Genomic DNA, 57671 nt, shown 5'->3' with positions numbered 1-57671 from the left:
TAAACGGCATTCCGCTCGACGAAGAACAGCAGCGCTTGGCTTTTGATGTGTTTCCATCTACAAAACACACCGTAAATTTGGCGGCGCAAGTGGAAAAAATCTTCCCGCAATTGCCAAATGTGATTTTCCATCAAGTGCAAGTGCCGGTGTTTTATGGCATGGCGCAAACAGTGACATTGTTATCCGACTATGAGTTGGATATGCAATCACAAATTAGTGCATGGCAGGGTAATGAATTGGTGGATTTCAATGAAACCCAATTATTCACTCCAGTAACCAACGGCGAAGCGGAAGCGGGTGAATCTGCCAAATTACATATCGGTGGGTTAACTGCGGTAGAAAATGGCGTGCAATTCTGGTTGGTGGCGGACGAGCAACGTTTTGACATTGCCTTGTTAGGCGTCAAATTGGCGGAATTGGTGTACCAAAAAGGGTATTAAGGTATAGAGCGGGTAAATTCACCTATATCCTGTTACTAAACTCGGAGTAAATTATGACTTTATTTTCAAAAATCAAAAGAGCAGTAAATAAATTTCACAGAAAATCCATTAATCAAGAATTAAAAAATCGCTTAACCAACCACAATATGTCAGTGATTTCCGCCAATTGCGTTGGCGCATTTATGTTGCATGATTTAGATGAGCCTTTTAATTCACCCTTTGTGAATTTATATATGAAACCGCGGGATTTTATTCGTTATTTGCAAAATATGGCGCATTATGATCAGCAAACGTTAGTTTTCGAGCCGACAAATAAGCCTTATCCTGTCGGAAAATTAGGGGATATTTTGATCCATTTTATGCATTATGACAGTGCGCGAGATGCTCAAGAAAAATGGGAAAACCGTTTAAAACGGGTGAATTTGGATAACCTGTTTATTATCATGACGGATAGAGACGAGCCTGCTGGCGTGCCTTATGAGGATCTTGTCGATTTTGATAATCTGCCGTTTAAAAATAAAGTCGTGTTTACCAATAAGCCTTACCCTGAATTGGCATCTGCTTTTTATATCAAGGGGTTTGAACAAGAAACTCACGTGGGGGATTTGTTTGCCTTTTCCGGTTGGAATGGGGCGAAGTATTACGATCAGTTTGATTATGTGGCGTGGTTTAATCAGCCTTAATGCAATTTGCAGTAGCAAGAAAACAAAAAAGTGCGGTAGAAATTCACCGCACTTTTTTATTTCAGTTTATCAATTCCCTGCCAACTGCTTAATTTGTGCCGTACCTAAATGCCCGGGGACAGTTTTTAGGATATTTAAATCTGCATCAAGCAATACGCTGGAAGGGTAGCCCCGCACTTTGGCACGTTTGAGGGTTTCGCCTTTTTCATCTAATAATACAATGATGTTTTTGTAATCCAACCCTTTGTACCACTCAATGAAATCTTGGGTTTCTTTTTCGCCTTTGGCTTCCGGAGAAACGATCGTGATAACGTCAAAGTTTTTGCTTTGATCGGCACTGAGTTCGTTAATTTCCGCCAAACCGGCAAGACAAATCGGACACCAAGACGCCCACATTTTGACGTAAACAGGTTTGCCTTTAGTTGTCACTTGATCGAGTGTTACCACGTTATTATTTAAGTCTTTAAATTGAACGTCTTTCAATGAGTTTTCTCCTTCGGCAAAGCTATTTACGCTGAATGCCATTAATAATAATGCAATGATTTTTTTCATAGTTGATATTTCCTTTTATTGTAAATTATTGGTGATGAGTAAAATGCCCATGACGATAATGAGTAAACCACCGATAATTTTGAATTTGCCTAAGTGTTTGTTGAGCGCTTTGGTGCGTTTTAGTAGCTCTTGTGAGAATAAAGAGAAGAGCACGAACGGCGTTGCCAAACCTAATACATAAACCAACATCATAGAAGCGCCATAGAGGGCAGAACCTTCGTCTCCGGACAATGCCAGTACGGATGCTAAAATCGGTCCAATACAAGGTGTCCAGCCAAGACTAAATGTCAATCCGAGGAAAAAGGCTTCAAAGGAGGCACTTTTACCTTCGGTTTTCACTTCTACCACTTTGGTTCTTTCTAAGAAATTCAACTTGATAATGCCTAATTGGTGAATCCCTAAAATAATGACGATAATGCCGGCAATGATTCTGACGTTATCATTAAAGAACAAATTGCCTAGAAAACCGAAGCTAAATCCAAGGCTCACAAAGGTTAAGGATAAGCCAGCAATGAACAAAAAAGTATTCAGAATTTTTCTGCCACCTTTCGCCAAAATGCCAAAATAAATAGGAATAATGGGGAAGATACAAGGTGACAAAAAGGAGGCAAGACCTGCAAGGAAAACTGTGCCAATCAATAACTGCTGATCAAACATCCTTTACTCCTTTACTGCATTGCTCAGATAGCCATAGTTTTCTTTTGCCATGTCTTCCAATGGAATGAATTTGATGGAGGCGCTGTTAATGCAATAGCGTAAACCGCCTTTATCTTTCGGGCCATCGTCAAATACATGACCTAAATGGGCTTTTCCGCTACGGCTAATGACTTCCGTTCTGAGCATATTAAAGCTGTGATCTTCCTGATAAGTCACTACCTCTTTTGCAATCGGTTTAGTGAAACTTGGCCAACCGCAACCGGACTCAAATTTATCTTTAGAGGAGAACAGCGGTTCGCCGGTGGTTATATCCACATAAATACCCGGTTTGAAGTTATCCCAATATTCATTGCTGAAAGAATGTTCGGTATTTTTGTTTTGCGTCACGCTATATTGTAACGGTGTTAATTTTGCTTTGAGTTCCGCATCGCTTGGTTTTGGGTAATCTTTCTCATCAATGATGACGTTATTGGCTTGTTCCAAATCGATGTGGCAATAGCCGTTTGGATTTTTCTTTAAATAATCCTGATGGTAATCCTCCGCCAAGACATAATTGCGTAACGGTTCCACTTCAATTTGAATTTTATTTTTGTATTTTTCTTGCAGTGCGGCAATTTCTTTGTCTATCAGTGCCTTATCCGCCGTATCCTGATAATAAATACCGGTACGATATTGTCTGCCGCGATCGTTGCCTTGTTTGTTTACACTGGTCGGATCAATAACTTGAAAATAATATTTCAGTAACTTATCTAACGAAATTTTATTGCGGTCATACGTCACCTTTACCGTTTCCGCATGATCCGTAATGCTAATCATTTGGTAACTGGTCGCATTGTTTTTGCCGTTGGCATAGCCGGATACGGCATCTTCTACGCCGTAAATGCGCTCCATATAAGCTTCAATACCCCAGAAACAGCCACCGGCCAAATAAATTTCGTGAATATCTTTTGTTGCTTCGGACATGTTGTTTTTCTCCATGGTTGATTGAATGCGATTTTCTGCCATAACCCTTGTCGGGATTGCCGCACAGGATAAAAGTGCGGTCAAAATCAAGACTAATTTTGATTTCTTCATGATAACTCCTTCATAATCTTAGAATAATGGAACGCCGACTTCTTTATGTTTATTAGACGCAGTTGATTCATATTTCTTACAAAAATTTTTTCATGAACTTAACTATAACGATTAAAGCATGAATAGAAAGAAGAGGTAATTATAAAAAGAAATTTTATCGAAAAAACAATTGGGCTATACTGAGCACCTTTTGATTTTTGTAGGAAAAGGATTAGCGATGAAAAGAATCGAAGCGCTGTTTGCCAACAATTACAAGTGGGCAATGCAAATGAAAGAGGAAAATTCCACTTACTTTCAGGAACTGGCAGAGCATCAACAGCCACATTATTTATGGATCGGTTGCTCGGATAGTCGCGTGCCGGCAGAAAAGTTGACGAATTTAGGGCCGGGGGAATTATTTGTCCATCGTAATGTGGCTAATCAGGTGATTCACACGGATTTTAACTGCTTATCCGTAGTGCAATATGCTGTGGATGTATTGAATATTGAACATATTATTATTTGTGGCCATACCAACTGTGGCGGTATTCACGCCGCCATGAGCGATAATGATTTAGGCTTAATTAATAACTGGTTATTGCATATTCGGGATATTTGGTTCAAACACAGCCACTTACTTGGTAACCTTTCGCCGGAACGCCGTGCCGATATGTTGACTAAGTTAAATGTGGCGGAGCAGGTATATAATTTAGGGCGCACCTCCATTGTGAAAAACGCATGGAAAAACGGTAAAAAATTATCGCTGCACGGTTGGGTTTATGATGTAAACGACGGATTCCTGGTCGATCAAGGGGTTGCCGCTACCAGTCGGGAATCCTTAGAAATTTCTTACCGCAATGCGATTTCCCGCCTGTTAAAACTAAATGAAGAGGAAATGCTGAAAAAATCACATAAGCAGGAAGATGAATAGAAAACTTCTTTTGTTATTTGGACGTCCTTTCATGCCCCGAAAAATGTGGAAAAAAATTAGGGGCTGTACTAGATAACGACTAAATCTTTCATTTAGATTAGAATGCTTAAATGAGAAAAAGTCGCTTAAGTCAGCATAAACAAAATAAACTCATTGAACTGTTTGTCGCAGGTGTTACGGCTAGAACAGCAAGTGAGTTGGTAAATGTAAACAAAAATACAGCCGCTTATTACTTTCACCGATTACGTTTACTCATTTATCAAACAAGCCTGCATTTGGAAATGTTTGAAGGAGAAATTGAAGCCGATGAAAGCTATTTCGGCGGTATTCGCAAAGGTAAGCGTGGTCGTGGCGCAGCAGGCAAAGTCGCGGTATTCGGACTTCTCAAGAGAAATGGTAAAGTTTATACCGTAGTTGTACCAAATGCTCAATCAGCAACACTATTGCCAATTATTCGTGAGAAAGTTAAGCCTGACAGCATTGTTTACACTGACACTTACCGTAGTTATGATGTGCTTGATGTCAGCGAATTTAGTCATTTCCGCATCAATCACAGTACGCATTTTGCTGAAAATCATAACCATATAAACGGAATTGAGAATTTTTGGAACCAAGCAAAACGTCATTTGCACAAGTTTAATGGCATTCCCAAAGCGCATTTTGAGCTGTATTTGAAGGAATGCAAATGGCGCCTTAACAATAGTGAAATAAAATCTCAAATTTCCATTCTAAAACAATTGGTTAAAGAGATTCTGGTCTAGTTATCTAGTACAGCCCCAAAAATTATTCATAAATCACTTGCGTGATTTATTCCACCCCTCGCATTTGCAAAGCCAGCGTTTAAAAAACGTTGTTTTTTATGACCGCACTTTGATCTAGTCTCAAAAGCAGAAAACAGATCAAAGTGCGGTTACATTTTTGGGAGTTTTAATTTATTAAAAACTAGCCGTTAACCCTAACTTAATGGTTCTACCCGGTGCAGGCATGGAGGAACGAGCAAGCGGATCCAAATAATAACGGTCGGTTAAGTTTGTGCCGACAATTTCTAAGGACAGGTTGCTATTCACTTTGTAATTGATATACGCATCAAATACGGATACCGGTTGCCAACGCACTTCATTACTACCATACTCATAAAATCCTGCTTTACGTAATGAGCGCATATAACTGTTTTTTACTCTGCTGTGATATTGCCAACGGGCACCGATTTCCAGTTTTTCATCAAAGAAACGCATACCGAAATTTGCCGTAATAGAATATTTCGGTGCAATAGTATTCTTCAAAAAACCATTTTTGTTACCCCCGTTGACACAAGTTGGGTGAGTTCTAAAACTGCGGGTATCCGGATCAACAGTAAACACACCATAATCCATTACCGCACTGTAACGATCACAGAATTTATTTTTAATGTTATATACCACACCAAGATCGGCAAAAATACGCCCAAAATCATAGCGGGTTTGTAATTCAAGTCCGGATAAAATGCGTTTATCAAATTGGGAAATGGTATAGTCCGAAGAGCGATCAAAAATATTGCGGGTCACATTATGGAAATAATTTAATTTTACATCAGCGGCACGCAATCTTGGGAAGATGCCACGCAAATCATGCACATAACCTATCTCCCAGTTTTTGCTATGTTCGGGTTTGTGTCGATATATTGGTCTCACAGTCACATTAGAGTAACCAATAGTATCTTCATAGATACTTGGCATCCGTTTAACTTCATCATAACGTACATAAACACGGCTGTTGGGTGTGATAAAGATAGTTGCACCAAAAGAAGGCGCCCATGCATGATCTTTGCGTTCAGCTTTAAGCATTTCTTGATACTCTTCTTCAGAAATGGCCTCTTGGTCAAGCTCGGTGACTCCCGGTAGTGAATAATAATATACGTCTTTACCACTTATTTCGGAGATAACCTTTCGATTTAACATTTCAGAACTGATTCGTCCGTCATAATACGGTAATTTCTCAATAGGTAACCCTTCTCTTCCGGGTTCCCGTCGCCAATCAATAATTACATCCTTGACTCTAATTTCATTATCTTCCGTTCTCGTCATTAAATCATATCTGGCTTGTTCTTCTTCAGAAAGATTGTAGTAGGCCTCCCAATGTTCATCAACGTTAAGTATCCCGCCACCGTTAGGATCTTCAATCATCTCAGGAATAGAAGTAAAAAAGTCTCTTTCTGCTTTTGTAGCAAGACGTCCCATCGTGAAACGCTTACCTTGACTAAGTCTAATATTTTTTCTATCCGTATTGGCTGTTTGCATACTTAGTGTATTATCTTTAGATTTATAATGTGTATAACGGGCACCAGCAGATAATAACAACCAATCGGTAGCCTGATAATCAAACCTAAAACCAGCGTTGAATTCATTGCGGTTACCGTAACGACGTCCATTATACTCTGAGGAAAAATTGGAAACTTCACGGTAACCTGAATCAGGATTATTAGTTAAATATTTATAATCATCCCAGATTGGAAATATGCTAGTGGAATCCAACGTTTCTCGTTTATAGTTAGTCATTATAGTCAAATTAAGTTTAGGAGTAATAGTTAGACGATTACTAAAATTAATTCCCCAGTGTTTATCTTTAGAAAATTGTGCTTGCGCCGGTACCGTATTAAAAATACCATTGATATTAGGCACGGTCTGTTTAATTTGTTTTTTTAACTCAGGAACCACATCTTTTAATTTATTTATAATTTCAGTACGACGAGCTTCCATTTTAGATATAAATTCGGCTTCAGACATTTGTCCATTTAAGTATCTTTCATTTTCTTCTTTGTTTAATATATTATTTGTATAAGGATTTTCACGCCATTCCGCAAATGAAGAGCGGGTTAATGCACCTTCATATTCTGTATTTGCTTTATGCCATTGCCCCCAAGCCATATCAAAAGCGGTGTCACCAAATAATACATCTCCCGGCGAGCCGTTAGAGGTATTCGTCACACCTTTATTAAACACTGCCCAAGCACCAACCTTTAAGTTAATCCAACGGTTATCTTCCGGATTATATTCGTAATCAAAATTTACCGCTTTTTGTTTTACTTCCGATAATGGCCATTCTAATACTGTCCCAAGAGATTTCTTTGTTTTCCCAAACGTGAGGGCATAATTTCCCCGTAGTTAATTTCACTTTGTCGATAACCCAAATTAAATTTTTGTGTCGGGGTAGGCTTAATTGAGGTCTTAAACAAATAGGATTTAGTTTCAATGGAAGTATTCGGCATTTCATCTCCGGGCTTATATATAGCACCGATAATTGGAATATATGGGTCATCTAACTTATCAAGATTCATTTTTTCAACATCTTTCCAAGTAACATATCTACCATATTTCTCCGCCCCTTTTTTACCAGAGAAATAATTACCTTTATTGCGGTAAGCGTAAGCTGCCAAAAAATCAAATTTGTCTTCTTTCACCGCTGCTGCAAAACGATAGGCATTGTCGTTAAAAAAGTGATTACGCCCATGAGAACGTGGAGGTAAACCTTCATTATCACGGAAATATATAGCATAATCGCCCAGTTGAACCTCACCAGCATTTGGTAAAGTGCGATAGTCCACGCCTATTGGGAAGGGGTGAGGGCGGCGTTTAATGGAATTATTGGCGGTTTCTGTTTTAAGTTCAAAGCCAAATTTTTCGCCCGGTTTTACAATATCATCAACTTCTAACGTTTTCATTTTCACCGCACCGCCGGTTCCATTGTGCAAATCCGATGTTAACGCAGGCCCTTTTTCTACACTAATGCTGCTAATTAAAAACGGGTCAATATAGTTACGATTCTGTATTCCCGCAAATCCCCGCCAAACGGTAATTGATTGCTCCGTGCCATCGATAATAACCGGAATCCTTCCTTGTCCCGAAACGCCGCGAATATTCGGATCTAAGGCGCCACTATTACGGGTATCACCACTATATACGCCATTAATCCCATTAAATAATTCCCCCACGGAATGCCCTTTATAAATTTCAATTTCTTTTTTGCTTTTATATTCAGTGACTTGATCTTTAAGAAACACCTCATCTTTGCCTTGTTGCGCTTTTTGTTCCGCTTGACCGCTGACAACAATGGTGTCTAATTTTTCCGTGGTTTGTTCTTCGGCGTAAAGTGATTGGTGAACCAACAATGCGATCGGGCAGATGAGTAGTGATAATTTGCTTTTAGTCGCCATATATTCCTCTATCATATTAATAATGATTATTATTTGCGTGATTGGAGGTATAATTACGCGAGTTGGTGATAAGTTCAATAAACTTTATTAAGAAATTGCCAAATTGTGATTTAGCTCACGGTTTGGCTGGGTGGCGGAATCTCTACGAAACATTTCAAAAAAATCGACCGCACTTTGATCGGAAGAACCAAAGTGCGGTCGATTTTTTTTAGATGGTTTTATCCTCAAAGAAAGAGGAAAATGTCCATATAGAGTACATTCTTAAATTAATATTAATTTAACAAATTAATCACCTTATAAGGTTTAGAAAAACTTCTCAAGTTTGAAGTAGGTTTCATTTTTGTTATAGGAATATAACCAATCCACATTACTACGAACTTTTGTGTGTTTATAATTAACACTTGGTACAAAACCCCAGAATTCCCAGTGTGGAATCTTTAAGGAGATATTGTAAATTTGTTCATTATCCTTACGCTTTGCATTAAGCAAAGAATCATAACCACGATAGTGGGTTTGGCGTAAATTGGCAGATACATTGAGATCTACGCCCATATCACTGCTTAAATCAGTACCGATATAAACTCCATAGCGTTGATATTTGTTTGCGTCTAATGCTGTGCCGCCTTTGCGTGAATAATTTACTCCACCAAATAAAGTGACCTTATTACTAAGTGCAAATACTTGTGTTCCAAACAATGAAAAGAGTTGCCCATCGTAATGGTTAAATTTCTTGTCTTTATAACGCTCATTTTTATACTCTAGAGTCACCATAGAATACAGCCGTTCTAAGTTATTGAAAGCATATTCTAAACGAGCTCCTTTTCGCGTGAGATATAAATGATTACCATAATGAACACTTTCAAACACGGGTAATAAGCTTAAGTTGTGATGTCGATCACGGTAGCCGTAGCCCAGACCAAGTGAGAAATTATGCTCGGTATCAGTAGAGTTATTACGATAAATATCACCGTATCCGGACGCTTTGAAACTTAAACCGTGATGACCAATGAGATTGTGATATTTGTCCAACGTCGCTTCATATTTTAAACTCGCGGCAGAGCGCATTGGCTGCGCTTCACGGGTGTACTGATATTCAAAACCAAACAGCGGATCAGAAACGGTTAATTCAACTTTTTTACGGGAAGTCTGATTGAGGTTGCGTGTATAGCCAAAACCTAATGCAAAAGAACCATGCCAAATTTCACGGTTATCCAACTCTGCTTGATAGGTTTTTACTTTTTCCATCACATTCGGATTATCAGGCAAGTCGATTTCGGCAAATAAGCGACGAGAGTTTTTCAATTGATAATCGGCAAAATAAAGACGTGCTAAATCCAGCTTACCACGTGAAAAGTGCGGTTCGTTTTCCACGAGTTTTTTATACTTGTCGATGGCTTGCGTCCAGCGATTCTGATTGAGATCGATATTGGCTTCGGCGAATAAGATCATCCCTTCTTCTGCCTGTGGTTGAATACGGTAGAATTCTAGCAGTTGCTGAATTACCTGCGTATCCTTGTTATTAATCGATGTAAGCAACGCGAGTGTTAGATCTGCAAAGGTATTAATTTCAAATTGTTCTTCTTGTTGTTGCCCGCTGAAGAAATTATCGTCGTTAACAATTTGTTGCTCCTGTTGCTGGCGCTGTAACTCTGCCTGTTGACGCAATTTCACATCCGTATCAACCTCCGCAGCCCACAAGACACTGTTGATACTCAAACCCAATAATAATGCTAATTGATAACGCATAATCTCTCCGTAATGTATAAATTAAAAGCCCTTTCCACCGACAGATGAAAAGGGCTAATTCGAGTCACTATTCATAAATAGCTATCCTTATTTTTTCGTACCGCCAAAGGCTGTGTTGTATTGGTTATGTGCACCAAAGTCCGCAATACCGGCTAAAGCGGCAGCTTGGTTGCCGTAAAAGTGACCTTTTGAGATACCGTTCACGCTATTATTGGCTTTTGCCGTACCATTAAATGACGCGTCAGCATTGATTTTGGAGTTCACTATAACGGATAAGTCGGTTCTGGTAATCGTGCCGTTCAAAGTCTTAGCACCAAAATCAGCTTTCATTTCACCTTTCAACACGGCAGTGTTCGGATCACGATGTTTGTTGATACCGACCACAGTGTAAGTGGCTTGTCCGGATTTTGGTAATTGTGCGGCAGTTGTAGGGTTAGAACCTGCATAGTAGACTGTGTATTTAGAGGATTGTGCAGCTGCATTTTTACTATTACGTGGTACATCTTCCCAGTCACCGAACCAAACATCTTGATTGCCTACTTGTTTGAAGGACATTCTGCCGAGATCTCGGTGTTCAGGAACGCCAGGTATTAAAGCAATAACTTTAGAAAAATTATACATACGAGCTACATAGACTTGATTACTGTCCTTGGTGATTACATCTTTAGAAGCAAACCATTTTCCATTCATGGAAGAAATCTTATTAAATGTTTGAACTTTATTATTTACACCTTTAAGACCCGTTTGTGCAATATTAATCCCTGCTTTATTATCTGTCGTACCAATTTCTACATGCTTTATCGCTTGATTGTATTTCCCATTATTTTGTGGATCGGCATTTGAACGACTTACTCCACCTATAGTTGCAGCACCTGCAGCTCCAATCATAGAGAATACAGCAACAGCAATTGTAGTTTTAGTTAAAATACTCATAGACTATTCCTTTTATAAAATTGATTAAAAACGAACTACTACCTTTTGTCGCATAACATCTTATTAACGACAGATTAACTATAGACTAAAGGCTTATTTAATACAAATGATAATTCTTATCATTTAATTAAAAGCTTGCCGTTAATCCTAATTTAATGGTTCTACCCGGTGCCGGCATAGAGGAGCGAGCCATTGGGTCGAGATAATAGCGGTCAGTAATATTGCTACCGACCAACTCGACAGATAAATTGTCGTTAAACGCATAGCTTGCATAGGCATCTACCACAAAAACTGGGTGCCAACGACGTTCATTACCCAGCTCGCTAAAACCGGCTTCTTTTAAGGAGCGTAAACGGGATTCTTTTACATTGGAGTGATACTGTAGACGGGTGCCGATTTGCAAACGCTCATCAAAGAACCGTAAACCTAAGTTACCCGTAATAGAATATTTCGGAGCGATAGTATTTTTTAAAAAGCCGCCATAATTGCCACCATTGACACAAGTTGGATAAGCCGGTGAATCGTTAACGATAATCTCACTATTACTACCTGTTTCAATTAATGCTGTTGCCGCATCACAGAATTTATTTTTAATATTATAGGTCAATGCAAGATCGGCGAAGAAACGCCCTTGATCATAACGGGCTTGCAGTTCAACGCCGGATAAGGTGCGTTTATCAAACTGTGTGATGCGATAGAAAATATCGCGGTCATACACATTACGGGTCACATTATGGAAATAATTCAACTTAATATCTGCGCGTCGTGAACTTGGGAGGAATCCGTGTAAATCATGAATATAACCGACTTCAATATTTTTGCTGTGTTCCGGCTTACGCTCTGTGAGTAGGAAGAGTTCCATACTGGCATAACCCGAAGTATCTTCATAGATACTCGGCATCCGTTTCACTTCATCATATCGCACATAGAATCGGGTATTTTCCGTTGGGAAAACGGTGATACCAAAAGATGGCGCCCAAGCATGAGCGGTACGTTCGGCTTTTTTCAGGCGTGCCCATTCTTCTGCCGTAACTGTTCTAATTACTCTACGTAACGAGTCGTCAATCTTATAAACCGGCACATCAGTTTCTTCTGTAATAAGATTTGTTCCGGTTTGAGTTAATTTGTCGTTATATTGATAAGCACGTCCATCATAGTAGGGATAATTTCTTAAAGAATAGCGTCCGAATTCATCAGGTTGCCACGCAATGGGATCTTGTAAGATATATCCGCTACTTGCATACTCCATTTTTCGATAAAACTCTTTATCTTCCAATGTTGTACTTGCCGGTAATTTACCTTGCCCTTGATCATCATAAATCATTGTCGTTTGGAGTTGATAATATTTATCCAACTCTTCCTGCGTAGCAAGACGTTCAACCTTAATCTGATACTCTCTGATCCGCGTATCTTCCCGATTAGCGTTCCGCAAACGATACTGCAATCCTTTATCCACTGATTTATAGTGGGTATAACGTGCACCGGCAGAAAGTAGTAGCCAATCTAACGGTTGATAATCAAATTTAAAACCGGTGTTAAATTCATTACGCTTTCCCCAGCGATTGGCATCGGCATTATCCGCAATACTATTTAATGCCATGTCATAAGGTTTTCTGCCTAGTAAATGGCGATAATCTTCCCAGAGTTTAAAGACATTATAAGAATGCAGATTTTCTCGTTTATAATTTGCCATCACAGTCAAAGATAGTTTAGGTGTAAGTTCAAATTTATTGCTAGCATTTATCCCCCAGTGTTTATCTGTGGTCCACTGTGCTTGTGCCGGCATAGTATTAAGTAGCCCGTCGATATTTGGTGTCGTCAATTTAATCTTACTGAAAGCTTCGTCCGCTTGACGTTTTAGTTGAACGAGATACTGAGCAAACTGTTCTTCGGTCATGCCATAATCTGCCGCAGAGCCATACATTGATGCTTGAATATATTCACTACGAGCCTTCCCATATTCTTCGTTAAAGATCGGATCTTGAAACAAAATATCACCGGGTGAGCCATATCCCGTATTAGTACGGGCTTTATTTTCTACATAATAGGCATTGGCATTAAAATTGATCCACTTATTATTCTCAGGATTAAAATCATATCCAAGACTAAACGCTTTTTGTTTTACCTCCGCTTCCGGCCATTCTAAAATCGTTCCGGCATGCTCTAATATTGGCTCTAAACGAGAAGGCATAATTTCGCCATAGACAATATTAGATTGGCGAAAACCCGTGCTGATTTTTTGATTATGCGGTAATTTAATGCTACCTTTTAATAAAGTAGATTTGGTTTCCATAGAGGTATTTGGAATTTCTGTTGCCGGAGGGTAAATAAACCCAATCCAAGGAACAAAAGGATCTTGTAACTGATTAGCATAACCACTATCACTAGTTATTTGATCTATTTCCTTTTTAGTTAAATTCGCTCCATATTTATCCGCCCCCTTTCTACCGGCAAAATAATTGCCTTTACTTCGATAAGCATAGGCGGCAAGAAACTCATAGTTATCTTCTTTTACTGCACCGGCAATCCGATATGCCTTGTCTTTGAAGAATTTGTTGCGACCATGCGTTCTCGGTTTATAACGCTCATCACCTGGGCGAAAATACATTGCCCATTCACCTAATTGGGTTTTGCCGTAATCAGGTAATGTACGGGAATCAACCCCAACCTCATAAGGATGAGGGCGCTTATTTACCGAATTATTGGCGGTTTCTGCTTTAAATTCAAAACCGAATTTTTGTCCCGGTTTAACAATGTCGCTCGGTTCCAATGTGGTCATTCTGATGGTTCCGCCCACGCCGTTACTTAGATCTCTCCCTAAGGCAGGCCCTTTTTCTGCACTAATACTGCTGATTAAAAAGGGATCAATATAGTTACGATTTTGCACCCCGGCATAACCTCGCCAAACCGTAACTTCCTGCTCGGTGTTATCGGTAATCACGGGAATTCTGCCTTGCCCCTGAATACCACGAATATTCGGCGTTAACGCCCCGGCATTACGGGCATCACTGCTATACACACCATTAATTCCGTTAAACAATTCCCCCACGGAATGCCCTTTATAAGTTTCAATTTCTTTTTTGCTTTTATATTCAGTGACTTGATCTTTAAGAAACACCTCATCTTTGCCTTGTTGCGCTTTTTGTTCCGCTTGACCGCTGACAACAATGGTGTCTAATTTTTCCGTGGTTTGTTCTTCGGCGTAAAGTGATTGGTGAACCAACAATGCGATCGGGCAGATGAGTAGTGATAATTTGCTTTTAGTCGCCATATATTCCTCCATGATATTAATAATGGTTATTATTTGCATAATTGACGATATCATTACGCTAGTTGGCGATAAGTTCAATAAACTTTATTAAGAAATTGCCAAATTGTGATTTGGCTCACAGTTTGGCTGGGTGGCGGAGTCTCTACGAAACATTTCAAAAAAAACGACCGTGCTTTGCTTGGAAGAACCAAAGTGCGGTCGTTTTTTAGAACGTTTTTATAAGAAAGGGCGGATATATTGATCCGCCCTTATGTTTAAGCTGATGTGATTAGTTCAAATAATTGAACACTTTGATTACTTTCGTTACGCCGGCCACGTTACGCGCGATTTCTGCAGCGGCATTGCCTTGGTCTTGGGTGACATTTCCCATTAAGAACACTTCATTATTTTCAGTGACGACTTTTACATCGCTGGTTTTTACTTTGGAGTCTAATAACATTTTGGATTTAATTTGGCTGGTGATCCAACTGTCTTTGCTGATTTGAGCAAAATCGACTTTTGGTCCGACGCGTACTTCATTGTAAACATCGTTCACATTTTGTACACCTTTGGCTAAGCTACTCGCCACTTCACGCAAATTCTCATTTGGTACTTGACCGGTTAATAAAATGCGACCGCTGTAAGACGTGACGCTAATGCGGGCTTCAGATTTGATTTGTTGATCTTTTTTGATGGCAGAATTTACTTTGGATTCCAAGGTTTCATCATCAAGTTGGGTTCCCATTGAACGTGGGTCGGTGGCGACTTTGGTGGCGCCTGCAACGGCAGCACCACCGATAGCGGCTGCAACGCAACCTTGCAGTAACATGGCACTACCTAATACGAACACAAGTTTCTTGAATGGGCTTGTTAACATAGTCATCTCCTTTATGTTTGACAATCGGGCGCTAGTGTGGCTTGGATTGTTTGTTTTTGTCAAGTTATGAATGCGAAAATAATTGAAAATCAATGAGTTCGCAAATGCTATTAATGATAAACAAGTGATTTTCCAGTAGTCGACTTTCCTTAGCACTCGGCACGGCAATGTGTAAATCCTTTTCCGCCAAAATACCTTGAATATGATCGTTACTGTTACCCGTTAAGACAATGACATTAATCTCTTTGTTCACCGCATGGGTGATGATATTTAATACATTATTTTCATTGCCTAACGGCGCAAGTGCCACCAGCATATCGCCTTTTTGAGCAAGGGCATTAAATTGGTGTTGATATAACTTTTCCGGGCAGTTGTCAGAAATGAAGGTGGAACCGACCGCACTATCTAAGCTCAACAATACGGAAGGAAAGCTGGGACGTTTTAATTCGTAGCGATTTAATAAATTCGCGACTAAACATTGAGCATTAATATAAGAACGTCCGTCTCCACAGACAATCACTTTATTGCCTTGTAATAGACAGCTAATCATGCGTTGTGCTGCTTCGACAATTTGTGCGCTTAACAGGCTTTTGGCGTAAATATGAGTTTTGATATTTTCCTCATATAAGTCATTGAGTTTATTTAGCATAGTGATTAATCAAGAAAATTAGGAAACCATTGAATATCTTGTTCCGTTTTGCCGAAAGCGATTAAATCGAAACGGCAATCCGTATCTTCTAAACTTTGTTCCCGCTGTGCCAACCAAAGGGCGGCTGCATCCAGCCAACGTTGTTGTTTTTTCCAATCCACACTTTCGACGGCGGAACCGAAATGATCATTTTTACGCTGGCGGACTTCCACAAACACAATGGTGCCTTGATCCAACATAATCAGATCCAGTTCACCACATTTGAAAGTTTGATTGGCTGCGATAAAAGTTAAGCCTTGAGATTCTAAAAAGAGGCGAGCTTTGTGTTCAAATCTCGCCCCTTGTTGACGTTTTAGAGAGAACATGAGTTCAACTTAGTTTAATACCTGAATGCCACCATTTTGGTATTGGAACCAAGTCATATCACGTTCGATGTTGCAGTTCGGGCCTGCGCTTAATTTACCGGTTAAACCGTCAATTTGATAACCGGGCACTTGGCGCAGTTCATTGAAGTGATTGATTAACAACCAAGCGTCGGCACCCATGGCGTATAAACGCATTAAAGAGTAGTCGCTGTTAGTATTGGTTGAGATTTTTTGATATTGCGCGGAATCCGTGTCTTTGAAGAACGGGATGTCACTAAATTGCAAGCCGTTCATTAACAAGCGGTATTCCGGCCCGTTGTTGGATGAGTTGCTACGGGAGCTGGCATACAATTTAACGTTATTGCCGCTATTATCAATGACGGATTTTACATCGGCCAATTCTTCACTTTTTGCCACAATGTAAAGGCCTTGTACATTCTGACCTTGCAATGCTACGCCCACATCACCGGCTTGGTGGTAATATTTAATGTTAGCGTCGGTACCGGCAAGTTGTTGCCAACGAATGTTAAATGCGGTGGCGGTGCGTTGACCTAAGTCACCTTGCGGAACTGCAACCATCGGATCGCGGATGCCGTCTTTCCACATTTTGTTCGCCGCTGATTCCGCTTCATCTTCAGGAGATAAACCGTAGTAGCAAACTTGACCGATAGCACGGGCATTTGGTGTGGAATTTAAGGCGAGTACATCAATGCCTTGAATTGCGGACGGATTGCTTAATACGTTGTCAACGTTTTGTTTCAATAATGGACCGATAAGCGCGCGAACCCCTGCTTGTTTGGCTTGTTCGATAATCTCATTCACCGGGGTGGTGACAGTGTCGTAAACCTGAACTTGAATGGAGGTGTTATCACCTTTGGCCGCATCGAAACCGGATTTGATGGTGTTACCCAAAATCTGACCGTTGCCGCTTAATGGTAAAAGTAATGCCACTTGAGAAAGGGATGTTTGTTGGAAATTAAATAAGCCTTGTAATTCGGTTGGGAACAGGTAGGCTGCAGAGTGATTCGGATAAGACGATTTCCAATTTTGTAATGCTTGGCTTAATTGTGCCGGTTGATTTAAGTTGTCGTTATAGGCGCGGGATAATGCCAACCAACCTGCTAACGCCAAATTACCTTCATCCGATGTATTGTTTAACAAACCACGATTTGCACGACGTAATAACGCCCAAGTGCGGTCGTTATTTTCTTGTTTTCGTTGTACGTCGGTGAGTACTTGATCCATTTGAATGCGAGCTTTTACGGCATCAATAATCGCATTTTTATTTTCTGCTACACGGGCTTGAACGGCATAATAACGACCTACTTGGGAAGCGCTTAATTGGGTTAAATTAATGGAGCGCAATAAATTTTCCGCTTCTTGGTTTTTCCCTTTCACTGCCGCAATGTGCGCATCAATAAGGGATTTATCTAATAATTGCTCCGGATTTAATTCAGTTAATTCATTTAATAAGGACTGGGCTTGTGCCACTTTATTTTCGGAGACTAATACGCGGGCGGCTAAAAGTTTATAGGTTTGTTGGTCTTCAATATTTTGTGTTTGCCCAATTTTATTCATATAAAATTCAGAACTGGCGTACGCGTCTTTTTTTAGTTCATCGGTGAAACTACTACCAAAAAAGTTGGTAGTACAGCCGGCTAAAAACAGCGTGAATAAAAAAGGCATTAATCGATTTTTTAAATTAATGCGTTGTAATAGAATAGACATAATTACTCCATTGGTTGAAACAATAGGAGCGATCTTACTTATCTCCCTAACTAAAATCAAATAAAAAGAAATCGTAAATGAGCAATTCAAACGGAATTTTATATATCGTCGCAACGCCTATCGGCAATTTGCTGGACATTACCCAACGGGCATTGGAGACCTTTCAGCAAGTTGATCTCATTGCCGCAGAAGACACCCGTCACAGCGGTTTATTATTAAGTCATTACGGCATTAAAAAACCGTTTTTTGCCTTGCATGATCATAATGAACAGCAAAAAGCCGGCGCGTTGGTAGAAAAACTCTTACAAGGCGTCAATATTGCGTTGATTTCCGATGCCGGTACGCCATTAATCAGCGATCCCGGATTTCATGTGGTGCGTCAATGTCGTCAGGCAGGAATTCAGGTTGTGCCGTTGCCGGGGGCCTGTGCGGCGATTACGGCATTATGCGCTTCCGGCATAGCTTCCGATCGTTTTTGTTTTGAAGGGTTCTTGTCGGCAAAAAGTAAAGCCCGCTTAGATAGATTAAAAAACGTGGCAAAAGAAGACCGCACTTTGATTTTCTATGAATCTACCCATCGTATTTTAGATAGCCTTGCGGATATGCAAACTGTGTTTGGCGCTGAGCGTTATGTGGTGCTGGCGCGTGAAATTACCAAAACATGGGAAACGATCCATGGCGACAAATTAGCCGATTTAATCGCTTGGTTGGCACAAGATCCGAATCGTACTAAAGGAGAAATGGTCGTTATTGTTGAAGGCGATACAAAAGAAGACAACAGCGAAGAAATCTCCCCGCAAGCGGTAAAAGCCCTTGAATTGATTAGTCAAGAATTGCCATTGAAGAAAGCGGCGGCCATTGTAGCGGAGCTTTACGGCTATAAGAAAAATCAGTTGTATCAGTTCGGATTGGAGTTTTTGAGTTAAAAGTGCGGTCGGTTTTCAACGTGTTTTTTATCTCGGAAATCGCTAAATGCTATTTTCGCTTTCTTCCATATAAATAAGGCGAGAGGAAAATCTCTCGCCCATATATAAAAGGTGTAGGAAGGTTAAATTTTTTATTCCTCTTCCCACGCCAATGCACGCTGAACCGCTTTTTTCCAACCTTGATAAAGTGCGGTGCGTTTTTCCGCTGTTTGTTTCGGTTCAAATGTCCGTTCAACAATAGCCTTGCCACGCAATTCTTCCAAATCCTTCCAGAATCCTACAGCAAGTCCTGCCAAATAGGCGGCGCCTAGTGCAGTAACTTCGCGCACTTTTGGTCGTTCTACTTTCACATCAAGAATATCTGCTTGGAATTGCATTAAGAAGTTATTCGCAACGGCACCACCGTCTACTCGTAAAGTCGCTAGTTTTTCGCCACTGTCCGATTGCATCGAATCTAACACTTCACGGGTTTGGTAGGCGATGGCTTCCAGCGTTGCGCGAACGATGTGGTTGCGGTTGACACCACGGGATAAGCCGACAATCGCACCGCGTGCATACGGATCCCAATATGGTGCGCCTAAGCCTGTAAAGGCAGGAACGACATACACGCCATTGGTATCTTGCACTTTAGTGGCGAAATATTCGGAATCGGCGCTGTCGTGGATTAAACGTAATTCGTCACGCAACCATTGGATAGAGGCGCCGCCCATAAAAATGGAACCCTCTAAGGCATAGCAAGGTTGGCCTTTGGCATTACATGCGATGGTGGTGAGCAATCCGTTTTTAGATTCGACAGCTCTGTCACCCGTGTTCATCAACATAAAGCAACCGGTACCGTAGGTGTTTTTCGCCATGCCGGCATCTACGCATAAATGACCATAAAGTGCCGCTTGTTGGTCACCGGCAATACCTGCTACCGGAATCCGTACACCGCCTTTACCCCCAATGTTGGTTTGTCCGTAAATTTCGGAGGAGTTACATACTTTCGGCAACATAGCTTTTGGAATATCCAACAACTCAAGCATTTTGTCATCCCATTGTTTGGTATGGATATTAAATAGCATAGTACGGGATGCGTTGGTGTAGTCGGTGACATGGGCACGACCTTGGGTGAGTTTCCAAACTAACCATGTATCCACGGTGCCGAATAATAATTCGCCTTTTTCAGCACGTTCTCTGGCGCCTTCTACGTGATCCAAAATCCATTTAATTTTTGTCCCCGAAAAGTAAGGGTCAACCACGAGTCCGGTGGTTTTACGAATATAGCTTTCGTGTCCATCAGCTTTTAATTGGGTACAAATATCGGCAGTACGACGACATTGCCAAACGATAGCGTTATAAATCGGTTTACCCGTTTCTTTTTCCCATACGATGGTTGTTTCACGTTGGTTAGTAATCCCGATAGCGGCAATTTTATCGGAGGTAATGCCTGCTTTAGCAACGACTTCATTTAACGTAGAGCTTTGGCTGGCCCAAATCTCCATTGGGTTATGTTCAACCCAACCGGCTTGCGGGTAAATTTGGGTGAATTCGCGTTGCGCCACTTCGATGATGTTGGCATTTTTATCTAATAAAACCGCACGGGAGCTTGTGGTACCTTGGTCGAGAGCGATAATGTATTCTTGGGTCATGTGAATCTCCTTACGATATGAAAAAATTATGAATTGGAACAATTACATGGCAAATGTTTGCCGATAAAGCGTTGGTAGCCCCAAGCACCGAGTAAACCACCAATCATTGGTGCAATTAAAGGCACAAGGAAATAAGGAATATCTCGTCCGCCGGTAAGTGCAATCTCTCCCCAACCTGCGAAATAGGCCAATAATTTAGGGCCGAAATCACGCGCCGGGTTCATAGCAAATCCGGTTAATGGACCGGTTGCACCACCGATTACGGCAATAAGCAAGCCGATTAATAATGGTGCCATTGGTCCTTTAGGTACGCCATTTCCATCATCAGTTAGGGCTAGGATCAATCCCATTAAAATCGCGGTAATCACCATTTCTACCAAAAAGGCTTTATAAATACTAATATTTGGATGAGGATAGGTTGAGAAAACATTGGCAACACCAACGGTTTCACCGCGTACGATATTTTGTGCGGCTTCCGTTGCAGCAAAAAGATCTTGGTAAAGCAAATAGATTAGTGCCGCGGCGACAAACGCACCGGCAATTTGCGAGATGATATAAGGGAGTACTTTTTTACCGTCAAAACAGGCGAATTTCCATAACGCAAGAGTGACAGCAGGATTTAAGTGGGCGCCCGATACGCCGGCAGTGCAATATACCGCCATGGCGACACCGATCCCCCACACAATGGAGATTTCCCATAAACCAAATGCTGCTCCGGCTAATTTGGCGGCGGCGACACAGCCACAACCGAAAAAGATAAGCAACCCTGTACCTAAAAATTCGGCGATACAAGCGCCTTTTAATGATTGACTTAAAGCCATATTTTCTCCTTGCTATAATGGAACATGGTGAGCATTTTGTTTTCATTACCGCGCAATTATCTTTCGCAAACAACTTGTTTTTGGAAAAATTGAGCAGGCTATATAACAAAATGGAATGCCAAGTTAATGAATAAAATTTCCTCTCGCAAACGGAAAATTCACAAATTGTGAGTGTGATCACAGAATATTTTATCGTTTCAGCAAACGTTTGCTTATAACTTTACGTTAAGCGTGATCAGGATCACAATATCGAAAACTTATGAGAGCTTTTGTTTCCTTTATTTTCGTTTAATGTGGTACTATGAGCATAAACGAGCATTTAGTTTTAAAAGTAACCAAATTTAACTTCAATCTTCGAGGTGGAAAATGCAAAGAAATACAGAACTTGAAAAAGTTAAAAATACTGAAAAATGGGATTTTATTGTTATCGGCGGTGGTGCCAGTGGTTTGGGTATTGCGTTGGACGCGGCTTCACGTGGCTATAAAACACTTTTGTTGGAAGGGTATGACTTTGCTAAAGGTACATCAAGTCGTAGTACAAAATTAGTACACGGGGGGGTTCGTTATTTGGCCGCCGGTGATGTTGCTTTAGTAAAAGAAGCCTTACGTGAACGTGGTCGTTTGTCAAAAAACGCTTCACATTTATTTAAAAATCAAAACTTTATTATTCCTAATTATAATTTTGTAGATAGTGTGAAATACCGCATTGGTTTAGGTTTATATGATTATTTATCCGCCGATTTAAGTTTGGGTAAAACGATTGCGATTAATAAAGACACCACAATGGAACGTTTGCCTACGTTAAATGGCACTGGTTTGAAAAACGGGGTCGTATATAAAGATGGTCAGTTTGATGATTCCCGTTTAGCAATTAATATTGCGCAAACTGTGGTAGAACAAGGCGGCACTGTGTTGAATTATGCGAAAGTAACCGAATTGCTTAAAGATCAGCAAGGCAAAGTTAACGGCGTTAAATTTACTGACGAATTAAGTGGCGAACAATACAGCGTACAAGGTACAGCGGTGATTAATGCTACCGGTGTGTTTATGAACGATATTCTATCCATGGATCACGGCACCGATAAAAAATTCGTGGTACCAAGCCAAGGGGTTCACCTTGTTTTGGATAAATCTTTCTTGCCAAGTGATGATGCATTAATGATTCCAAAAACCTCCGATGGTCGTGTGTTGTTTGCCGTGCCATGGCATGAAAGACTGGTAGTGGGTACAACGGATACTTTAGTTAAAGAACCGTCTTATGAGCCGATTGCCTTAGAGCAAGAAATTCAGTTCATTTTGGATACTGCCGGTCAATATTTAACGAAAAAACCGACGAGCGATGATGTGTTGAGTATTTTTGCCGGTCTTCGTCCGTTAGCGGCGCCGGAAAAAGCCGGTCAAAGCACTAAAGAAGTTTCCCGTAGCCATAAAGTTGTCGTAAGTGATAGTGGTTTGGTCACAATTACCGGCGGTAAATGGACGACTTATCGTCAAATGTCCGAAGATACAGTTGACGAAGCCTTGAAAGCGCATTCGCAATTAGTGAAAAAAGCTTGCATGACAACTAATTTGGCTATTCACGGCAAAATCCCGGCAGAGCAGGTGGATCTAAAAAATCACCTTTATATTTACGGATCTGATATTCCGGCAATTAAAGCATTAGAAACCGAAAATCCGGAATTTGCCGCGAAGATTCATCCTCGTCATCCGAATACGGTCGCTGAGGTGGTTTGGGCCGTGCGTGAAGAAATGGCTGAATCAGTGGAAGATGTGTTAGCCCGCCGTGTTCGCTTGTTGTTCTTAGACGCGCGAGCAGCTATTGATAGTGCCGCAAAAGTCGCGAATATCATGGCAAAAGAATTGAACAAAGATGCGCAATGGGAACGCGAACAAACGGCAAAATTCTTAGATATTGCTAAACACTATTTACTTGTTGATTACGCACCACAAGTCGCTTAATTATCTCCATCTCCTGAAATCAAAGGCAGCGTTAAGTTGCCTTTTTTTATTCCTCTTATTTAACTGTAATGAGTTATTTTGTTGTTTTTCACAAATCATCGCTAAACAACAAACATAAACAAGTGTTAAAATATTGTTAATTAAAAATTACATGATTTTATTATTTTTGTTTAGAGGTATTTATGAAAAACATCGTTGTTGTAGGCGGTGGAGCCGGCGGTTTAGAGTTGGCAACTTATTTAGGAAACAAGTTAGGACGTAAAAAACGCGCTAATGTGACGTTAATTGATCGTAACCAGACCCATTTATGGAAACCGTTATTACACGAATTGGCCACTGGTGCGTTGGATGATGGCGTAGAGGCATTAAGCTATCGTGCACATGCGCACAACCATCATTTTCATTTCGAGCAAGGTGCTATGGTTGGTTTAAACCGTCAGCACAAATATGTAGAACTGGCACCGGTGTATGGTGAAGATGGCGATACTATCGTTGTATCCCGCCGAATTCCCTATGATTATTTAGTGATTGCCATTGGCAGTAAATCCAATGATTTCAATACCAAAGGTGTAGCGGAAAACTGCATCTTTTTAGATAGTTCGGCACAAGCCATGCGCTTTCAACACAAAATGTTGGAGTTATTCCTTAAATTCCGTGAAAACCAAGCCTTGGATGATATTGGGGAAGGAGAAAGCAAACAACAATTAGCCGAAGACGGTCACATTAATATTGCCATTGTGGGCGCGGGGGCGACGGGCGTGGAGCTTTCTGCCGAGCTGTATAATGCCGCAGAGCATCTTTCTTCTTATGGTTATGGCGAAATTGATAGCAGTTGTTTAAAAGTCACCTTGGTTGAGGCGGGGCCGCGTATTTTACCGGCGTTACCGGAGCGCATTTCTAATGACGCAACGGAAGAATTAAGTAAATTAGGGGTAAAGGTAAAAACCAATACCATGATCGTTGAGGCGAACAAAAAATGTTTGATAACCAAAGATGGCAGCCAAATTCCGGCTGATTTAATTGTGTGGTCGGCAGGTATTCGCACTTCGTCTATTACCCAGAATTTTGATGGCTTAGAAGTTAATCGAATTAACCAATTAGTTGTCAAGAAAACCCTGCAAACTACGGAAGATGATACGATTTTTGCTATGGGTGACTGTTGTTTCTTTATGCAAGAGGATGGTAAGCCCGTTCCGCCAAAGGCTCAAGCAGCGCACCAAATGGCCGGTTTCTGTGCAAAAAATATCATTGCTTTATTTGAGGGAAAACCGCTAAAAGAATTTAAATATAATGATAAAGGATCATTAGTTTCATTGTCTGAATTTACGGCATTTGGCGCATTAGGTGGCAAATTAACAGGCGGTTCTTCGATGACTATTGAAGGCAAAATTGCACAATGGATGTATGTTTCCCTTTATCGTATGCACCAAGCGGCTTTACATGGTTGTTTTAAAACCGGTTTAATCATTGTGGTCGGTCACTTGAATCGCTTTTTACGTCCATCATTAAAATTACATTAATCAGACAGCGGTGTATCTCATACATCGCTTTTCTCTGTAAAAAACAACAGAAAAAGTGACCGCACTTTAAAATGCAAAAAGCACCTTTTGGTGCTTTTCGTTTATCTATCATAACCCTTAAAGTGCGGTCACAATTTTATCTATTTCTGCTTTTGCCTGGTTTTGTGCTTTGGCAGTAGCTTCAGGTCCGAAGCCGATTCCTTCAACATAAACGAACTGCACGTCAGTAATACCGACAAAGACCAAAATCGTTTTTACATACGCCGTCACAAGATCCGTTGGTTGATTTTGGTGGAAACCGCCAAATGCAACTAAGACAACAGCTTTTTTACCGCTTAACAAACCTTCCGGCCCTTTTTCTGTATATTGAAACGTGATGCGAGGGCGGGCGATAAAATCAAAATAACTTTTTAGTTGTGTTGGTACACCGAAGTTATACATAGGCGCATTAATCACGATGAGGTCTGCATTTTTTATTTCGCTAACCAATTCATCGGATAACGCCAATAACGCTTTTTCTTCAGCAGTAGCAGGTTGACCACGTAATGCTGTGGTTGCGGTGCTATCAAAATGAGGTAATGGATTGGTCGCCAAATCGCGTTGTATCACATTGGCTTTGGCTAATTTGCTGAGGAAATAATCAGATAATTGGTTGGTTTGAGAGTGAGTGCCCAAAATACTGGATTTTAAAACTAAAACGTTGCTCATGCTTTTTCCTTTTGTTGTAATGAATAAAGTGCGGTCAAAAATCGTAATGTTTTTTACCTTGTCAGTGCTAATGATTTTAGTGAAATCTCGTGAAAGATAAAGCCGATTTTCTGAAAAGCAGTATCAACAATGAGTTAATAATCCAATAACATTTTATTGTGAAGATAGCTTTCAACGCTTTGTTCTTCTATAATTCGGCTTCCATGCATTGTATTAAATTAAGGAAAAATTATGTGGTCAGATATTTTTATCGGCTATGGTGTATTCATTTTGGAAGTGATTACATTGTTACTGATTATTGCCGCTGTAGTTGCCATGATTTTGGCTATGAAACAGAAAAAAGATCATATTCATGGTGAATTGGTGATTACCGATTTATCAAAAGAATTTGAAGAAAATAGTAAGAAACTGCGGGATTTTCATTTAACCGAAGAAGAATTGAAAGAGGCGGAAAAAGTCGAGAAAAAAGCTGAAAAAGCGAAAGCAAAAGCCTTAAAAGCACAACGTAAAAAAGGCGAAGGCGGTATGGAAAATGAACAGAAACCAACCCTTTATGTGTTAAATTTTAAAGGCGATATTGCCGCAACAGAAACTGCCGCATTACGGGAGGAGATTAGTGCCATTATTCAAACGGCAAAAAACGATGATGAAGTATTGCTATGTTTGGAAAGCCCCGGTGGTATGGTGCATGGTTATGGATTAGCGGCATCACAATTGGCGCGGTTAAAACAACATGGCATTAAATTAACGGTGGCGGTGGATAAAGTTGCCGCCAGTGGCGGTTATATGATGGCTTGTGTTGCCGATAAAATTATTTCAGCACCTTTTGCAATGATCGGTTCTATCGGTGTGGTAGCGCAAATTCCAAATGTTCATCGTTTGTTGAAAAAACATGATGTAGATGTAGATGTGATGACGGCAGGCGAATATAAACGCACCATGACCATCTTGGGGGAAAATACCGAAAAAGGGAAACAAAAATTCCAACAAGAATTGGAGGAAATACATCAACTTTTCAAACAATTTGTTTCGCAAAATCGACCGCACTTGGATGTGGATAGTGTTGCCACCGGAGAACATTGGTTTGGTCAACAGGCGCTACATTTAAACCTGGTAGATGAAATCATGACAAGTGATGATGTGTTATTGCAGGCAATGAAAGAAAAACGTGTTATTGGAATTAAATATTCGGTTAAGAAATCGTTATTACAAAAATTTGGCAAGCAAGTAGAGGAGAGTTCCGATAACTTATTGTTACGTCTGTTAAACAGAAATGAAAATGGTTTGATGTAATACGTGGTTTTAATAATCTCTTTACATAAATTGACTAAAAAATATAAATCTCAGATTTACTTTAATCCATTTTGCAATTACCATATCCACCTGAAATTGAAGTTGCTTTATTGCTTTATTTAGGCCTTCTCTTTATGTAGATAAGAAAGATGCAGCTAACGATAGCGCTTTTTTATTATATCTATAGTTCACTTGGATTCTTATTTAACTAACCTAATAAAGGTAAACACATGAAATTATCACATTTTTTATTATCAGCAATCGCTGCAACAACTCTCGTTGCTTGTGGTAACTTGAGCAAAGTATCTAAAGAAGGTGCTCCGGTTGATGGCTCCGAATTAGTATGGCCAAATCTTGAAAAATCTAAATTTAATCACGATGGTAGCCAATTCGGTTCTTGGCCGAACTGGGATAACGTTCGTATGATTGAAAAAGGCATGAATAAAGACCAACTTTATAACTTGATTGGTCGTCCACACTTTGGTGAGGGTTTATTCGGCGTGCGTGAATGGGATTATGTATTCAATTATCGCGAAAACGGCGAACACAAAGTATGCCAATACAAAATCCTATTTGATTCTGATATGAATGCACAAAATTTCTATTGGTATCCAAACGGCTGTAACGGTAATTCTTCTTACTCCTTAACTGCAGATTTCTTATTCGATTTTGATAAATATACATTAACTGCAAAAGGTAAAGAAGTTGTTGATAAAGTTGCTGCACAATTAAAGGAATCTAAAGCAACAGAAGTGAATGTTGCGGGTTATACCGATCGTTTAGGTTCTGAAGCCTATAATATGGATCTTTCTCAACGTCGAGCAGATCGTGTTAAAGCACGTTTAGCAGAGAAAGGTGTTGATGCACAAATTTCGGCTGTAGGCTATGGTGAAGCTCACCAAGTTAAGGCTTGTAGCAACGAGAAGGGTAATCAGTTAATTAGTTGCTTACGTCCAAATCGTCGTGTTGAAATTTCATCTTCCGGTTCTGCACTAAAAGAAGAAAAAACAACTGGCGGTCAAATGGGACCTGCGCCACTATATCAAAAATAGATTAATAAATACAAAGAAAGGGCATGTAAGCCCTTTCTTTTTTTTATCTGCTTTTAAAGATTTTCATAACGTTGTAACACATCATTTACCAACTTATTTGCTAATGCCACATAATTGCCGTGGAAACGACTACTGAAGTTAAGTAGATGATAAAGTTGATAAACGATTTTTCGCTCCTGATAACCTTCTTCTAATGGAAAAGTGCGGTCATAATTTTTATAGAATTCTTTTGGGAACGGTTCAAATAATTCGGTAAAGGCTAAATCACATTCCCGATCTCCCCAATAGCAAGCTGGATCATAAGTGACCGTATGCTCGTCAATATTCGCGCAATTTTCAATCCATAAATTGCCATGTAAAAGCGATGGTTTGGGCTGATGTTTTGCCAATAATGCAGCTACGGCTTTGATTATTTCTTCTGTGTCACCAAATTGAAGTTGTTTTTCTGAACAAAGTTGTAATTGCCAACCAATACGTTGCTCACTGAAGAATTTCCCCCAATGATTGCACCAATCGTTCGGCTGATATTGTGGGCCAAGCCAAGTGTCGAACGATAAACCGTAATTATCAGAGCCTTGATATTGGTGTAAACGGGCAAGTTGCTTACCAAATTCTGCCATATTTTGTGCATTATTGGGTTGCATATTGAGGCCTTCAAGCAACAAAAAACTATGATTTTGCGAACATCCTACACCATACACCTCAGGTACGTGAATAGTATTGGTTTTAGCCAACATGATTAACTGATCTGCTTCGGCACGGAACATAGAGCGGTAGGATTTTTCATTCATTTTCACAAAAACAGGTTGAATCCCATCATCAATAATCCAAGATTCATGCATTTCACCGGTGTGAATTTTGGTTTTGCTTTTAATGGAATAATAAGCACCAAATTGATCAGCTAAGACTTGAGAAATAGACTTCCACATACCTTGTTCCTTTTGCTAGTTAATCATAGGGATAGTGTAAAAGATTAGGAAAAAATTACTGTGACTCAAGTCAAAATTTGGACATTTGGTTGTCATTTTAAAATATGCTAGAATTTCGCACCGCACTTGATTTGTCCGCTTGTAAGGATGATAAAAGTGCGATGCTTTTTTAAAATGTTTTTTAATGAAATGAAACAAGTTGCCTTGCGTATGGGCGACCACTGTATAAGGAAAATGTATGCCTATTATTACTTTACCTGACGGTTCACAACGTCAATTCGATAAACCTGTTACCGTATTAGAAGTTGCGCAAAATATTGGCGCAGGACTTGCCAAAGCGACCATTGCCGGTCGTGTTAACGGCGAGCGTAAAGATGCCTGCGATCTGATTACCGAAGATAGCTCACTTGAAATTATTACCGCCAAAGATGAAGACGGCTTGGAAATTATCCGCCACTCCACGGCGCACTTGCTCGGTCATGCGATTAAACAATTGTTCCCAAATGTCAAAATGGCCATCGGCCCGACGATTGACAACGGTTTCTATTATGACGTGGATTTAGACCGCTCTTTAACCCAAGAAGATATTGATGCCCTTGAAAAACGCATGTTGGAATTGGCGAAAACCAATTACGACGTGATTAAAACGCCGGTAAGTTGGCAAGAAGCAAAAGATACTTTTGAAAAACGTGGCGAGCCGTACAAAATGGCGATTCTAGATGAAAACATTGAACGTACCGCTACGCCTGCGCTTTACCACCACCAAGAATATGTTGATATGTGTCGTGGCCCGCATGTACCGAATATGCGTTTCTGCCATCATTTCAAATTACAAAAAATTGCCGGAGCCTACTGGCGCGGTGACAGCAAAAATAAAATGTTGCAACGTATTTACGGCACGGCGTGGGCAGATAAAAAACAACTGGATGCCTATTTGCAACGTTTGGAAGAAGCGGCGAAACGTGACCACCGTAAAATCGGTAAAGCGCTTGATTTATACCACATGCAAGAAGAAGCGCCGGGCATGGTGTTTTGGCACAACGATGGTTGGACCATTTTCCGCGAATTGGAAACCTTCGTACGTACCAAATTAAAACAATACGATTATCAAGAAGTGAAAGGTCCGTTCATGATGGACCGCGTGTTGTGGGAAAAAACCGGCCACTGGCAAAACTACGGCGATTTGATGTTTACCACACAATCGGAAAACCGTGAATACGCCATTAAACCAATGAACTGCCCGGGACACGTTCAAATCTTTAACCAAGGGTTAAAATCTTATCGTGATTTACCAATTCGTATGGCGGAATTCGGTTCTTGCCACCGTAATGAGCCTTCCGGTTCTTTACACGGTTTAATGCGTGTACGCGGTTTCACCCAAGACGATGCACATATTTTCTGTACCGAAGATCAAATTGAAAGCGAAGTGACGAGCTGTATTCGCATGGTTTACGATATTTACAGCACCTTTGGCTTTACCAATATCTTCGTTAAACTTTCAACCCGTCCGGAAAAACGTATCGGTGCCGATGATATGTGGGATCGCGCGGAAGAAGGTTTGGCGAATGCGTTAAAACACAATGGTCTTGAATATGAAATTCAAGAAGGCGAAGGCGCGTTCTACGGTCCGAAAATTGAATTTGCTTTACGCGATTGCTTAGATCGTGAATGGCAGTGCGGTACTATTCAATTAGACTTTGCGCTACCGGGCCGTTTAAACGCCTCTTATGTGGCGGAAGATAATGATCGCCGTACGCCGGTAATGATTCACCGTGCGATTTTAGGTTCTATTGAACGTTTCATCGGTATCATCACCGAAGAATACGCAGGTTTCTTCCCTGCATGGTTGGCGCCAACACAAGCGGTTGTGATGAACATCACCGATTCTCAATCCGAGTATGTGCAAAAGGTGGCGAAACAGTTATCTGATGCAGGTTTACGCGTGAAAACCGATTTGCGTAACGAAAAAGTCGGTTTCAAAATCCGCGAACATACCTTACGCCGTGTGCCTTATATGCTGGTTTGCGGTGATAAAGAAATTGAAACCGGCAAAGTGGCAGTGCGTACCCGTAAAGGTCAAGATCTCGGTACATTCACTGTGGAAGAATTTTTAGACATTCTGAAAAAACAAGTGAGAAATCGTGATTTGAAATTGTTGGGTGAAGAGTAGTTTTCTTTGCTAAAAACATAAAAGTGCGGTCAAAAATGACCGCACTTTTTTATCCGTTCCACTAGATGTTAAAAATCCTATTTCCCCCAATGCACAATTAACATATAAGCCGCAATACTCAGCAAAATCAAACCAAGCAATTTTCTCGCAATATCAGGATGTAAAATGCCGCGAATTTTCATGGAAAGAAAACTGGTTGCAAAGGAACTTAGCACCACGATGAGCACGATAGTGAAATTTACGTATCCGATTTGCCAACCGTATTGAATGTGGAATGGTGGGTTTTTTGATAAGTAACCGTACAGACTGCCTAGCCCGCCGATCACCATCATGTAGTTGGTATAAGGGGCGATTTGATATGCCGAGACACTACGTAGTTGCGCGATTAGCGGCGCCATAATGGAACCGCCACCGATGCCTGTCATGCCGGCAATGCTGCCGCCAAAAAAGCACAAGCCGATACCTTTAAGATTTTCATTTGAGGCAGAGTTGTCATTGCTAACACTCGAGTTACGGAAAAAGGTTCTGAGTGCCAAAATCGTTAAGGTAATGATAAAAATACTGATAATAATGGTGTCGTGCAGATAAAAGCTGGCTTCAAAACCCAGTTGTACGCCTACAATCATACCTAGAGACCATAACAACATGGCTTTGTAATTGATTTGAATTTTTTGTTTGTAGAAATAAAAAAGATTAATCAGTGATGAACCAATCACAATTGTGAGGGATGTTGCCGCGACCATTTGAAGGGGAAAGTCAGGGAACAGGGTATAGAGGATAGGCACCATCAGCACCCCACCGCCAATGCCAAAGATGGCTGACATTAAATTCGTCAGCATGCCACAAAAGATCAAAATAACAATAAGTTCCAACGCCATAATACAACCCCCTTCATTTTTTTGCGTATTATGGTGTGGTATAAATTCGACGGATTATGATCGTGCTCATAATTTTTATAATTCTTTTTGAATTTGTGATCAACCTCACGCTATCTCTATGACAACTATCATAGTTTTTTGAATTTTGGTGTATTACTCTAACGGCGTATCTAATAATAAAGGGGATAATAATATGTTAGTTACGATCGTTTCTTTCTTACTGGTCACAGGGCTTGTGGCGTATATCTCTTGGTTAAAAACAAAGGGAGATGACCTTAGCACCTCCAAGGGGTATTTTTTAGCAGGACGCGGATTAAGCGGTTTGGTCATCGGTTGTTCTATGGTGTTGACCTCGCTTTCTACGGAACAATTAATCGGCGTGAATGCCGTATCTTATAAAGGCAATTTTTCCATTATTGCGTGGACCGTACCGACGGTGATTCCGCTTTGTTTCCTGGCGATTTATATGTTGCCGAAATATTTGCGTAACGGTTATACCACGGTGCCCGAATTTTTTGAAAGCCGTTTCGACCGCCAGACACGTTTGATCATGTCCACGCTTTTCTTAATCTTCTATCTTTTAATCGTCATTCCGACCGCACTTTATACCGGTGCCATTGCGTTTAATAAAATCTTCAATTTGGAAACTGCATTCGGCTTGAGTTACGGTGCAGCGATTACCTATACGGTGATTGCCATTGGTGTGGTTGGCGCGATTTATGCCATTTTCGGCGGTTTGAAGGCGGTTGCGGTGTCCGATACGATTAATGCGGTGATTTTGGTTGTCGGCGCGTTGCTGGTGCCATTCTTTGCATTGATGTATTTAGGAGAAGGCAGTTTTACTGCAGGTTTAAATACCATCACGACGAGCCACATTGAAAAATGGAATGCCATAGGGAGTGAAACCGATGCCACACCTTGGCCGACCATTTTTACGGGTATTATGGTGGTACACTTCTTCTACTGGACAACTAACCAAGCCATCGTTCAGCGTTGTTTGGGGGCGAAAGATTTAAAATCCGGTCAAAAAGGGATTTTAATTGCGGCATTATTTTTATTGACCTTACCGATCATCTTAAACTTACCGGGCTTATTAAGTTTCCATATTTTGGGTGATAGTGTGAATCCGATAGACGCCTCTTATCCATTGTTGGTAAATAAAGTGTTGCCGACGTGGTTGCAAGGTTTCTTCATTGCAGCGTTGTTCGGGGCAATTTTGAGTACTTTCAACTCCTTCTTAAACTCTGCAGCGACTATTTATTGTAAAGACTTACTGCCTTCTATCAGCAAAAAAGAGCGGTCAGAACAAGAGCTCATTGTGTATGCGAAAAAAGTCTCTACTATTATGGCGATTGTGACTATGGTTTTCGCACCGTTATTGATGTTCGGTACAGATGGTATTTTCTTGATCACCAAACGTTTTGCCGGTTTCGTGAACATTCCGATTGTGGCTTTATTCGCGGTGGGGATGTTTAACAAAACCGTTTCCGGCAAAGCTGCACGTATTGCCTTACTTGCTCACGTTATTCTGTATTTCTGCATTGTTTGGGTTTTCAATGTTAAAATTAACTTCGTGTATGTTATGGGTGGCTTGTTTGTATTTGATGTCGTATTGATGCTTTTCTTAGGCCAATTCTTACGTCGCGAGCCTTATGTAGAAAACAAAGAAAACTTGGGCAACGTGGATTTAACTAACTGGAAATATTTGAAAGTCACCAGCGTATCTTTAATCTTAGGTTTGCTTGCCCTTTATACTTTCCTCTCTCCAATCGGCATGGCTTCCGAAAGCGGTAATCCGTTAATGGTGTTAGGCGTGTGGGCAGTATTGCAAATTATCGTGTTGTTGGTTGTACGGAATAAAGAGGTTAAATAATGAACATTATCTATATTCTATTGGATCAGGTTCGTAAAGATATGATTGGTGCTTACGGGCACCAAATCGTCAAAACCCCAAACTTAGATCGCTTAGCGAAAGACGGCATTCGTTTTAATAACGCCTTCACGCCTGCATCGGTTTGTGGGCCGGCACGTACGTCTTTATTTACGGGTTTAATGCCGTCTTCCCACGGCATTATTCGTAACGGTGAAAAAGGCGGAACCGGTGAGGTTAGCCGAGAAGCGCCGAATATCGGCAAACTGAGCGGATACAACACTTATGTCTTGGGGAAATGGCATGTCGGCACCAAATCCGTGCCGGAAGATTACGGCATTCAAGGACATAACTTTGACGGCTACGGCTACCCGGGCAGTGGTGTGTATAAAAACTTAGTATTCAACCAACCGCCGACACATTCCAACCGTTACAAAGAATGGTTGGAAGAAAAAGGCTATGAAATTCCTGAAGTAAGTCGTGCGTATTTCGGCGATAACCCGCATTTGCGTGTACAAGAACTGTGTGGTTTACTTTCCGGTAGCAAAGAACAAACCATTCCTTATTTCATCATTGATGAAGCGAAAAAATACCTTCAACAATCTCTGGATGAAGGTAAACCGTTCTTCGCGTGGATCAACTTCTGGGGCCCGCACACTCCTTGTATCGTGCCGGAGCCTTATTATTCCATGTACCGCAAAGAAGATGTGGTGTTAGATGAAAGTTTCTTCAAACCGCTAGAAGGCAAACCGGGACATTACCGCACTATTTCCAAAATGTGGGGAATGTGGGAAGCCAGCGAAGATCATTGGAAAAAGGTGATTACCAAGTTCTGGGGCTACATTACGCTCATTGATGACGCCATTGGCGAGCTATTTGCGTTCTTGGAAAACAATCAAATTTATGACCGCACTTTTATGGTGGCAACCGCTGATCACGGTGATGCCATGGGCGCGCACCGCATGATTGAAAAAGGCGAGTTCATGTTTGATACCACCTACAACATTCCGATGATCATCAAAGATCCGCGCTCTAATCGGGTTAATCAGCAAGACGACAACTTGGTTTATTTGCACGACTTAACTTCCACCGTGTACGATTTAGCCAATCAACCGGTTCCGAAGGAATTTGAAGGGGAGAGTATTTTGCCGATTGTGCGGGATAATAAAGATAACGAGCGTAAAGGCGTGTTAGCGCAACTCGCCGGCCATTTCGTGTATTTTGAACAACGTATGTGGCACCGCAAAGATTACAAGTTGGTCTTTAATGCCTCCGATGTGTGCGAACTATATGATGTGCGCAAAGATCCGGGCGAAATGCACAATTTATTCTATGATCCGAATTATCGGGAAGTGAAAAAAGAAATGCTGGAAGAAATGCGGGCGGAAATGCAACGGCTTGGCGATCCATTGGAAAACTGGGTCTATCGCATTATTGATGAAATTTAATAAAAGAAAGTTTAATTTTAAGAAGGCGAGTTTATTCGCCTTCTTTTATAATAAGCGTCATAACAAAAAACAATTCAAAAACAGACCGCACTTTCAAGGAAGATGATTGATATGACGGAAACTAAAGCAATCCTACCAATGGATTTAAAAGGCTGCCAATTAACCTATTTGCACCAACTTGCCAAAGGCATGACCGTTTATAACCAAGGGGAAAAGGCGCAAGAGTTTTATTACGTCAAACAGGGGTTAATCGGGCTGTATCATACTCTGAATAATGGTAAAGAAAGCCTTGCCCGCTTATATAAACAAGGTGATTATTTTGGCTTTCGCACGTTGTTTGACTTTGATGATTGTCGCTATCACTGCAATGCCAAGGTACTGATCGAAGCGGAAATCATCAGAATAAAACCGGGAAATATCGATCGTTTTCTGACCGACAATTTGCACATGAGTAAGCTCCTTTTGCAAACCATCGCTAATGAATTACGAGATGCGGAGCAACGTTTAGCGAAAAGTGCTTATTTGCATACTCTTGACCGAGTGATTGATAGCCTGTGCTTTCTAACAAAAAATTTCCCTTATTATAATTGGACTTATCGTGAAATCGCCGAGTATGCCGGCTGTGAAACGGAAACGGCGATTCGTATTGCCAAAGAACTCAAGAAAAGCGGCTTATTTATCGATTTATTGCCTTCTCACAAAGGAAAATAGAGGCAGGTTATGTCGTTTTTCTCTCCTCAAGCACATTTTCATCTTATGGCCAAGCCAAGCAGTTTCCATTGCAATATTCAATGTGAATACTGCTTTTATTTGTCGAAGGAACATGAATTGGGGTCGAAAGCGCCTTTTATGTCCCGAAACACCTTGCGAAATTATGTGAAAAATTACATTGAAGCCCACGCCGGAAATCGGGTTGAGTTTGCTTGGCAGGGCGGGGAGCCGACATTGCTTGGGTTGGATTTCTTTAAAAGTGCGGTGGATTTTCAACATGAATTTGCTAACGGTAAAACCATCACAAATGCCTTTCAAACTAATGGACTGGCACTCAATCGTCAATGGGCGGAATTTTTTAAACAACATCAATTCCTTATTGGTTTATCCATCGATGGGCTGAGTGCCGTACATAATCGTTATCGCATTTCAAGCAATGGCAACCCGACTTTTGATAAAGTGGTGAATGCATTGGAATTGCTGAAAACCTATCAGGTGGATTTTAATACGCTGACTGTCGTAAACGATCAAAACTGGCATAAAGGGAAAGAGACGTATTTAGCGCTGAAAACGCTCGGCTCAAGGTTTATGCAATTCATCCCGGTAGTAGAACGTAAGAATAGAGCAACCGCCGAGACTACGCATTTTTCCGTTCCGAGCGACGGTTTTGGGCATTTTTTGGTAGACGTCTTTCAGGAATGGAAAAAAGAAGATGTAGGACAGATTTTCGTGTTGGAGTTTGATAATTTGCTCGGGCAGTGGTTGGGGTATCCCTCAAGCAGTTGCGTACATCAGCCTACTTGTGGCAAGTCTCTGGTGGTCGAAGCCAATGGCGACGTATATTCCTGCGATCATTATGTTTATCCGGAATATAAAATCGGCAATTTAAATAAACAATCTCTGGAAGATATTGTGTTATCGCCTCGGCAGCAACAATTCGGCATGGAAAAGCTCACACTGCTTACGTCAATTTGTCAGCAGTGCGATGTGCGACATTTTTGTCAGGGCGGTTGTCCTAAACATCGCTTTGTTTCGCTGCCGAATGAGACCATAAAACATAATTATTTATGCGCATCATACCGCTATTTTTTCCATCAAACCGCCGCCGATATGCAACAAATGTGCCGGCAGATTCGCGCCGGCAATTCTGCTTAAAAACGCTTTAAAAAACGACCGCACTTTTAACGCTTAAAAGGCGTTTTCCATCATAATTTCACCGTCTTTATGTACCCGATGAAGTGCGAAGCCTTTAGCTTTTAATTTCTCGTAACTTTCTTTTACCATATTCGGGTTGCCACAAATTAAGAAACGGGTATCGGCTTTAGTAAAGGTGATATTTAACGCGTTTTCTAGTTCGCCGTTTTCTAATAATTGCGGAATTCTTTGGTTTAATGCGCCGTCAATTTTCTCTCGGGTAATGACCGGTTGATAGATGAATTTGTTGGCATATTTCCCCACTATAGCGTGGTCTTTTAAGTCGGCTAAATACTGTTCAAATACCAAATCATCTACATAAGAAACGGAATGCACTAAGACGACTTTATCGGCTTTTTGCCATAATGTTTCGTTTTCTAACATCGACAAAAACGGCGCAATGCCTGAACCGGTGGCGAGTAAAACAAGTTCTTTACCCTGAGGAATGCGGCTAACGGTAAAGAACCCGATAGGTTTTTTCTCTAATAATAAGCTGTCGCCTGCTTGCATTTGGTTAAAATGCCCTGACATGATGCCGTCTTCAATGAGGATGGCGTAAAAATCCAGATGATCCGCATTTTCGGTAGAAATCATGGAATAGGCACGGGAAATGTATTCATCTCCTTGCATAAACCCTAATTTGGCAAATTGACCGGCAATAAAATCAAAGTCCTTCGGGCGAGTGATACTGAAAGAAAGTAGCTTGGGTGTGTGTTTTTTAACCCAACGCACTTTCTGTTCGGTAAAAGAATATTCTTTTTTGTGCTCGTTCATAAATAGCTCCTGATTCCTGAATTAAAAATAAAAGTAAAACGGCAAAGGCGCCAATCGTTAGGTAGGTGATATTTTATACGACTTGGACAAATCTTGTTATGCTTTTTCGGAGTAGGTAATTGATTGTCGTAAAAGGTTTTAAAATCAATTTTCCTAAGCATTCGACTATTGCTTAACAAGGTAAAATTCTGTAAAATACGCCCCGTTTTTGCTCATTATCAGAGCAATTAAATATGAATCTAACTTCTGTTCTTGGCAACAAGAATAATAGTTTTGTGACTTAATTAATAGAGGAATGTCATTATTAAAACCGTAAAACGCGCACCAGCAGTAAATCGCCCTAATCGCATTAATGATGAAATTAGAGTGAAAGAAGTCCGCTTGATTGACCAAGAAGGTGAGCAAGTTGGTATTGTTCCAATTCAACAAGCATTAGAGATGGCAGAAGCTGCCGCTTTAGATTTAGTTGAAATCAGTCCGAATGCGGAACCGCCTGTTTGTCGTATTATGAACTACGGTAAGTTCCTTTATGAAAAGAGCAAAACTGCCAAAGAGCAGAAGAAAAAGCAGAAAGTTGTGCAGGTGAAGGAAATTAAATTCCGTCCCGGCACAGACGAAGGCGACTATCAGGTAAAACTACGCAGCCTGATTCGCTTTTTGGAAGATGGGGATAAAGCCAAAATTACACTGCGTTTCCGTGGTCGTGAAATGGCACATCAACAAATTGGTACCGAAATGTTAGAACGGATTAAAAACGATTTGGCTGAAATTTCAGTGGTCGAGTCGGCACCGGGAAAACTTGAAGGTCGCCAAATGGTGATGGTTCTTGCCCCTAAAAAGAAATAATCAGTGCATTTCAAGTAACAAAAGTGCGGTGAAAAATTTAAATGTTTTTTCAACCGCACTTTTATTCGCCTGATTATTATATGATGTGAGCCACAAAGATTTGGTGTGAGAACAACATAGTAATTACATTAAAGATTGTGGCAGTTTAAAATCTCAAACAATGCGGAGTTATCAAACAATGCCTAAAATTAAAACAGTACGCGGTGCTGCTAAGCGTTTCAAAAAAACTGCTTCCGGTGGTTTCAAGCGTAAACAATCTCACTTACGTCATATTTTGACTAAGAAAACAACAAAACGTAAACGTCACCTACGCCATAAATCCATGGTTGCTAAGTCCGACTTAGTATTAGTAGTAGCGTGCTTGCCATACGCATAAGCACAAACGTACGTCAGTTCATTTTAGTTAAAAATATTACATAGGAGATTAAATAATGGCTCGTGTAAAACGTGGTGTTATTGCAAGAGCACGCCATAAGAAAGTTCTTAAGGCTGCTAAAGGTTATTATGGTGCACGTTCACGCGTGTATCGCGTTGCTTTCCAAGCGGTGATCAAAGCCGGTCAATATGCATATCGTGACCGTCGTCAACGTAAACGTCAATTCCGTCAATTATGGATTGCACGTATCAACGCTGCGGCCCGTCAAAACGGTTTATCTTACAGCAAATTCATCAATGGCTTGAGAAAAGCCTCTGTTGAAATCGACCGTAAGATCCTTGCCGATATCGCAGTATTCGACAAAGTGGCATTTGCTGCATTAGTTGAAAAAGCAAAATCTGCACTTTAATTATTAAAGTTTAGATAAAAATTAGGACGCTCTTGAGCGTCCTTTTTTAATGGATTGAAAATGGCATTAAAATTTACTCATAACATTCATCAGATCCGCCATAGTCATTGGCATAATTAACACTAAAAAACATTATTTTTTCCACCGCACTTTTCCTTGAAAAACGATTTTTGCTCGCTATTTCCATGTTGGTATGATAAAAATAGCCACGCCTTAACTCTATGGAAATTAACATGAAAACATTATTTTCTTTTCTTCTTACTTTTATTTCGCTCCCTCTTTTTGCAATTAACCCGCAGCAACTGGTGGACGATGCTAAGCAGCAAATTAATGTAACAACAAGCTATGATCCGGCCTATCGTAAACTAGCTTTTCCTATGGGAGATGTGCCGTTGCATACCGGCGTGTGTACCGATGTTGTTGTGCGCGCTTACCGTCATCAACAAATTGATTTACAGCAGTTAGTGCACAACGATATGAAAAAGGCGTGGAATACTTATCCTAAACGTTGGGGAAATAAAGGTACCGATACAAATATTGATCACCGTCGAGTGCCAAATTTAGAAAATTTCTTTAAACGTCATGGTAAATCGCTTTCGTTAACTGATGTGGCAGATTTCAAAGCAGGGGATATCGTCACTTGGCGTTTACCGCGTAACTTACCGCATATTGGTATCGTTTCCGATAAGAAGAGCAGTGATGGTGTACCGTTGATTATTCACAACATTGGAAGTGGCACGCAAGAAGAGGATATTTTATTTAAATATCAAATTGTTGGACATTATCGCTATTAATGAAATTTGTTAAAAAAGATAGTGAAGTGTAACAAACTAAGATGCTAAAAAAAGAAAAACCGCTATCCAATTCTGAATAGCGGGGAGGTCTTAAATATAAGAAAACTTTAAAGACAACTGCATTTGCAGTGCACTAGCAATTATTAAGACTGAAAATGAAAAAAATAGTTCAGAAAAAGTAAAAAAAAACTTGCAATTTACAAAAAGTTTACGATTATTTTTTGGGGTAAATGTTAATGTATTGATATATAATAATAAAACTTTTTAATTAGAGTAAAATAATACGCTTTGTAAATTTTATGTATAGGGGTTAAAGCCATTTTTTATCAACCACTTTGCTCAAAAAAACCGCTCTTTTGTTTTGGAGCGGTTTTTTTATTTGTTAGTGTTGAGATTGTCTGAAAAAATCTTCAATTTGCTGTTCAATGCCAATCTCGTCGAGTTTAAGCGCGGTTAGCATTTCCGCTTGCGATCCTGGTGGCACGAAGAAATCCGGAATACCTAATTGCAATAATTTAACATTATGTTGTTGCACATGAAGTACTTCCGCCACTGCACTTCCGGCACCGCCTTGAATGGCATTTTCTTCTAGGGTGACGATAAGCTCGTGTGTTTTGGCTATTTCACTAATTCTTGTAACATCAAGAGGTTTAATAAAACGCATATCCACAACAGTGACATTGAGTTTTTCTGCAACTTTCAATGCATTTGGTAGCAAGGTGCCAAAGTTTAAGATTGCAATTTTTTTGCCCTCCCGAATGAGTTTAGATTTGCCTAATTCTAAAGCATGTAATGGTTCTAACGTCACGCCGACCGCATTGCCTCGCGGATAACGCACAGCTGCCGGTTTGCCACAGTGATAGCCGGTATAAAGCATTTGACGACATTCGTTTTCATCACTAGGTGCCATGATGATTAAATTTGGAATGCAACGCATGAAACTTAAATCAAAGGCCCCTTGATGGGTTTGACCGTCTGCACCGACGATTCCAGCACGGTCAATGGCAAATAATACGGGCAGGTTTTGAATAGCTACATCGTGAATTAATTGATCATAAGCCCGTTGTAGGAAAGTAGAGTAGATCGCAACTACCGGTTTATATCCACCGATGGCTAAGCCTGCAGCGAAAGTGACGGCGTGTTGTTCGGCAATCGCAACATCAAAATATTGCTGCGGAAAACGTTGGGAAAACTCCACCATGCCGGAACCTTCACGCATAGCGGGTGTAATACCAATAAGTTTCGGATCTTGTTCTGCCATTTCACATAACCAATCGCCGAAAATTTTGGAATAGGTCGGTGTGGCATTCGATTTTGGTAATTCACCGCTTAAATGGTTAAATTTTGGTACGCCGTGGAAACCAATAGGGTCTTTTTCTGCGGGAATGTAGCCTTTTCCTTTTTTGGTGACGATATGCAGGAATTGCGGGCCTTTTAATGAACTCATGTTTTGCAAGGTGTTGATGAGTTCTTCAACGTTATGCCCATCAATCGGACCAATATAATTAAAACCTAGCTCTTCAAACATAGTCCCGCCCGGCGAGACTAAACCTTTAACATGCTCTTCGGTTTTTTTCACAAATTCTTTAATTGGCGGTACGCCGGAGAGAATCTTTTTCCCACCTTCACGGATGCTGGAATAGAAAGAACCGGATAATAAACGTGCTAAGTGATTGTTCAGTGCTCCTACATTTTCCGAAATTGACATTTCATTATCGTTTAAAATCACCAACATATCGGTGTGCAACGAACCTGCGTGGTTTAATGCTTCGAATGCCATACCGGCGGTAATGGCGCCATCACCGATGACACAAACGGTTTTGCGTCCTGCGTTTTCACGCTCTGCCGCAATGGCTATGCCTAATCCTGCGCTAATTGATGTAGAGGAGTGGCCGACACTTAATACGTCAAATTCACTTTCGTCACGCCAAGGGAACGGGTGTAATCCGCCTTTTTGGCGAATGGTCGGCATTTGATCACGGCGACCGGTTAAAATTTTATGAGGATACGCTTGATGGCCCACATCCCAGATAAGCTGATCAAAAGGCGTTTTAAATACATAATGTAAGGCTACGGTGAGTTCGACGGTGCCCAAACCTGAAGCCAAATGCCCACTACTTTGACTAACGGATTCTAAAAGATATTCGCGTAATTCTTTGCAAACTTGAGTCAATTGCTCTTTGGGTAAAAGACGCAAATCCTCGGGGGAATTAATTAATGATAAAAGGGGATAATTTTGCATAATTGTTAGTCAATTCCAACGTGATGAATTCTCATAGTATGTCGATAAAAATACGTAAAATTTTACCCGCACTTTTTTGATGTAACGACACTTAGCTTTGGCGTTTAATGATAAATTCCGCTAAAGCATAAAGTGCGGTGGTGTCAAAAGGTAAATTTTGTAATTCGGCCAATGCGGTTTCATATAACTCTTGGGCTTTTTGTTTGGCGCCGGCTAAGCCTAATAATTTTGGATAAGTGCTTTTATCCGAATTCAAATCAGACCCTACAGGTTTACCGATAGTTTCGCTGTTGCCCTCGATATCTAAAATGTCATCCTGCACTTGAAATGCCAAACCAATTGCTGTGGCATAACGCTCCAGTTGCTGTGAAAGCGCCTCGTCGGCAAAATGAGGAGAACAAATAAATCCCAGTTTTAGTGCCGCAGTAAGCAATGCTCCGGTTTTATTTAAATGAATATGTTCTAATTCTGCCAAGCTAATGGCTTTTTGTTCAGAAATTAAATCCAAACTTTGCCCTAAGCACATTCCTTTTACGCCCGCCGCCGCACTTAATGTTTTGATGAGTGCAAGTTTTTGTTCGGCCGATAAATCGGGAATATCCGTTAACATTTCGAAAGCAAAAGATTGCAACGCGTCACCGGCCAAAATGGCGGTAGCTTCATCGAAGGCAATATGGCAGGTTTTATGGCCTCGACGTAATTCATCATCATCCATGGCAGGTAAATCGTCATGAATTAAAGAATAAGCATGGATGGCTTCAATGGCCGCCGCTGCGTAGTCAAGATGGGCTAAGTTTGCGCCTAACATACGGCCGGTGGCATAAACCAAAAACGGACGAATGCGTTTGCCTCCGAGCAATAATCCATATTTCATGGCTTCTGCCAATGGTGCCGGGGAGCTGTTAATATGCTCAAATTGACTGGCTAAGAATGGATTAATGCGTTGTTGAACTTGCTGTAAATCTAGCGAAAACTGATACATTGCCGGCTCGTTATTCTTCTGGTTGATAATCGGTAAGTTTTGCACTTTCGCTTTTTTGCAACAAAATTTGAATGCGTTGCTCCGCTTGTTGTAAGCGCTCTTGCCCCTGTTGTGCCAATTTGATCCCTTCTTCGAAATCTTTTAACGCGTCTTCCAGTGATAACTCGTTATTTTCTAAACGGCTCACGATTGCTTCCAACTGTTTAAGCGTGTTTTCAAAATCAGGTTCATTTTTTTCAACCGGCTTACGGGCCATTGTCTTATCCTTAACGTTAAGCGAAATTTAATTGCGCTATTGTACTTGATTTTTAGCCCTATTGTTAGGGCGAATTTAGGTATTTCATCTTGAGAATATGGTGGAAAAACGTTGTTTTTTATTACCGCACTTTTCCTTTAATGCTCGCACTTGGTTTGCGCTTTGCAACGAGCGAATAGCCATTTTAAGCCATCTAACATAGCAGGCATGACGCTGGTCATGTGGGTTTCTTCGGGATACACTTTTGCCGTTACGGATAAATTGCCATTTGGAATGGCGTTAAGTTTTTCCTCTAAATTCATCACTTGGCTAATCATGCCTCGTTGTTCCAACAGCTTTTGTCTTTGTGCATCCTGTTTCATGTAAGGCGCCAATTTTTGTTCGTATTCTCCAACGCTGAAACGTACACCGATATGTTGTTCGGCCTGTTTTGAGCGTTGTTGGATGAAGCTAGGCAAGTCCTGCAAAATACGTTGTTGATTCCACCAAACGGAGGGACTGGCGATAAGGTAATTGCGAAAACCTTCAGGGTGATTGAGCAAACTATACAAGCCAAATAGGCCTCCATAAGAATGCCCGAAAATATTTTGTTGTGATTTATTAATGTGAAAACGTTCTGCGAGATCGGTGAGCAACTCTTCTTGAATAAAACGATAAAAATGTTCTGCACCACCAAATTGGCGATTCACTTTATCGCCCATATTTTCATAATTTTCTGATGGCGGTGTGTAATCTTGCGAACGTTCCTTCGGGTTTAGCAACAGCGTATTGGGATAACCGATTCCTACAATCAAAAAGGGTACTGCGTTGGTTTCTTCTGCCCGCGCCATCATGTTTTGTGCCACTCCGGCGGCGACAGGAAACAAGGCATCGCCATCTAACACATACAACACGGAATAGCCTAATTCTTTTACATTACCTACAGGTAATACCTGAATGCGATAGTCTTTATTTGTGAAATTGCTGTGGAGTTGATATTCCTTGGCGCCCGGCAAAACGGCCGGTTTTAGTTCCCCACCAGAAACTGCCTGATGGGCATCCGCCATATTCATCAGCATCGTGCAAGAAAGGGCAAATAATAAAGGTTTCATAAGATTCTCCGCGGTGTAAACCGTATTAGATTAACAAAGTGCGGTGGTTTTTTCTAAAATTTTTTCTTTGGTAGAAATGCTTAGGGTTTCATTGTACTTAATGACTAATCAGATTTGTATAAATTGCTATAAAAATTCCTAAAATTATGGTCTAATAGCCGACAATTTTTTGTAATTAAGAGAAAAGGTTAAATATGAGCTGGATTGATAGAATTTTTAGTAAAAATACATCTTCTTCCTCACGCAAAGCCAACGTCCCTGAAGGCGTTTGGACAAAATGTACTTCCTGCGAACAAGTGTTATATCGCGAAGAATTAAAACGTCATTTAGAAGTTTGTCCGAAATGTGGTCACCACATGCGTATTGATGCACGCGAACGTTTATTGTGCTTATTGGATCAAGATAGCGTACAAGAGTTAGCTGCAGAGTTAGAGCCAAAAGACATCTTAAAGTTCAAAGACCTGAAGAAATATAAAGATCGTATTACCGCCGCCCAGAAAGACACCGGTGAAAAAGATGCATTAATTACATTTTACGGTACGTTATACAATATGCCGGTTGTGGCGGCAGCCTCCAACTTTAGCTTTATGGGCGGTTCTATGGGCTCCGTGGTGGGCGCGAAATTCGTGAAAGCGGCGGAAAAAGCCATAGAAGAAAATTGTCCGTTTGTGTGTTTTTCCGCCAGTGGCGGTGCGCGTATGCAGGAAGCCTTGTTCTCTTTAATGCAAATGGCGAAAACCAGCGCTGTGTTGGCCAAAATGCGTGAAAAAGGCGTACCGTTTATTTCTGTTTTAACGGATCCGACGTTAGGCGGCGTGTCTGCAAGTTTTGCCATGTTGGGCGATATTAATATCGCCGAGCCAAAAGCCTTGATTGGTTTTGCCGGTCCGCGAGTTATTGAGCAAACCGTACGCGAAAAATTACCGGAAGGTTTCCAACGCAGTGAATTTTTATTGGAAAAAGGTGCAATTGACATGATCGTAAAACGTGCCGATATGCGTAACACCTTAGCGAGCTTGTTGGCGAAACTAATGAACAAACCTTCTCCATTTGTGGAAAGCGAATTGATCGTTGAAGAAGACGTCGCATAAAACACTATAAGGCATTCATAATGCAAACCGAATTAAAAGCCACTACGCCACTCAACGAGTGGCTTTCTTATTTAGAAAACAGCCATTTTAAAGCCATTGATTTAGGGCTTGAGCGGGTTAAATCCGTGGCGCAGGAATTGGATTTATTAACGCCTGCGCCTTATGTGATTACGGTCGGCGGCACTAACGGCAAAGGCACAACGTGTCGTTTGCTGGAAACTATTTTGCTTAATGCCGGTTATCGTGTCGGCGTGTATTCTTCGCCACATTTGTTACGTTATAACGAACGTGTGCGCATTCAAAATCAAGAATTAGACGATGCGCAACACACGGCATCATTTGCCTATATTGAAGCGCATAAAAGTCAGTCTTTAACATATTTTGAATTCAGCACTTTATCTGCCTTGCACTTATTTAAATGCGCAAAATTAGATGTGGTGATTTTAGAAGTTGGGCTCGGCGGACGGTTAGATGCCACCAATATTGTCGATAATCATATGGCGGTTATTACCAGTATTGATATTGACCACACAGATTTCCTAGGTTCTACCCGCGAACAAATCGGTTTTGAGAAAGCCGGGATTTTCCGTGCTAATACGCCGGTGATTATTGGTGAACCGATGATTCCACAAACTATGCTGGATCGTGCCAAAGAATTAGGTAGCCAACACTTTTGCCGTCATCTTGATTGGACGTTTAGTCAACAGGGACAAAGTTGGACGTGGCAAACTACACAATCGGACGAAAAAGTGCGGTGGAATTTTTTAACGGATTTACCGTTTTGTCAGATTCCTTTAGCCAATGCCGCCACAGCACTTGCGGCTGTTCAAAAATTGCCGTTTGAGATTTCCCTTGATGTGGTGAAAAAATCTTTAGCGGAGGTAGAACTAATCGGTCGCTTCCAAACCCTTAAACCTGAATGTTTGGCGCATTTGGCACAAAAACTTAATCGTCATGTGTCACAGTTACCACAGATGATTATTGATGTTGGACACAACCCGCATGCTGCGCGTTATTTAGCGGAAAAATTGACCGCACTTAAAGCCCAAAGCAACGGAAAATTCATTGCGGTTTGTGGTATGTTGAAAGACAAAGATGCCAAGGGCGTGCTTGAGCCCTTGTTGCTGTTAATTGATGAGTGGCGCTGCGTCACGCTTGGTGGTTATCGTGGACAGACTGGAGAGCAATTGTTTGTGACGTTGCAACAAACTGCTCGTCTCTATCAGAAAGTCGTAAAAGGTAGCTATAGTAATTCCGTGGCGGAGGGCGTGAAAAGTGCGGTGGAAATTTCAAATGAAAATGACACTCTGTTGGTGTTCGGTTCGTTCCACACGGTAGGGGAGTTTTTGACGTATAGTCAGGAATGAGATTAAGAGAAATAAAAATAGCACCGAGATTGATGTTTCGGTGCTATTTTTTATGGTGTTATTTTAGTCTAAATGTCTCACATCATTTAATACATCAACGAAAAATTTGCTATCAAAATCATTGGTTTGTTGATAGCGCACAATATTAATGGCGGTATTCAACAAGCTTTGGCTTTTGCCTTCGTCGCGATGTTCTTGCCAGCTAATTCCATTGAAGAGCGATAACAGTAAACGCAAAGTATGACCATGTGAAATAATCAAAATATTACCTTGATCATGTACTTTAATAATGTCCTGCATGGCTCTCATGGCACGGTCGGCAAGTTGTTCAAAGGTCTCTCCGCCATTACTTTGCGCCTTGTAATGCGCCGGAGCATTCCGCAATTGTTTAAATTCTTCCAATTGACGCAAATCTTCAACAGGTAAGCCTTCCCAAGTACCAAAATATTGTTCATTAAGTCCTTGGTGTTGAAATAATGGTACAGAGCGTTCACCCAGAATATGTTGTGCCGTATCAATGGTGCGTTGCAGACAGCTGGAATAGGCCGCGACAAAGGGCACATCTTTTAGTGCCACGCCGGTTAATTTTGCCCCTTTGACACCGTTTTCTGTTAAATCGGAATTGCCCAATCCTTGTAATAGACCTTGTTCATTCCAAACGGTACGTCCGTGACGAATTAAATAAAATGTTAAATTTTTGCTCATAACTTTACCTTCCTAAATTAAATAAAACAAAAGAAAAAACGACCGCACTTTAACCGAAGATCTTCGTTACAAAAGCGGGCTAAATAAGAAAAAGAGTTTTTCGACGATACGTTGATAAACGGAGCGCGTGCTCCATGTAACATAATCGACTAATTCCGAGTTTTTAATATAACTTTCATGTAATAAAGAAATTTCGTTCGCAAATGCCGGATCTTCCACCACCATGGTGACTTCAAAATTCAGCAAGAAACTGCGCATATCCATGTTCACGGTGCCGACCAAGGCCAATCGGTTGTCGATCAACATACTTTTAGTATGCAATAAACCCTTGTTGAAATTATAAATTTTCACGCCGGCAGCGAGTAAATCATCGAAGAATGTACGACTTGCCCAATGCACCATGAGGGAGTCGTTTTCTTTCGGTAGAATGATGGAAACTTCCACGCCACGTAAAGCCGCAATACGCAAGGCTTCCGCAATATTGTGGCTTGGCACGAAATAAGGCGAGGTGATCACAATGCTTTTACGTGCCGAGAAAATAGCAATCGCCAACGATTGCGACATTAAATCGTCGGGAAAACAAGGGCCGGTAGCGAGAATTTGTACTGCATGAGAGTTATTTTGTTCCAACGGCAAAAGTGGGCAATCAGGCACTTCCAGAGGAAGTTTAGCGGCTGTTTCAATTTCCCAGTCCCATGCGTGTAAACCGTTTAATACTGCAGATACCGGACCGTTAATGCGCACCATAATGTCAATCCATTCGCCAACATTGCTATTTTTCTTGAAGAATTTCGGATCCACCATGTTCATGCTACCGGTGTAAGAAATTTGGTTATCGATCACAATAATCTTGCGGTGTTGGCGCAAATCAATGCGATTAAAGAACATACGGAATAAATTGACGTGCAAGGTTTCCGTCACCTCAATGCCATTATCGCGCATGGCTTGGCATTCGGTACTTTTTAAGAAAGGGCGACTACCTACAGAGTCCAACAAAATATGAATTGCCACGCCGCGTTGTTGGGCTTTGATTAATGCCTGTATAACATCTTTTACCAAGCCTTTGGCAGACCAGATGTAAAACACCATATTGATAGATTTTTCTGCCTGATTGATGTCATGAATGATGCTTCGCATAATGCTTTCGGGCGTATCCAAAATATGCAATTCGTTGCCCAAAATGCAAGGTATGCCAAGGCGTTGTTTGGCAAGATCAAAAATTGGACGGTAGAGCAGGTTGGTTCGTGTATTCACCAAATTATCGCAATAAGAAAGGCGAGTGAACCAATCCATATATTTCGGCTTAAGCTGCTCAAACGCGATAGCGCGACGTTTCCCCAAATTGATTTCGCCAAAAATTAAATAGGCGATAATGCCCACCACAGGAAACACATAAATGACCATCAACCAAGACAACATCGCAGGCACGGATTGTTTTCTGATAATTAAACGAATCGTAATGGCGATAGTCAGAATCCAGACGAAAATTGGAATAATGTAAGCAAGAATTTGTTCAAAAGTCATGAAATTACTAAAACCCTATAAAGGAACCGAGGTAAAAAAGACCAATAAAATAGGTGGTGCAATATTGGTAATAAAGCCAAAACTAAATGCCAACGGTAAGACTTCCACGCCACCGGCTTTTTGAATGATTGGCAAAGTGCAATCAATGGCGGTGGCACCTGTGTAGCCTATTGCGGTGGAGCGGTAATGTTGCATAAATAACGGCACAATAAATAAACTAATCAATTCACGGGATAAATCATTAAAAAACGCAATACTCCCCCAAATTGGCCCCCATGCGTTGTTTAAGGTGACACTGGAAAGCGAATACCAGCCTAACCCTGAAGAAACCGCGAGCCCTTGCACGATGGGGACATTGAGCACTTGCGCACCGATAATACCACCAAGTAGTGACGTTAAAACAAAAATGGCACCGGTTATCATGCCGCGTTGATTAAAAAACACGGAACGAATAGAAATACCGTTATTACGTAATTGTATGCCAACACAAAAAATCAACACGACTAACACATAAGTGCTGGAACCAAACGGCAGGCTCACCCAACCTTTGCCCCATAACCCGATAAAAAAGCCAACAATCACCACCAGACATAATTTCAACGAATCCAACACAGTTCGCCAGCGGGAGGGCATTTTTTCCGTTGTTTTAGTTAAAGGCAGTGGGGAAAGTTTGTCATAGATAAATAAACCGAGAAAGGTTAGCCCTTGAATGAAAACAATAAATGTCAGGGCATAAATACCAATTTGCGGCAATTGCTGTGCCAAATTATCTAATTGCCCAAGGGACACGCCCATAATGAACAAGATCATATACAACAGTAGCATGGTGATTTTGCCAAATTGTTGTAATATTTTTGTATTTTTGATTTTAAAGGCGTAACCGATAAGCATCGGCACCAAAATAATGAGCAAACTTTCCAACATAATTTACGACAGCATGAAACGAGTATAGTGCGGAAAGTATAGCACTTTTCTGTTTTCTCACCTAATTGCAAGCAGTTTCCACCGTTGCTTTCATGGTATAATTCAGCGCATCATTTCTTGAGGTTTTTCTGTCATGACATTTCAAATTGTATTCCAACATCCTGATTTTATTGTAATAAATAAACCTAACGGAATAAGCGTACATAAAGATCATGCCGATGTGGGGTTAACTCGGCTTGTGGCACAGCAATTGGGCGTGCCGCAGGTTTGGTTGGTTCATCGTTTGGACAAAGTGACGTCCGGCTTGTTGATATTGGCACTAAATGAAAAGGCGGCTGTGACGTTGTCGCGTAAATTTGCCGAACATCAGATTCAGAAAACCTATTTAGCGCTATCCACCCAAAAACCGAAGAAAAAGCAGGGCAGAATCAGCGGCGATATGCAAAAAGCCCGTCGTGGTGCGTGGAAATTGTGTCAAAGCAAAGAAAATCCCGCCATTACCGATTTTGTGTCGCACAGCTTGGCACCGAATTTGCGTTTATTCATTCTGTATCCCAAAACTGGTAAAACCCATCAGATTCGCGTTGCCATGAAAAGTTTGGGGAGTCCGATTTTAGGTGACGAATTATATGGCGGAGAGGTGGCGGACCGCACCTATTTGCACGCCTATCAATTATCATTTGACTATTTCGGAGAGGCGGTTCAAATTAGCACCAGCCCCGAATTTCAAGAGAGACAAAAGTGCGGTGAGTTTTTTCAACGTTTTTGGGCAACTATCGAAACCGTTGTTCATACCAATAAGGAAAAAAACGGTTGAAAATCTGCCCGCACTTTTAAGCCATCATCACTAGGACGTCTTCATGTCGAAAAAACTCACTGCCACTTCATATCAAAAAGCCATTATTTGTATGGTGTTGGCTTATATCAGCATCGCTTTAATGGGCGTGTTTGTAAAATATGCTTCCGATGAATTGCCATCCAGCGAAATTTTATTTTCCCGCTTTTTGATCGGCTTTATTTTTTTATTGCCGTTTATGATTCGCGACAGTGATTTTAAGGTCGAGCTCAGTCAATGGCCGTTTCTTGTTATGCGTAATCTAGCGGGTATTGCCAGTATGTTGCTGACATTTTATGCCATCAAATACTTACCGATTTCTATCGCCGTTTTATTGATGAATACCTCGGCGTTATTCGTCCCTTTATTGTTGTTTGTGTTACGAACAAGAACCCCGCTAAAAGTGCTGGCGTGTAGCTTCCTTGGCTTTGCGGGCGTCTCCATTATCATGCTGACGGATTCTTCCAAGCATTTTGAACTACAACACATCGGTTATGCCTTAGGCGCGGCATTTCTCGCTGCCATGGCATTTATCAGCCTGCAAGAGCTCAACAAGCACAATTCGCCTAAAAATATCGTGTTTTACTTCCATTTATTGGGTTCCTTTTTGTTACCGCTATTTTTCGTCACACAATGGACAATCCCTTCCACTCAGGGTTTTGTGCTTTTATTATTGGTAGGCGGTTTCGGCCTCGTATTCCAATTATTGCTGACCCGAGCTTTCAAATATGCCCCGGCCAATGTCATCACACCATTTGCTTTTACCGGCGTGATTTTCTCCAGCATTTGCGACTGGTTGTTCTGGCACAACGTGCCGACGCTTAATTTCTGGATCGGTTCATTGGTCATTATTGTTTCCGTTAGCCTATTGGCAAAAATACGCAGATAAAGCAGGGCTAAATAATTCCCCAAAATGCGTGTTGTTCCGTTACAATAGCGCGCATTTCAATTTTTATTCCACTGTTAAACTATGAGGAAACACATGGACTATCCAATTTGCCCATCTTGCAAAGGCGAAAACACTTATCACGATTCAATCCAATTTGTCTGTCCGGACTGCGACCACGAATGGACCGGCAATGAAGCCGAGGAGCATGATGACGATCAACTCATCGTCAAAGACAGCAACGGCAATCTCCTCGCCGACGGCGACGATGTGCTGCTCATCAAAGACCTCAAACTCAAAGGCTCTTCTGAAGTATTAAAGAAAGGCACCAAATTTAAAGGCATCCGCCTCGCCCGTGGCGACCACAACGTCGATTGTGGCAAAATTATGCTGAAATCGGAGTTTTTGAAGAAGGCGTAAAAATAACATAAAGTCACCTGTCGTAAGCAGGTGGCTTTTGTTTAAGAAAAATAGTTAAAAAAACGACTGCATTTTATTATTTGTCCTTTTTATGGAACCAAAATCATGAAATATGCTTTTATTGATTATGAGAATATTCATTCTCTCGATAATCTGAATTTACATCTTTATGAACGGATTTTCCTCTTTTTAGGTGCTAATCAGCCAACTATTCAACTTTCCGAAAAGTTTAATGACGAATTAAATTTCACATTAATCACAATAAAAAATATCGCTAAAAATAATCTTGATTTTCATATTGCTTATTATTTAGGTAAGATGGATATGCAAACGGATAAAAATATTGAGTTTTGTGTCATTTCAAAAGATAACGGCTATTCGGGAATCTGTGAATTTATTCAGAATCAACGTAACCCGAGAAAATGTATTTTGCTAAAGCCAAGTCTTCATGATGTGGAAGAAGAGCCGGTGAAATTAATTGAAGATAAATCGGCAAAAACAGCTAATATTAATATTGAGCAATACCTTGAGGAATTTCAGGCTTATATTTCAAAAGCAAAAGTAGAACATTTACCAAGAAAAAAAGATAAGTTATGCAACAGCATTCGTTCCCAAACCGGGATTAAAAGTTTAGATGAAAAGTTAAGGCAAGAAGCTGTTGACTGGGTTTTTAATGTGCTATGCAAACAAAATATAATTGCTATTAATGGAGATAAGTTTCAATATCCTCAATTAGAAAATGAGTCAATTTATGTTAAGTATAAGAAGCATTTGTTACAACGTGAACAAAAACATAGACCCGCATCACTCAAAAGCCTTAAAAATGACATTGCATCAAAATGCAATATAAAAAATGATGTAACTAAAGTGAATGCCATTATTCAACATTTAGTCAGTAATAAAATTATTAAAAACTCATCAGAATTAAAAATAGATTATTTAAAGTAAACCTCTGATAAAGTGCGGTCAAAATCCACCGCACTTTTTTATTTTCTTCTGCCGAACTCATTTACAATACGTCTATCTAACCAACAGTATATCTTTGATACAGGAGAATTTTATGCAAGCAAAAACATGGTTGGCTTCGGTGGTGGGGTTGGCTGTTTCCGGTATGGCTATGGCGAATCCGCCACTGGGGAATGATCCATTGGCGGATGCGCCGTATTTCAATAAAACGGACAGTGGCTATGATTTAAAATTCTCTCCGAAAACTTACCGCACTTTAGAGGCTCAAGTGAATGGCGAGACGGTGAAATTCCGTGCGTTTGAAAAGATTGTGTATGTGCAAAACCCGGTTGAGCCGGATTATCAGACACTGAACATTTATGTGCCTGAAGCCTATTTTAACGGTGGCAAAGTCAATGGCTTTAACACCAAGAGTGCGCCGATTTTCCTGCCGAATGCGGTGGGCGGTTATATGCCGGCAAAAGCGGCGACCTATGATGAAAAAGGTTTCGGCAGTGGTGATAAACCGAATGCAATTTTGACCGCACTTTCTAAAGGCTATGTGGTGGCAAGTGTGGGCGCGCGTGGACGGACGTTGGAGAAAGACGGCAAATATACCGGCAAGGCACCGGCAGTAATTATTGATTTGAAATCGGCAGTGCGTTATTTGCATTTTAACGATGAAGCAATGCCGGGTGATGCCAATAAGATCATTTCTAACGGCACCAGCGCAGGTGGAGCATTGTCCGCGTTGTTAGGCGCGAGCGGTGACAGCATGGATTATGTTGAGTATTTAAAACAAGCCGGCGCGGCAGAGGCGAGTGATGTCATTTTTGCGGTGTCCGCCTATTGCCCGATTACCAATTTGGAACACGCCGACAGCGCTTATGAGTGGGAATTTAACGGCTTGAATGATTACCGTCGTATGGACATGAGCCGTTTGAATGCACAAAGTTTTAATGATCGTTCGCAAGCAGCAGCAAAAGCCACAATTGAGGGCACGTTGACGGCTGCGGAAATTCAGGTGTCCGATCAACTAAAAGCCGAGTTTCCATCTTATTTAAATAGTCTGAAATTAGAAGATGAGAAAGGTAATGCCTTGACGTTAGATGGGCAAGGCAACGGTTCTTTTAAAGATTATGTGAAAAATGTCATTGTGCGCTCGGCGGATAAAGCCCGTAAAAATGGAGTGTCCTTCGAAGATAAACCTTGGGTGAAACTGAGCAAGGAAGGCGTCAGCGACATTGATTGGGAGGGTTATATTCACTCGGAAAAACGCATGAAATCACCACCGGCATTTGATGCGCTGAATTTGAGCTCCGGTGAAAATAACTTATTCGGTACGGAAAGCGTGAATAATCAGCATTTTACAGACTATTCCATGCAACATAGTAGCGAGAAAGGGCAAATGGCAGATAAGCACGTCATTCAGTTAATGAACGCGATGAATTATGTGGATCACGGCAAAACCGCATATTGGCGCATTCGTGCAGGTACTTCTGATCGTGATACCTCGCACGCTATCAGTGCGATGCTCGCGATAAAACTGCGTATGGCAGGCAAACAGGTGGATTATGAAACTCCGTGGGGTGTGCCGCATTCGGGGGATTATGATCTGGACGAGCTGTTCCAATGGATGGATAGTATCAGCAAATAATTGGTAATAGCTATAAAAGTGCGGTTAGTTTTGGTGACGTTTTATTTGAAAAACAGTCTGAAAACCGACCGCACTTTTCTCTCAAACAAAAACGGCGCTTTATTATTAAGCGCCGTTTTTATGTTTATCCCCACCACAAAGTGCGGTGGATTTTTATGATGTTTTATTAGCGGGAGTAATAACCCGCCATGGAGCTGTAAACGGCGTTTTCCGCTTGGATCATATTGTATTTGGCTTGCAGAATAGAAAGCTGTGAGCTTTTTTCCGTATTGGCTGCCGTCAACCATTCGCGCAACTCAGACACTCCCGCGTTGTAGCGGTTGCGGTAATATTGTGTAATGCGTTGGTTATAGGTGTGGGTTTGTTGCATGTTGGAAAAGTGGCTTTGCGCTTGAGTAAACGCGTAGTAGTTGGTGTCCACGTCATTTAATGCCGTGGTGATACTTTTTTCGTAGTTCAAACGGGCTGTTTCGTAATCCGCTTCAGAAATTTTCACGTTCCATTTTACGGTGTTCCAATTTAAGAATGGCAGCGTAATACCAACGTTACCGGCGCCAATAGAGGAGAACGTAGTCGCTCCGGTTTGATTGGTAGAGTTACGGCTTAAGCTGCCGCCCAAGGTAATTTCCGGGAACCAGCTTTTTTCAGTGGCTTTGGCATTTTTGAATGCACTGCTTAAACGTGCTTGATAGCCTTTAACATCAGGACGGTTGGCGATCACGGAAACCGGCACGTTTAAATTCACGCCCACAGTTTTCACGCTCAAAATATGCGGGAAGTTGATGTTTAATGCGTCATCCGGTTTTAAGTTCAGCAAATTGCGTAAGGTTTTTTCTGCATTTTTGCGGTTGGTTTGCAAGGTGATCAAATTATTACGCGCCGTTAATACCGCTTGTTGAGCCTGATCTACGCTGGCACTGTCTGCGACACCTTGTGCCAAGCGATTTTTCATGATGTTGCTGATGTCGGTGTAATACTTGATGCTTTCTTGTGTGGTGCTAATAGCGTCATTTAAATATGCAATTTGATAGTAGGTTGTTACCACCGAGTTGATTAAAGAAAGGCGGGTGGATTCCATATCTTCGATGGTGGCTTTATGCAACCATTCCGCAGCATCGGCTGTATCCGCTAAGCGGCGCCATAAATCTAACGTATAAGACACATTTAACGCGCCGGTATGTGTGATCGCCGAATTGCCACCATGGTTGATCTCTTTTTGAGCAGAGGATTTTGCCGCACCGCTGAAGGCTGGAATTAAGTTTGCTCCGGCAAGGTTTGCGCTATACAGTGCTCGGTTTACAGAAACCGCGGCTTTGGCTAAATCTTTGTTGTTTATTAGGGCTTGTTCGACCACTCGGTTTAGTTGCGCATCGTTATAAAGTGCCCACCAGTTGTCTTTAATGTTGTATTGCTTGGTGATGTCTTCATATTGTTTGTAATTATCGAGGCTGGCTTGATAAGAATCGCCAATATTGGCACAACCGGCGAGGGATGTTGCCATCACAATGGCTAAGGTTAATTTTTTCATTTTTAACATTGTTTATCCTTATTAAATATAAAGGGGCTTTTATTCAGCCAAAAGTGCGGTCGATTTTAACTGCATTTTTGGGGTTTTACAAAATCTATTCACGTGCTAATGCCGTAATCGGATCCAGTTGCGCGGCGCGTTTGGCCGGCATATAACCGAACACTACACCGATTAAGGTGGAAAATGCGACAGCGGCAATAATTGAGGCAGTCGAAAATGCCATGGCGAAATCGCTCATGAATGTATTAAACAGCAATCCGATTACGCCTGAGAGCAGAATGCCAGTTACCCCGCCGATTAAACAAATAAGCACTGCTTCGATTAAAAATTGCTGCAAGATGTTGGATTGTCTTGCGCCGATTGCCATGCGCACACCGATTTCTTTGGTACGTTCCGTCACTGACACCAACATAATGTTCATTACGCCGATGCCGCCAACGATCAAGGATATGAAAGCGATAGAGGAGATGAGGAGTTTCATCGTGCTTGTGGTGCTTTCGATAGTTTGTTTGATGGTATCGCTGTTCATAATAAAGAAATCTTTTTTGCCATGACGCATTTGGAGCAATTCGGTAATGCCTTTTTCTGCGACGGTACTATTGACCGAGTCGGAGACTTTTACCGTGATGGACGCGATTTTTTTGCTGCTGGAAATTTTGTTCATTACTGTAGAGTAAGGCGCATAAATATTTAATGAACTGCTGGCACCGCCCATTTGTCGGTCAGACACTACACCAATAATGCGTAACGGTCGCTTATTAAACATGACGATTTTGCCGAGCGGATTTTCATGGGGAAAAATGGATTTTTTCGCACTTTCATCAATTAACGCCACAGACTGATTGTTACGAATATC

The 57671-nt window shown here is 41.0% G+C and carries 52 protein-coding genes (2 of these 52 only partly in view); 25 read left to right on the top strand and 27 right to left on the bottom strand.

Annotated features, from left to right (window positions below; all coding sequences use genetic code 11):
• Both DK428_RS01220 and DK428_RS01215 read left to right on the top strand, forming a co-directional pair.
• Positions 1 to 440, top strand: the 3' end of a protein-coding gene (locus tag DK428_RS01220) for an oxidoreductase (RefSeq protein WP_109063694.1). Its footprint begins 532 nt before the window's first position; 440 of the gene's 972 nt are visible here — the last part of the coding sequence; the start codon falls outside the window, past its left edge; its stop codon occupies positions 438 to 440.
• A gap of 53 nt (positions 441 to 493) precedes the next feature.
• The gene (locus tag DK428_RS01215) at positions 494 to 1123 is read left to right on the top strand and encodes a DUF1919 domain-containing protein (protein WP_109063693.1); all 630 of its coding nucleotides are present in this window, start codon (positions 494 to 496) and stop codon (positions 1121 to 1123) included.
• A gap of 69 nt (positions 1124 to 1192) precedes the next feature.
• On the opposite strand, the gene DK428_RS01210 is transcribed toward DK428_RS01215, so the two are convergent.
• From DK428_RS01210 to msrB, 3 genes are read right to left on the bottom strand one after another with little or no spacing between them, the layout of a single operon-like run.
• Entirely contained in the window at positions 1193 to 1675 is a 483-nt protein-coding gene (locus DK428_RS01210; RefSeq protein ID WP_109063692.1) for a redoxin family protein, read from the bottom strand.
• Positions 1676 to 1690: 15 nt separating this feature from the next.
• A complete protein-coding gene (locus DK428_RS01205) occupies positions 1691 to 2332 on the bottom strand; it encodes a cytochrome c biogenesis protein CcdA (RefSeq protein ID WP_005700394.1) in 642 nt (213 codons plus the stop codon).
• A gap of 3 nt (positions 2333 to 2335) precedes the next feature.
• Entirely contained in the window at positions 2336 to 3406 is a 1071-nt protein-coding gene (msrB, locus tag DK428_RS01200; RefSeq protein ID WP_109063691.1) for a peptide-methionine (R)-S-oxide reductase MsrB, read from the bottom strand.
• Between the two features lie 217 nt (positions 3407 to 3623).
• On the opposite strand from msrB, the gene can reads away from it, so the two are divergent.
• Positions 3624 to 4316 (top strand): carbonate dehydratase, encoded by a 693-nt coding sequence (gene can / locus DK428_RS01195; RefSeq protein WP_109063690.1) that lies wholly within the window; start codon positions 3624 to 3626, stop codon positions 4314 to 4316.
• A 110-nt stretch (positions 4317 to 4426) separates the two neighbouring features.
• Positions 4427 to 5077, top strand: a complete 651-nt coding sequence (locus DK428_RS01190) for an IS1595 family transposase (protein ID WP_109092115.1) — start codon at positions 4427 to 4429, stop codon at positions 5075 to 5077.
• A 174-nt stretch (positions 5078 to 5251) separates the two neighbouring features.
• On the opposite strand, the gene DK428_RS11565 is transcribed toward DK428_RS01190, so the two are convergent.
• The 9 genes from DK428_RS11565 to DK428_RS01150 form a co-directional block, all read right to left on the bottom strand.
• Positions 5252 to 7294 carry a TonB-dependent receptor domain-containing protein gene (locus DK428_RS11565; protein WP_109090002.1) on the bottom strand — a complete coding sequence of 681 codons (2043 nt, stop codon included), beginning with the start codon at positions 7292 to 7294 and terminating at the stop codon, positions 5252 to 5254.
• Positions 7295 to 7395: 101 nt separating this feature from the next.
• Positions 7396 to 8505, bottom strand: coding sequence for a TonB-dependent receptor plug domain-containing protein (locus tag DK428_RS11560; RefSeq protein ID WP_157952194.1), 1110 nt, complete (start codon positions 8503 to 8505; stop codon positions 7396 to 7398).
• A 303-nt stretch (positions 8506 to 8808) separates the two neighbouring features.
• Positions 8809 to 10251 carry a surface lipoprotein assembly modifier gene (locus tag DK428_RS01180; RefSeq protein WP_109064128.1) on the bottom strand — a complete coding sequence of 481 codons (1443 nt, stop codon included), beginning with the start codon at positions 10249 to 10251 and terminating at the stop codon, positions 8809 to 8811.
• 87 nt (positions 10252 to 10338) lie between these two features.
• Entirely contained in the window at positions 10339 to 11184 is an 846-nt protein-coding gene (locus DK428_RS01175; RefSeq protein WP_109064127.1) for a Slam-dependent surface lipoprotein, read from the bottom strand.
• A 127-nt stretch (positions 11185 to 11311) separates the two neighbouring features.
• On the bottom strand, positions 11312 to 14455 hold the full coding sequence (locus DK428_RS01170; RefSeq protein ID WP_239493772.1) for a TonB-dependent receptor domain-containing protein: 3144 nt from the start codon (positions 14453 to 14455) through the stop codon (positions 11312 to 11314).
• Between the two features lie 268 nt (positions 14456 to 14723).
• Positions 14724 to 15311, bottom strand: coding sequence for a division/outer membrane stress-associated lipid-binding lipoprotein (gene dolP, locus DK428_RS01165; protein ID WP_109064126.1), 588 nt, complete (start codon positions 15309 to 15311; stop codon positions 14724 to 14726).
• Positions 15312 to 15375: 64 nt separating this feature from the next.
• Complete coding sequence (locus tag DK428_RS01160; RefSeq protein ID WP_109064125.1) at positions 15376 to 15960, bottom strand: D-sedoheptulose-7-phosphate isomerase; 585 nt, start codon at positions 15958 to 15960, stop codon at positions 15376 to 15378.
• A gap of 5 nt (positions 15961 to 15965) precedes the next feature.
• Entirely contained in the window at positions 15966 to 16325 is a 360-nt protein-coding gene (locus DK428_RS01155) for a YraN family protein (RefSeq protein WP_109064124.1), read from the bottom strand.
• Positions 16326 to 16334: 9 nt separating this feature from the next.
• Positions 16335 to 18053, bottom strand: a complete 1719-nt coding sequence (locus tag DK428_RS01150) for a penicillin-binding protein activator (protein WP_109064123.1) — start codon at positions 18051 to 18053, stop codon at positions 16335 to 16337.
• A gap of 77 nt (positions 18054 to 18130) precedes the next feature.
• On the opposite strand from DK428_RS01150, the gene rsmI reads away from it, so the two are divergent.
• Positions 18131 to 18979: a 16S rRNA (cytidine(1402)-2'-O)-methyltransferase gene (rsmI, locus tag DK428_RS01145; RefSeq protein WP_109064122.1), complete on the top strand. Its 849-nt coding sequence runs from the start codon at positions 18131 to 18133 to the stop codon at positions 18977 to 18979.
• 131 nt (positions 18980 to 19110) lie between these two features.
• On the opposite strand, the gene glpK is transcribed toward rsmI, so the two are convergent.
• Together glpK and DK428_RS01135 are read right to left on the bottom strand one after the other, a co-directional pair.
• Complete coding sequence (gene glpK / locus DK428_RS01140; RefSeq protein ID WP_109064121.1) at positions 19111 to 20610, bottom strand: glycerol kinase GlpK; 1500 nt, start codon at positions 20608 to 20610, stop codon at positions 19111 to 19113.
• Positions 20611 to 20636: 26 nt separating this feature from the next.
• Complete coding sequence (locus DK428_RS01135; protein ID WP_109064120.1) at positions 20637 to 21431, bottom strand: MIP/aquaporin family protein; 795 nt, start codon at positions 21429 to 21431, stop codon at positions 20637 to 20639.
• A gap of 366 nt (positions 21432 to 21797) precedes the next feature.
• Between DK428_RS01135 and DK428_RS01130 the strand changes: the two genes are divergently transcribed.
• Both DK428_RS01130 and DK428_RS01125 read left to right on the top strand, forming a co-directional pair.
• A complete protein-coding gene (locus DK428_RS01130) occupies positions 21798 to 23390 on the top strand; it encodes a glycerol-3-phosphate dehydrogenase/oxidase (protein WP_109064119.1) in 1593 nt (530 codons plus the stop codon).
• A 182-nt stretch (positions 23391 to 23572) separates the two neighbouring features.
• Complete coding sequence (locus tag DK428_RS01125) at positions 23573 to 24910, top strand: NAD(P)/FAD-dependent oxidoreductase (RefSeq protein WP_109064118.1); 1338 nt, start codon at positions 23573 to 23575, stop codon at positions 24908 to 24910.
• A 117-nt stretch (positions 24911 to 25027) separates the two neighbouring features.
• Here DK428_RS01125 and DK428_RS01120 read toward each other — a convergent pair whose 3' ends face one another.
• Positions 25028 to 25618 carry an FMN-dependent NADH-azoreductase gene (locus DK428_RS01120; protein ID WP_109064117.1) on the bottom strand — a complete coding sequence of 197 codons (591 nt, stop codon included), beginning with the start codon at positions 25616 to 25618 and terminating at the stop codon, positions 25028 to 25030.
• Positions 25619 to 25849: 231 nt separating this feature from the next.
• Here DK428_RS01120 and sohB point away from each other — a divergent pair, with 231 nt between their 5' ends.
• Positions 25850 to 26911, top strand: a complete 1062-nt coding sequence (gene sohB / locus DK428_RS01115) for a protease SohB (protein ID WP_109064116.1) — start codon at positions 25850 to 25852, stop codon at positions 26909 to 26911.
• A gap of 230 nt (positions 26912 to 27141) precedes the next feature.
• Positions 27142 to 27963 (top strand): OmpA family protein, encoded by an 822-nt coding sequence (locus DK428_RS01110; RefSeq protein ID WP_109090000.1) that lies wholly within the window; start codon positions 27142 to 27144, stop codon positions 27961 to 27963.
• Between the two features lie 53 nt (positions 27964 to 28016).
• On the opposite strand, the gene DK428_RS01105 is transcribed toward DK428_RS01110, so the two are convergent.
• On the bottom strand, positions 28017 to 28892 hold the full coding sequence (locus DK428_RS01105; RefSeq protein ID WP_109064114.1) for a fructosamine kinase family protein: 876 nt from the start codon (positions 28890 to 28892) through the stop codon (positions 28017 to 28019).
• A gap of 238 nt (positions 28893 to 29130) precedes the next feature.
• Between DK428_RS01105 and thrS the strand changes: the two genes are divergently transcribed.
• Positions 29131 to 31062: a threonine--tRNA ligase gene (gene thrS, locus DK428_RS01095; RefSeq protein ID WP_109064113.1), complete on the top strand. Its 1932-nt coding sequence runs from the start codon at positions 29131 to 29133 to the stop codon at positions 31060 to 31062.
• A 77-nt stretch (positions 31063 to 31139) separates the two neighbouring features.
• Here thrS and DK428_RS01090 read toward each other — a convergent pair whose 3' ends face one another.
• Positions 31140 to 31940 carry a sulfite exporter TauE/SafE family protein gene (locus DK428_RS01090; RefSeq protein ID WP_109064112.1) on the bottom strand — a complete coding sequence of 267 codons (801 nt, stop codon included), beginning with the start codon at positions 31938 to 31940 and terminating at the stop codon, positions 31140 to 31142.
• A 193-nt stretch (positions 31941 to 32133) separates the two neighbouring features.
• Here DK428_RS01090 and DK428_RS01085 point away from each other — a divergent pair, with 193 nt between their 5' ends.
• The 4 genes from DK428_RS01085 (at position 32134) to DK428_RS01070 (ending at position 37124) form a co-directional block, all read left to right on the top strand.
• Positions 32134 to 33813, top strand: coding sequence for a solute:sodium symporter family transporter (locus DK428_RS01085; protein WP_109064111.1), 1680 nt, complete (start codon positions 32134 to 32136; stop codon positions 33811 to 33813).
• Complete coding sequence (locus tag DK428_RS01080) at positions 33813 to 35258, top strand: sulfatase family protein (protein ID WP_109092114.1); 1446 nt, start codon at positions 33813 to 33815, stop codon at positions 35256 to 35258. The genes DK428_RS01085 and DK428_RS01080 overlap by 1 nt, the downstream gene beginning before the upstream one ends.
• 111 nt (positions 35259 to 35369) lie before the next feature.
• Positions 35370 to 35969 carry a Crp/Fnr family transcriptional regulator gene (locus tag DK428_RS01075; protein ID WP_109064137.1) on the top strand — a complete coding sequence of 200 codons (600 nt, stop codon included), beginning with the start codon at positions 35370 to 35372 and terminating at the stop codon, positions 35967 to 35969.
• Between the two features lie 9 nt (positions 35970 to 35978).
• Positions 35979 to 37124, top strand: a complete 1146-nt coding sequence (locus DK428_RS01070) for an anaerobic sulfatase maturase (RefSeq protein WP_109064109.1) — start codon at positions 35979 to 35981, stop codon at positions 37122 to 37124.
• A 33-nt stretch (positions 37125 to 37157) separates the two neighbouring features.
• Here the strand turns inward: DK428_RS01070 and DK428_RS01065 are convergent, their stop codons facing one another.
• Positions 37158 to 37937: a ferredoxin--NADP reductase gene (locus DK428_RS01065; protein WP_109064108.1), complete on the bottom strand. Its 780-nt coding sequence runs from the start codon at positions 37935 to 37937 to the stop codon at positions 37158 to 37160.
• A gap of 300 nt (positions 37938 to 38237) precedes the next feature.
• On the opposite strand from DK428_RS01065, the gene infC reads away from it, so the two are divergent.
• From infC to DK428_RS01045, 4 genes are all read left to right on the top strand, one after another.
• Positions 38238 to 38783 carry a translation initiation factor IF-3 gene (gene infC / locus DK428_RS01060; protein WP_425266344.1) on the top strand — a complete coding sequence of 182 codons (546 nt, stop codon included), beginning with the start codon at positions 38238 to 38240 and terminating at the stop codon, positions 38781 to 38783.
• Positions 38784 to 38961: 178 nt separating this feature from the next.
• Positions 38962 to 39159: a 50S ribosomal protein L35 gene (gene rpmI / locus DK428_RS01055; protein ID WP_005542274.1), complete on the top strand. Its 198-nt coding sequence runs from the start codon at positions 38962 to 38964 to the stop codon at positions 39157 to 39159.
• A 55-nt stretch (positions 39160 to 39214) separates the two neighbouring features.
• Positions 39215 to 39568, top strand: coding sequence for a 50S ribosomal protein L20 (gene rplT / locus DK428_RS01050; protein ID WP_005700416.1), 354 nt, complete (start codon positions 39215 to 39217; stop codon positions 39566 to 39568).
• Positions 39569 to 39801: 233 nt separating this feature from the next.
• Positions 39802 to 40362: a DUF1287 domain-containing protein gene (locus DK428_RS01045; protein ID WP_109064107.1), complete on the top strand. Its 561-nt coding sequence runs from the start codon at positions 39802 to 39804 to the stop codon at positions 40360 to 40362.
• Positions 40363 to 40744: 382 nt separating this feature from the next.
• Here DK428_RS01045 and dxs read toward each other — a convergent pair whose 3' ends face one another.
• The 4 genes from dxs to DK428_RS01025 form a co-directional block, all read right to left on the bottom strand.
• Positions 40745 to 42604, bottom strand: a complete 1860-nt coding sequence (gene dxs / locus DK428_RS01040) for a 1-deoxy-D-xylulose-5-phosphate synthase (RefSeq protein WP_109064106.1) — start codon at positions 42602 to 42604, stop codon at positions 40745 to 40747.
• A gap of 91 nt (positions 42605 to 42695) precedes the next feature.
• Positions 42696 to 43586 carry a (2E,6E)-farnesyl diphosphate synthase gene (gene ispA / locus DK428_RS01035; protein ID WP_050693636.1) on the bottom strand — a complete coding sequence of 297 codons (891 nt, stop codon included), beginning with the start codon at positions 43584 to 43586 and terminating at the stop codon, positions 42696 to 42698.
• A 10-nt stretch (positions 43587 to 43596) separates the two neighbouring features.
• A complete protein-coding gene (xseB, locus tag DK428_RS01030; protein ID WP_050693637.1) occupies positions 43597 to 43842 on the bottom strand; it encodes an exodeoxyribonuclease VII small subunit in 246 nt (81 codons plus the stop codon).
• A gap of 137 nt (positions 43843 to 43979) precedes the next feature.
• The gene (locus tag DK428_RS01025; protein ID WP_109064105.1) at positions 43980 to 44933 is read right to left on the bottom strand and encodes an alpha/beta hydrolase; all 954 of its coding nucleotides are present in this window, start codon (positions 44931 to 44933) and stop codon (positions 43980 to 43982) included.
• A 194-nt stretch (positions 44934 to 45127) separates the two neighbouring features.
• On the opposite strand from DK428_RS01025, the gene accD reads away from it, so the two are divergent.
• Both accD and folC read left to right on the top strand, forming a co-directional pair.
• Positions 45128 to 46024, top strand: a complete 897-nt coding sequence (gene accD, locus DK428_RS01020; protein ID WP_083015607.1) for an acetyl-CoA carboxylase, carboxyltransferase subunit beta — start codon at positions 45128 to 45130, stop codon at positions 46022 to 46024.
• A gap of 20 nt (positions 46025 to 46044) precedes the next feature.
• Positions 46045 to 47391: a bifunctional tetrahydrofolate synthase/dihydrofolate synthase gene (gene folC, locus DK428_RS01015; RefSeq protein WP_109064104.1), complete on the top strand. Its 1347-nt coding sequence runs from the start codon at positions 46045 to 46047 to the stop codon at positions 47389 to 47391.
• A gap of 63 nt (positions 47392 to 47454) precedes the next feature.
• Here the strand turns inward: folC and DK428_RS01010 are convergent, their stop codons facing one another.
• The 3 genes from DK428_RS01010 to DK428_RS01000 all read right to left on the bottom strand — a co-directional run bounded on the left by DK428_RS01010 (position 47455) and on the right by DK428_RS01000 (position 50544).
• Complete coding sequence (locus tag DK428_RS01010) at positions 47455 to 48096, bottom strand: histidine phosphatase family protein (protein ID WP_109064103.1); 642 nt, start codon at positions 48094 to 48096, stop codon at positions 47455 to 47457.
• A gap of 66 nt (positions 48097 to 48162) precedes the next feature.
• A complete protein-coding gene (cls, locus tag DK428_RS01005; RefSeq protein WP_109064102.1) occupies positions 48163 to 49620 on the bottom strand; it encodes a cardiolipin synthase in 1458 nt (485 codons plus the stop codon).
• Positions 49621 to 49635: 15 nt separating this feature from the next.
• Complete coding sequence (locus DK428_RS01000; RefSeq protein WP_109064101.1) at positions 49636 to 50544, bottom strand: LysO family transporter; 909 nt, start codon at positions 50542 to 50544, stop codon at positions 49636 to 49638.
• A gap of 133 nt (positions 50545 to 50677) precedes the next feature.
• On the opposite strand from DK428_RS01000, the gene DK428_RS00995 reads away from it, so the two are divergent.
• The 5 genes from DK428_RS00995 to DK428_RS00975 all read left to right on the top strand — a co-directional run bounded on the left by DK428_RS00995 (position 50678) and on the right by DK428_RS00975 (position 55287).
• The gene (locus tag DK428_RS00995; protein WP_109064100.1) at positions 50678 to 51361 is read left to right on the top strand and encodes a TIGR01621 family pseudouridine synthase; all 684 of its coding nucleotides are present in this window, start codon (positions 50678 to 50680) and stop codon (positions 51359 to 51361) included.
• Between the two features lie 43 nt (positions 51362 to 51404).
• Positions 51405 to 52268, top strand: coding sequence for a DMT family transporter (locus tag DK428_RS00990; RefSeq protein ID WP_109064099.1), 864 nt, complete (start codon positions 51405 to 51407; stop codon positions 52266 to 52268).
• Positions 52269 to 52361: 93 nt separating this feature from the next.
• The gene (locus tag DK428_RS00985) at positions 52362 to 52685 is read left to right on the top strand and encodes a zinc ribbon domain-containing protein YjdM (RefSeq protein ID WP_109064098.1); all 324 of its coding nucleotides are present in this window, start codon (positions 52362 to 52364) and stop codon (positions 52683 to 52685) included.
• Between the two features lie 105 nt (positions 52686 to 52790).
• The gene (locus tag DK428_RS00980) at positions 52791 to 53633 is read left to right on the top strand and encodes a PIN domain-containing protein (protein ID WP_109064097.1); all 843 of its coding nucleotides are present in this window, start codon (positions 52791 to 52793) and stop codon (positions 53631 to 53633) included.
• A 112-nt stretch (positions 53634 to 53745) separates the two neighbouring features.
• The gene (locus tag DK428_RS00975) at positions 53746 to 55287 is read left to right on the top strand and encodes a subtype B tannase (RefSeq protein ID WP_109064096.1); all 1542 of its coding nucleotides are present in this window, start codon (positions 53746 to 53748) and stop codon (positions 55285 to 55287) included.
• A 166-nt stretch (positions 55288 to 55453) separates the two neighbouring features.
• On the opposite strand, the gene tdeA is transcribed toward DK428_RS00975, so the two are convergent.
• Positions 55454 to 56824: a toxin/drug exporter TdeA gene (tdeA, locus tag DK428_RS00970; protein ID WP_109064095.1), complete on the bottom strand. Its 1371-nt coding sequence runs from the start codon at positions 56822 to 56824 to the stop codon at positions 55454 to 55456.
• An 85-nt stretch (positions 56825 to 56909) separates the two neighbouring features.
• Positions 56910 to 57671, bottom strand: partial view of a MacB family efflux pump subunit gene (locus DK428_RS00965; protein WP_109064094.1) — the 3' portion only. Its footprint extends 1170 nt past the window's final position; 762 of the gene's 1932 nt are visible here — the last part of the coding sequence; the start codon falls outside the window, past its right edge; it ends in the stop codon at positions 56910 to 56912.

The sequence above is a fragment of the Aggregatibacter kilianii genome (genome assembly GCF_003130255.1).
Classification (GTDB): Bacteria; Pseudomonadota; Gammaproteobacteria; order Enterobacterales; family Pasteurellaceae; genus Aggregatibacter; species Aggregatibacter kilianii.
Note: the sequence above shows the minus strand (reverse complement) of the source record. Positions and strands in the feature narration are given on the sequence as shown.

Coding starts and splice junctions, on each gene's coding strand:
- DK428_RS01000 (WP_109064101.1), bottom strand. CDS start 50,544: ATGTTGGAAAGTTTGCTCATTATTTTGGTGCCGATGCTTATCGGTTAC.
- accD (WP_083015607.1), top strand. CDS start 45,128: ATGAGCTGGATTGATAGAATTTTTAGTAAAAATACATCTTCTTCCTCA.
- DK428_RS01125 (WP_109064118.1), top strand. CDS start 23,573: ATGAAAAACATCGTTGTTGTAGGCGGTGGAGCCGGCGGTTTAGAGTTG.
- thrS (WP_109064113.1), top strand. CDS start 29,131: ATGCCTATTATTACTTTACCTGACGGTTCACAACGTCAATTCGATAAA.
- DK428_RS01170 (WP_239493772.1), bottom strand. CDS start 14,455: ATGGCGACTAAAAGCAAATTATCACTACTCATCTGCCCGATCGCATTG.
- rsmI (WP_109064122.1), top strand. CDS start 18,131: ATGAGCAATTCAAACGGAATTTTATATATCGTCGCAACGCCTATCGGC.
- tdeA (WP_109064095.1), bottom strand. CDS start 56,824: ATGTTAAAAATGAAAAAATTAACCTTAGCCATTGTGATGGCAACATCC.
- DK428_RS01215 (WP_109063693.1), top strand. CDS start 494: ATGACTTTATTTTCAAAAATCAAAAGAGCAGTAAATAAATTTCACAGA.
- DK428_RS01065 (WP_109064108.1), bottom strand. CDS start 37,937: ATGAACGAGCACAAAAAAGAATATTCTTTTACCGAACAGAAAGTGCGT.
- DK428_RS01120 (WP_109064117.1), bottom strand. CDS start 25,618: ATGAGCAACGTTTTAGTTTTAAAATCCAGTATTTTGGGCACTCACTCT.
- DK428_RS01085 (WP_109064111.1), top strand. CDS start 32,134: ATGTTAGTTACGATCGTTTCTTTCTTACTGGTCACAGGGCTTGTGGCG.
- DK428_RS01075 (WP_109064137.1), top strand. CDS start 35,370: ATGACGGAAACTAAAGCAATCCTACCAATGGATTTAAAAGGCTGCCAA.
- DK428_RS00975 (WP_109064096.1), top strand. CDS start 53,746: ATGCAAGCAAAAACATGGTTGGCTTCGGTGGTGGGGTTGGCTGTTTCC.
- DK428_RS00980 (WP_109064097.1), top strand. CDS start 52,791: ATGAAATATGCTTTTATTGATTATGAGAATATTCATTCTCTCGATAAT.
- rpmI (WP_005542274.1), top strand. CDS start 38,962: ATGCCTAAAATTAAAACAGTACGCGGTGCTGCTAAGCGTTTCAAAAAA.
- DK428_RS01135 (WP_109064120.1), bottom strand. CDS start 21,431: ATGGCTTTAAGTCAATCATTAAAAGGCGCTTGTATCGCCGAATTTTTA.
- glpK (WP_109064121.1), bottom strand. CDS start 20,610: ATGACCCAAGAATACATTATCGCTCTCGACCAAGGTACCACAAGCTCC.
- DK428_RS01155 (WP_109064124.1), bottom strand. CDS start 16,325: ATGTTCTCTCTAAAACGTCAACAAGGGGCGAGATTTGAACACAAAGCT.
- DK428_RS00995 (WP_109064100.1), top strand. CDS start 50,678: ATGACATTTCAAATTGTATTCCAACATCCTGATTTTATTGTAATAAAT.
- DK428_RS00985 (WP_109064098.1), top strand. CDS start 52,362: ATGGACTATCCAATTTGCCCATCTTGCAAAGGCGAAAACACTTATCAC.
- DK428_RS00990 (WP_109064099.1), top strand. CDS start 51,405: ATGTCGAAAAAACTCACTGCCACTTCATATCAAAAAGCCATTATTTGT.
- DK428_RS01190 (WP_109092115.1), top strand. CDS start 4,427: ATGAGAAAAAGTCGCTTAAGTCAGCATAAACAAAATAAACTCATTGAA.
- DK428_RS01150 (WP_109064123.1), bottom strand. CDS start 18,053: ATGTCTATTCTATTACAACGCATTAATTTAAAAAATCGATTAATGCCT.
- DK428_RS01025 (WP_109064105.1), bottom strand. CDS start 44,933: ATGAAACCTTTATTATTTGCCCTTTCTTGCACGATGCTGATGAATATG.
- ispA (WP_050693636.1), bottom strand. CDS start 43,586: ATGTATCAGTTTTCGCTAGATTTACAGCAAGTTCAACAACGCATTAAT.
- DK428_RS01080 (WP_109092114.1), top strand. CDS start 33,813: ATGAACATTATCTATATTCTATTGGATCAGGTTCGTAAAGATATGATT.
- DK428_RS01205 (WP_005700394.1), bottom strand. CDS start 2,332: ATGTTTGATCAGCAGTTATTGATTGGCACAGTTTTCCTTGCAGGTCTT.
- DK428_RS01105 (WP_109064114.1), bottom strand. CDS start 28,892: ATGTGGAAGTCTATTTCTCAAGTCTTAGCTGATCAATTTGGTGCTTAT.
- DK428_RS01130 (WP_109064119.1), top strand. CDS start 21,798: ATGCAAAGAAATACAGAACTTGAAAAAGTTAAAAATACTGAAAAATGG.
- rplT (WP_005700416.1), top strand. CDS start 39,215: ATGGCTCGTGTAAAACGTGGTGTTATTGCAAGAGCACGCCATAAGAAA.
- DK428_RS01110 (WP_109090000.1), top strand. CDS start 27,142: ATGAAATTATCACATTTTTTATTATCAGCAATCGCTGCAACAACTCTC.
- DK428_RS01090 (WP_109064112.1), bottom strand. CDS start 31,940: ATGGCGTTGGAACTTATTGTTATTTTGATCTTTTGTGGCATGCTGACG.
- DK428_RS01070 (WP_109064109.1), top strand. CDS start 35,979: ATGTCGTTTTTCTCTCCTCAAGCACATTTTCATCTTATGGCCAAGCCA.
- msrB (WP_109063691.1), bottom strand. CDS start 3,406: ATGAAGAAATCAAAATTAGTCTTGATTTTGACCGCACTTTTATCCTGT.
- dolP (WP_109064126.1), bottom strand. CDS start 15,311: ATGTTAACAAGCCCATTCAAGAAACTTGTGTTCGTATTAGGTAGTGCC.
- DK428_RS01010 (WP_109064103.1), bottom strand. CDS start 48,096: ATGAGCAAAAATTTAACATTTTATTTAATTCGTCACGGACGTACCGTT.
- DK428_RS01045 (WP_109064107.1), top strand. CDS start 39,802: ATGAAAACATTATTTTCTTTTCTTCTTACTTTTATTTCGCTCCCTCTT.
- cls (WP_109064102.1), bottom strand. CDS start 49,620: ATGACTTTTGAACAAATTCTTGCTTACATTATTCCAATTTTCGTCTGG.
- DK428_RS01175 (WP_109064127.1), bottom strand. CDS start 11,184: ATGAGTATTTTAACTAAAACTACAATTGCTGTTGCTGTATTCTCTATG.
- sohB (WP_109064116.1), top strand. CDS start 25,850: ATGTGGTCAGATATTTTTATCGGCTATGGTGTATTCATTTTGGAAGTG.
- DK428_RS01210 (WP_109063692.1), bottom strand. CDS start 1,675: ATGAAAAAAATCATTGCATTATTATTAATGGCATTCAGCGTAAATAGC.
- DK428_RS11560 (WP_157952194.1), bottom strand. CDS start 8,505: ATGGCGACTAAAAGCAAATTATCACTACTCATCTGCCCGATCGCATTG.
- can (WP_109063690.1), top strand. CDS start 3,624: ATGAAAAGAATCGAAGCGCTGTTTGCCAACAATTACAAGTGGGCAATG.
- DK428_RS01180 (WP_109064128.1), bottom strand. CDS start 10,251: ATGCGTTATCAATTAGCATTATTATTGGGTTTGAGTATCAACAGTGTC.
- folC (WP_109064104.1), top strand. CDS start 46,045: ATGCAAACCGAATTAAAAGCCACTACGCCACTCAACGAGTGGCTTTCT.
- xseB (WP_050693637.1), bottom strand. CDS start 43,842: ATGGCCCGTAAGCCGGTTGAAAAAAATGAACCTGATTTTGAAAACACG.
- DK428_RS01160 (WP_109064125.1), bottom strand. CDS start 15,960: ATGCTAAATAAACTCAATGACTTATATGAGGAAAATATCAAAACTCAT.
- dxs (WP_109064106.1), bottom strand. CDS start 42,604: ATGCAAAATTATCCCCTTTTATCATTAATTAATTCCCCCGAGGATTTG.